The organism is Prauserella endophytica (assembly GCF_005146945.1).
GTDB classification, from domain to species: domain Bacteria; phylum Actinomycetota; class Actinomycetes; order Mycobacteriales; family Pseudonocardiaceae; genus Prauserella_A; species Prauserella_A endophytica.
This window is the reverse complement of sequence record NZ_SWMS01000028.1, coordinates 1-57120: the sequence shown is the minus strand read 5'-3', so window position 1 is coordinate 57120 and position 57120 is coordinate 1. Positions and strand designations below refer to the sequence as shown.

50 protein-coding genes, 2 tRNA genes, 1 pseudogene and 1 riboswitch are annotated in these 57120 nt (G+C 70.8%); of the genes and pseudogenes, 30 read left to right on the top strand and 23 right to left on the bottom strand.

What is annotated here, in order from left to right; genetic code table 11:
- Positions 1 to 41: 41 nt before the first annotated feature.
- The 5 genes from FCN18_RS32660 to FCN18_RS32640 form a co-directional block, all read right to left on the bottom strand.
- Complete coding sequence (locus tag FCN18_RS32660) at positions 42 to 734, bottom strand: hypothetical protein (protein WP_137096913.1); 693 nt, start codon at positions 732 to 734, stop codon at positions 42 to 44.
- Between the two features lie 17 nt (positions 735 to 751).
- Positions 752 to 1978 carry a hypothetical protein gene (locus FCN18_RS32655; RefSeq protein ID WP_137096912.1) on the bottom strand — a complete coding sequence of 409 codons (1227 nt, stop codon included), beginning with the start codon at positions 1976 to 1978 and terminating at the stop codon, positions 752 to 754.
- A 22-nt stretch (positions 1979 to 2000) separates the two neighbouring features.
- Positions 2001 to 2426 (bottom strand): hypothetical protein, encoded by a 426-nt coding sequence (locus FCN18_RS32650; protein WP_112276522.1) that lies wholly within the window; start codon positions 2424 to 2426, stop codon positions 2001 to 2003.
- A complete protein-coding gene (locus FCN18_RS32645) occupies positions 2419 to 3060 on the bottom strand; it encodes an SAV_915 family protein (protein WP_137096911.1) in 642 nt (213 codons plus the stop codon). Before FCN18_RS32645 ends, FCN18_RS32650 begins: the two co-directional genes overlap by 8 nt.
- Before the next feature lie 138 nt (positions 3061 to 3198).
- Entirely contained in the window at positions 3199 to 5142 is a 1944-nt protein-coding gene (locus tag FCN18_RS32640) for a propionyl-CoA synthetase (RefSeq protein ID WP_267285380.1), read from the bottom strand.
- 91 nt (positions 5143 to 5233) lie between these two features.
- Between FCN18_RS32640 and FCN18_RS32635 the strand changes: the two genes are divergently transcribed.
- A complete protein-coding gene (locus tag FCN18_RS32635; protein WP_112276525.1) occupies positions 5234 to 6946 on the top strand; it encodes a serine/threonine-protein kinase in 1713 nt (570 codons plus the stop codon).
- Between the two features lie 173 nt (positions 6947 to 7119).
- Here FCN18_RS32635 and FCN18_RS32630 read toward each other — a convergent pair whose 3' ends face one another.
- Complete coding sequence (locus FCN18_RS32630) at positions 7120 to 8694, bottom strand: dolichyl-phosphate-mannose--protein mannosyltransferase (protein ID WP_112276526.1); 1575 nt, start codon at positions 8692 to 8694, stop codon at positions 7120 to 7122.
- Positions 8695 to 8745: 51 nt separating this feature from the next.
- Here FCN18_RS32630 and rsmI point away from each other — a divergent pair, with 51 nt between their 5' ends.
- Positions 8746 to 9576 carry a 16S rRNA (cytidine(1402)-2'-O)-methyltransferase gene (rsmI, locus tag FCN18_RS32625; protein ID WP_112276527.1) on the top strand — a complete coding sequence of 277 codons (831 nt, stop codon included), beginning with the start codon at positions 8746 to 8748 and terminating at the stop codon, positions 9574 to 9576.
- Here the strand turns inward: rsmI and FCN18_RS32620 are convergent.
- A complete protein-coding gene (locus FCN18_RS32620; protein WP_137096909.1) occupies positions 9540 to 10862 on the bottom strand; it encodes an aminodeoxychorismate synthase component I in 1323 nt (440 codons plus the stop codon). The two genes, rsmI and FCN18_RS32620, sit on opposite strands and share 37 nt — an antisense overlap.
- Positions 10863 to 10897: 35 nt before the next feature.
- On the opposite strand from FCN18_RS32620, the gene FCN18_RS32615 reads away from it, so the two are divergent.
- Positions 10898 to 11905: a DUF4185 domain-containing protein gene (locus tag FCN18_RS32615; protein WP_137096908.1), complete on the top strand. Its 1008-nt coding sequence runs from the start codon at positions 10898 to 10900 to the stop codon at positions 11903 to 11905.
- Here the strand turns inward: FCN18_RS32615 and FCN18_RS32610 are convergent.
- Both FCN18_RS32610 and FCN18_RS40380 read right to left on the bottom strand, forming a co-directional pair.
- The gene (locus FCN18_RS32610) at positions 11880 to 12473 is read right to left on the bottom strand and encodes a GH25 family lysozyme (protein WP_112276529.1); all 594 of its coding nucleotides are present in this window, start codon (positions 12471 to 12473) and stop codon (positions 11880 to 11882) included. The genes FCN18_RS32615 and FCN18_RS32610 overlap by 26 nt on opposite strands.
- A 114-nt stretch (positions 12474 to 12587) precedes the next feature.
- Positions 12588 to 12662, bottom strand: a pseudogene (locus tag FCN18_RS40380) (PadR family transcriptional regulator); the annotation flags it as partial.
- A gap of 60 nt (positions 12663 to 12722) precedes the next feature.
- On the opposite strand from FCN18_RS40380, the gene metG reads away from it, so the two are divergent.
- The 5 genes from metG to FCN18_RS32580 all read left to right on the top strand — a co-directional run bounded on the left by metG (position 12723) and on the right by FCN18_RS32580 (position 19372).
- A complete protein-coding gene (gene metG / locus FCN18_RS32600) occupies positions 12723 to 14516 on the top strand; it encodes a methionine--tRNA ligase (protein WP_137096907.1) in 1794 nt (597 codons plus the stop codon).
- Positions 14517 to 14643: 127 nt separating this feature from the next.
- The gene (locus FCN18_RS32595; RefSeq protein WP_228714247.1) at positions 14644 to 15471 is read left to right on the top strand and encodes a TatD family hydrolase; all 828 of its coding nucleotides are present in this window, start codon (positions 14644 to 14646) and stop codon (positions 15469 to 15471) included.
- 320 nt (positions 15472 to 15791) lie between these two features.
- Positions 15792 to 17168: a resuscitation-promoting factor gene (locus FCN18_RS32590; RefSeq protein WP_137096928.1), complete on the top strand. Its 1377-nt coding sequence runs from the start codon at positions 15792 to 15794 to the stop codon at positions 17166 to 17168.
- A gap of 18 nt (positions 17169 to 17186) precedes the next feature.
- Positions 17187 to 18035: a 16S rRNA (adenine(1518)-N(6)/adenine(1519)-N(6))-dimethyltransferase RsmA gene (gene rsmA, locus FCN18_RS32585; protein WP_112276531.1), complete on the top strand. Its 849-nt coding sequence runs from the start codon at positions 17187 to 17189 to the stop codon at positions 18033 to 18035.
- Positions 18036 to 18087: 52 nt separating this feature from the next.
- Positions 18088 to 18177: riboswitch (SAM riboswitch) on the top strand.
- Between the two features lie 184 nt (positions 18178 to 18361).
- The gene (locus FCN18_RS32580; RefSeq protein ID WP_137096906.1) at positions 18362 to 19372 is read left to right on the top strand and encodes a methionine ABC transporter ATP-binding protein; all 1011 of its coding nucleotides are present in this window, start codon (positions 18362 to 18364) and stop codon (positions 19370 to 19372) included.
- 180 nt (positions 19373 to 19552) lie between these two features.
- Here FCN18_RS32580 and FCN18_RS32575 read toward each other — a convergent pair whose 3' ends face one another.
- The gene (locus FCN18_RS32575; RefSeq protein ID WP_112276535.1) at positions 19553 to 20989 is read right to left on the bottom strand and encodes an MFS transporter; all 1437 of its coding nucleotides are present in this window, start codon (positions 20987 to 20989) and stop codon (positions 19553 to 19555) included.
- Between the two features lie 163 nt (positions 20990 to 21152).
- Here FCN18_RS32575 and FCN18_RS32570 point away from each other — a divergent pair, with 163 nt between their 5' ends.
- Genes FCN18_RS32570 through FCN18_RS32555 form a run of 4 tightly spaced genes read left to right on the top strand, consistent with a single transcriptional unit; the run spans position 21153 to position 26237 of the window.
- Positions 21153 to 21707 carry a TetR/AcrR family transcriptional regulator gene (locus FCN18_RS32570; protein WP_112276537.1) on the top strand — a complete coding sequence of 185 codons (555 nt, stop codon included), beginning with the start codon at positions 21153 to 21155 and terminating at the stop codon, positions 21705 to 21707.
- Positions 21708 to 21729: 22 nt separating this feature from the next.
- Positions 21730 to 22698: a 4-(cytidine 5'-diphospho)-2-C-methyl-D-erythritol kinase gene (locus FCN18_RS32565; RefSeq protein WP_112276539.1), complete on the top strand. Its 969-nt coding sequence runs from the start codon at positions 21730 to 21732 to the stop codon at positions 22696 to 22698.
- A gap of 31 nt (positions 22699 to 22729) precedes the next feature.
- Complete coding sequence (locus FCN18_RS32560) at positions 22730 to 24526, top strand: ABC-F family ATP-binding cassette domain-containing protein (RefSeq protein ID WP_137096905.1); 1797 nt, start codon at positions 22730 to 22732, stop codon at positions 24524 to 24526.
- 25 nt (positions 24527 to 24551) lie between these two features.
- Positions 24552 to 26237, top strand: a complete 1686-nt coding sequence (locus FCN18_RS32555) for a fatty acyl-AMP ligase (protein ID WP_113645031.1) — start codon at positions 24552 to 24554, stop codon at positions 26235 to 26237.
- Between the two features lie 76 nt (positions 26238 to 26313).
- On the opposite strand, the gene FCN18_RS32550 is transcribed toward FCN18_RS32555, so the two are convergent.
- The 9 genes from FCN18_RS32550 to FCN18_RS32510 all read right to left on the bottom strand — a co-directional run bounded on the left by FCN18_RS32550 (position 26314) and on the right by FCN18_RS32510 (position 33987).
- Complete coding sequence (locus tag FCN18_RS32550; RefSeq protein ID WP_112276545.1) at positions 26314 to 26661, bottom strand: DivIVA domain-containing protein; 348 nt, start codon at positions 26659 to 26661, stop codon at positions 26314 to 26316.
- Entirely contained in the window at positions 26662 to 26994 is a 333-nt protein-coding gene (locus FCN18_RS32545) for a DivIVA domain-containing protein (RefSeq protein WP_112276547.1), read from the bottom strand. It lies immediately after the preceding gene.
- A gap of 163 nt (positions 26995 to 27157) precedes the next feature.
- Entirely contained in the window at positions 27158 to 27751 is a 594-nt protein-coding gene (pth, locus tag FCN18_RS32540) for an aminoacyl-tRNA hydrolase (RefSeq protein ID WP_137096904.1), read from the bottom strand.
- Positions 27752 to 27761: 10 nt separating this feature from the next.
- Complete coding sequence (locus FCN18_RS32535) at positions 27762 to 28415, bottom strand: 50S ribosomal protein L25/general stress protein Ctc (protein ID WP_112276551.1); 654 nt, start codon at positions 28413 to 28415, stop codon at positions 27762 to 27764.
- Between the two features lie 197 nt (positions 28416 to 28612).
- Positions 28613 to 29488 (bottom strand): TIGR03621 family F420-dependent LLM class oxidoreductase, encoded by an 876-nt coding sequence (locus tag FCN18_RS32530; protein ID WP_137096903.1) that lies wholly within the window; start codon positions 29486 to 29488, stop codon positions 28613 to 28615.
- A 128-nt stretch (positions 29489 to 29616) separates the two neighbouring features.
- Positions 29617 to 30597, bottom strand: a complete 981-nt coding sequence (locus tag FCN18_RS32525; RefSeq protein WP_112270718.1) for a ribose-phosphate diphosphokinase — start codon at positions 30595 to 30597, stop codon at positions 29617 to 29619.
- On the bottom strand, positions 30594 to 32066 hold the full coding sequence (glmU, locus tag FCN18_RS32520) for a bifunctional UDP-N-acetylglucosamine diphosphorylase/glucosamine-1-phosphate N-acetyltransferase GlmU (protein WP_112270720.1): 1473 nt from the start codon (positions 32064 to 32066) through the stop codon (positions 30594 to 30596). Before glmU ends, FCN18_RS32525 begins: the two co-directional genes overlap by 4 nt.
- Positions 32067 to 32106: 40 nt before the next feature.
- Complete coding sequence (locus FCN18_RS32515) at positions 32107 to 33822, bottom strand: GGDEF domain-containing protein (protein WP_112271268.1); 1716 nt, start codon at positions 33820 to 33822, stop codon at positions 32107 to 32109.
- A gap of 93 nt (positions 33823 to 33915) precedes the next feature.
- Positions 33916 to 33987: transfer RNA gene (locus tag FCN18_RS32510), tRNA-Gln, on the bottom strand.
- A 163-nt stretch (positions 33988 to 34150) separates the two neighbouring features.
- Here FCN18_RS32510 and FCN18_RS32505 point away from each other — a divergent pair.
- Both FCN18_RS32505 and FCN18_RS32500 read left to right on the top strand, forming a co-directional pair.
- Entirely contained in the window at positions 34151 to 35101 is a 951-nt protein-coding gene (locus FCN18_RS32505) for an acyl-CoA desaturase (RefSeq protein WP_113645027.1), read from the top strand.
- Positions 35102 to 35257: 156 nt separating this feature from the next.
- Complete coding sequence (locus FCN18_RS32500; RefSeq protein ID WP_112270722.1) at positions 35258 to 35857, top strand: TetR/AcrR family transcriptional regulator; 600 nt, start codon at positions 35258 to 35260, stop codon at positions 35855 to 35857.
- Between the two features lie 105 nt (positions 35858 to 35962).
- Here the strand turns inward: FCN18_RS32500 and FCN18_RS32495 are convergent, their stop codons facing one another.
- Positions 35963 to 37180, bottom strand: coding sequence for a PQQ-dependent sugar dehydrogenase (locus FCN18_RS32495; protein ID WP_137096902.1), 1218 nt, complete (start codon positions 37178 to 37180; stop codon positions 35963 to 35965).
- 132 nt (positions 37181 to 37312) lie between these two features.
- Between FCN18_RS32495 and mfd the strand changes: the two genes are divergently transcribed.
- Positions 37313 to 40894, top strand: coding sequence for a transcription-repair coupling factor (mfd, locus tag FCN18_RS32490; RefSeq protein WP_112270726.1), 3582 nt, complete (start codon positions 37313 to 37315; stop codon positions 40892 to 40894).
- Here mfd and FCN18_RS39285 read toward each other — a convergent pair whose 3' ends face one another.
- Positions 40895 to 41131 carry a hypothetical protein gene (locus FCN18_RS39285; protein ID WP_112270728.1) on the bottom strand — a complete coding sequence of 79 codons (237 nt, stop codon included), beginning with the start codon at positions 41129 to 41131 and terminating at the stop codon, positions 40895 to 40897.
- 85 nt (positions 41132 to 41216) lie between these two features.
- Between FCN18_RS39285 and FCN18_RS32485 the strand changes: the two genes are divergently transcribed.
- The 4 genes from FCN18_RS32485 to FCN18_RS32470 all read left to right on the top strand — a co-directional run bounded on the left by FCN18_RS32485 (position 41217) and on the right by FCN18_RS32470 (position 44603).
- Positions 41217 to 41834: a TetR/AcrR family transcriptional regulator gene (locus FCN18_RS32485; RefSeq protein WP_158303210.1), complete on the top strand. Its 618-nt coding sequence runs from the start codon at positions 41217 to 41219 to the stop codon at positions 41832 to 41834.
- A gap of 13 nt (positions 41835 to 41847) precedes the next feature.
- The gene (locus FCN18_RS32480; protein WP_137096900.1) at positions 41848 to 42798 is read left to right on the top strand and encodes a SurA N-terminal domain-containing protein; all 951 of its coding nucleotides are present in this window, start codon (positions 41848 to 41850) and stop codon (positions 42796 to 42798) included.
- Entirely contained in the window at positions 42795 to 43760 is a 966-nt protein-coding gene (locus FCN18_RS32475) for a MazG family protein (protein WP_137096899.1), read from the top strand. Before FCN18_RS32480 ends, FCN18_RS32475 begins: the two co-directional genes overlap by 4 nt.
- 111 nt (positions 43761 to 43871) lie before the next feature.
- A complete protein-coding gene (locus FCN18_RS32470) occupies positions 43872 to 44603 on the top strand; it encodes a lysozyme family protein (protein WP_112271272.1) in 732 nt (243 codons plus the stop codon).
- A gap of 83 nt (positions 44604 to 44686) precedes the next feature.
- Here the strand turns inward: FCN18_RS32470 and FCN18_RS32465 are convergent, their stop codons facing one another.
- On the bottom strand, positions 44687 to 45091 hold the full coding sequence (locus FCN18_RS32465; protein WP_110343109.1) for a tetratricopeptide repeat protein: 405 nt from the start codon (positions 45089 to 45091) through the stop codon (positions 44687 to 44689).
- A gap of 122 nt (positions 45092 to 45213) precedes the next feature.
- Here FCN18_RS32465 and FCN18_RS32460 point away from each other — a divergent pair, with 122 nt between their 5' ends.
- The 8 genes from FCN18_RS32460 (at position 45214) to FCN18_RS32425 (ending at position 53219) form a co-directional block, all read left to right on the top strand.
- Entirely contained in the window at positions 45214 to 46242 is a 1029-nt protein-coding gene (locus FCN18_RS32460) for a hypothetical protein (RefSeq protein WP_228714246.1), read from the top strand.
- A gap of 40 nt (positions 46243 to 46282) precedes the next feature.
- A complete protein-coding gene (locus FCN18_RS32455) occupies positions 46283 to 46741 on the top strand; it encodes a VOC family protein (RefSeq protein ID WP_112271276.1) in 459 nt (152 codons plus the stop codon).
- A gap of 101 nt (positions 46742 to 46842) precedes the next feature.
- Positions 46843 to 48129 (top strand): phosphopyruvate hydratase, encoded by a 1287-nt coding sequence (eno, locus tag FCN18_RS32450; RefSeq protein WP_113645022.1) that lies wholly within the window; start codon positions 46843 to 46845, stop codon positions 48127 to 48129.
- Positions 48130 to 48137: 8 nt separating this feature from the next.
- Positions 48138 to 48665 carry an FtsB family cell division protein gene (locus FCN18_RS32445; RefSeq protein WP_112270737.1) on the top strand — a complete coding sequence of 176 codons (528 nt, stop codon included), beginning with the start codon at positions 48138 to 48140 and terminating at the stop codon, positions 48663 to 48665.
- A 16-nt stretch (positions 48666 to 48681) separates the two neighbouring features.
- Positions 48682 to 49182: a DUF501 domain-containing protein gene (locus FCN18_RS32440; protein WP_137096925.1), complete on the top strand. Its 501-nt coding sequence runs from the start codon at positions 48682 to 48684 to the stop codon at positions 49180 to 49182.
- Positions 49183 to 49271: 89 nt separating this feature from the next.
- Positions 49272 to 50447: a lytic transglycosylase domain-containing protein gene (locus FCN18_RS32435; protein WP_137096898.1), complete on the top strand. Its 1176-nt coding sequence runs from the start codon at positions 49272 to 49274 to the stop codon at positions 50445 to 50447.
- A 4-nt stretch (positions 50448 to 50451) separates the two neighbouring features.
- Entirely contained in the window at positions 50452 to 51405 is a 954-nt protein-coding gene (locus FCN18_RS32430) for a Ppx/GppA phosphatase family protein (RefSeq protein WP_112270743.1), read from the top strand.
- Positions 51406 to 51485: 80 nt separating this feature from the next.
- Positions 51486 to 53219: a S8 family serine peptidase gene (locus FCN18_RS32425; RefSeq protein ID WP_113645020.1), complete on the top strand. Its 1734-nt coding sequence runs from the start codon at positions 51486 to 51488 to the stop codon at positions 53217 to 53219.
- 123 nt (positions 53220 to 53342) lie between these two features.
- Here FCN18_RS32425 and FCN18_RS32420 read toward each other — a convergent pair whose 3' ends face one another.
- On the bottom strand, positions 53343 to 54842 hold the full coding sequence (locus FCN18_RS32420) for a S10 family peptidase (protein WP_112270746.1): 1500 nt from the start codon (positions 54840 to 54842) through the stop codon (positions 53343 to 53345).
- Between the two features lie 32 nt (positions 54843 to 54874).
- Between FCN18_RS32420 and FCN18_RS32415 the strand changes: the two genes are divergently transcribed.
- The 3 genes from FCN18_RS32415 (at position 54875) to FCN18_RS32405 (ending at position 57088) form a co-directional block, all read left to right on the top strand.
- Positions 54875 to 55582 (top strand): uracil-DNA glycosylase, encoded by a 708-nt coding sequence (locus tag FCN18_RS32415; RefSeq protein WP_112270748.1) that lies wholly within the window; start codon positions 54875 to 54877, stop codon positions 55580 to 55582.
- An 83-nt stretch (positions 55583 to 55665) separates the two neighbouring features.
- Positions 55666 to 56988: an NAD(P)/FAD-dependent oxidoreductase gene (locus FCN18_RS32410; protein ID WP_112270750.1), complete on the top strand. Its 1323-nt coding sequence runs from the start codon at positions 55666 to 55668 to the stop codon at positions 56986 to 56988.
- A gap of 26 nt (positions 56989 to 57014) precedes the next feature.
- Positions 57015 to 57088 (top strand) — tRNA-Leu (locus tag FCN18_RS32405).
- Positions 57089 to 57120 lie beyond the last annotated feature (32 nt).

Sequence of the window (57120 nt, the reverse complement as noted above, 5' to 3'; positions counted from 1 at the left end):
CTGGTTCAGACATCCGCCGTTCGGCGGACGCTTTTCGCCGGTCAGGTCTTTTCCCGCCGTTGGGCGCGGAGTCGGAGCGCGGGGTTGTTGGTGAGCCGGAGGACGCCGATGTCGCGGGGCCGGATGTCGGCTCCGTTGGCGACGGAGTGGACGATGCCGTTGTAGACGAGGTCCCAGATGCGGCGGTCGCGGTGCCATTCGGCGAAGGTCCGGCTCATGCCGCGTTCGGAGTCGTAGAGGTCGAGGTACAGGTCGCTGCCGCCGTAGCTGGTGCGGATCTTGGTGAGCTCGTAGAGCTTGAGGTAGGTCGTCTTCCGCAGGCGGCTGCGTGACCACTGCACCCAGTCCGCGCCCGCCGAGACGGTGTCGACATTGAACGGATTGGACGACAGGTAGCTTACCGCGACGATCACCAGCCAGGTCGGCCAGTACTCGAATAGGCGCAGTCCTATTCCGTTGAGAAGCGAAACGATGGCCGCTCCGGCCACGAGCATGGCCAGTGCTGTCGCCGCTCGCGAAAGGCCAGCCTTGGGGCTGTCGCGCCACCAGGCCAAGGTGGGTCCCATTCCTGGCGGTGGTTTGGGTTTGCGGGAAAGGCGGATATCGCGATCACGGTCATCCTCAGGGCGCTTGTCGTCGCCGGTGTAACCCGGCGCGTGCGGCGGGAACGGCCTGCCGCTTTCCGGGTCGGGCCGAGGTGGCAAGCCGCCGCTGTCCGGCATTCCCTTGGGCATTTCATGCCTTCCGCGTGTCACTCCGGGTTGAGTCTATCCGCGACCCATTGCCCGCCGATGCCACCGAGTGCGCCGCCCGCGATCCCGACGACCAATGCTCCGAGAGGGCCGCCCGAAGCGCCGACCAGCGCCCCGTACGCCGCTCCCGCGGCCATGCTTCCACCCGCTGCGCCCGTGATGATCAAGCCGGTGTCCGTGACCGCCTTGCCCCAGGACTGTTCGCCTTTCACCGCTCCGGCGAACTCGTTGAATGCCGTGATGGTGCTCCCGATGTACGAGTACCCCTTGAGCAGGCTGCGAGAATGCTCCAGGGCTTTGCTCCCGCCAGGTTCCAGGTCCGACAGACTTCCCTTACCGGGATAGGCCGACATGATGTTGCGCGCCTTTTGCGGGACGTGTTTGATCCACCGGTTGTACTGGTCCGCCCTGGCCTGATAGTGGTTGTGCCCAGCCTGCATCGCGGCGGCGTAGGTGCTCAGTGTGCGGCCGAAATCGGGTGGTAGCAGATGCAGCTTGCCCATCGCGAAGTCGGTGAAAGCCTGACCGGTGTTGCGGAAGCGATTGGCCATGTTGGCGTATTCCAGCCGCTTGTTCTCCATCGTCGCGACGAACGAGCGCGCCTGCGACGCGGTGGTGAAGCCGAGGCCGACGTAGTCGTCGCCGGGTTCGGCGGTGTTCACGGCCTGCTGGAGTGTCGTGTGGGCGTCGCCTTCCCTCGTGCGCGCGTCGGTGACGATGGCCTTGCACTCGTTGTAGACGGCAGCCTTGGCGTTGTAGTCGGCGATGGCCGCGTTGTGAGCTTCGATCGCCGCCTTGTTGTCCGCCATTACCTGCTTGGCCTGTGCGGCGTCACAGGGTCCGGTCGGGAGCACCCGCGGCGCGAGCGGGGGATCCGGGGCCAGGATGAACGGTCCTTCCACCATGAGGCCGCCTCGGCGGGCCTTGCCGAGCGCTTCCTCCATGCGCCGGATTGCGCCGTCCAGTTCGTCGGCGAACTCGCGTAGGGCACGTTCGATCGTGCCCGCCTGCTCGCCGAGCCGGTCGGTAGCCGGGCCGTACTGCCGGGTCGCTCCGTCATGGGCGTCGCGGGCCGGGCCCATCCAGTCCGACTCGCCCGTCGTGCGTGCCCGGTGGGCGAGTCCGGCCGCGGTGTGCGCGGCCCCGGCCAAGCGGGCCAGGTGGTCGGCGGCCGCCCGGCAGCTGCCGCCGTTGCCGTTGACCGTGGTGTTGAGTGCCTGCCCCATGCCGCGTTCCCCCTTGCGACGGCTAGTTGTCGTCCATTGAGCCGGGGCCACCAGGGCCCTTGGGCGGTGTCGAGTGACCGGTGGGCGGCGGGGGCAGCGACCCGGGCGCCGGATCGACCTTGCCGTCGGACGGCAGTCGTTGTCCTGGGCCCATGCCGTAACGCCCGCGGGCTGCGATGGCCCCGGCGTTGGTGTTCTCGATGTCCTCGTAGCTCCCGTTCGCCGCGTGCACCTTCTCGGCGGCCTCGTCCATTGCCGTTGCGGCAGCACTCAGCCCTTGGATGAGCGAAGCCATCGCCGTGCCGACCACGGCGGAGGACGCTCCGGCATCGGGCGCGTCCGCGGGGACGGCGGCGGCAGCGTCCAGCTGGTTCGCGCCGTCGCGCCAATGGCCGCTGATCGCGGTCAGCGCGTTGGTGTCGTGGCGGTAGCCGTCGCCGCTAGGCATTCCACTCCGTCTCCCTCCTCGGCTTGCGAGTCCAGTCCACTACGGGTGCCACGTGCCGGGAGCCCTCCGACAGCACCGGGTTGAGCAACACCTGCTCGGCGCCGCATTCGGCGAGCACCGCGTCGAGCACGCGGGCGGGAATCGACACCCAGGGCTGGTGCGGACCGCACCCGGCCTCGAGTGCCTGCGCGGAGGTGTAGGCCAGCATCGTCGCCCTGTTCCGGTACCGCTGCAGTTCGACGCCGACCTCCGCGTCACCCGGCCTGGACGGGCGGGACGGCACGTACAGCAGGTCTCCGGCCGGCTCGGCCTCCTCCAGCAATGGGAGGTTCGGTTGCCCGGCGACGTCCGGCTCGGGATGGCGAGGCCCGCCGGGCAACAGCTCGTCCAGCAGGACCCTCACCTCGGCGGCGCCGCACACGCGCGCCAGATCGGCCGTGGTCAACCGTCGGAACGGTTGCCCGGCTCCAGCCGACGCCGCGAGCGCCGTGAACGTCGTGTACCCGACGACCACCCGCGTGCCGTCGCGTAGCTCCCACAGCTCGATCGCGGCTCCGGGTTCCGGCCCTGTCGTCAGGACCAGTACGCCGTCCGGTGCGCGCTCACCTGCCTCGGCCGGTGTCAGAACTCGCACCCGTCGGGGCGCCGGATCGTTTTCTCGAAGGCCCACAGCTCCCCCATGCAGCGGTCGGTCCGACCGATCGTAGTCACCGCATGACGGTGTGCTACGACTTTCGCCGAGAAAACCGCATTTCGCCCACGTGAGGGAAGCTCACTCCGGCCGCAGGATGGAGCGCAGCGCGGTGAGTACGTTCGGGTCCTCGATCGTCGAGGGCACGGGCTCGTCGCGGCCGTCGGCGATGCCCCGCATCGTCTTGCGGAGGATCTTGCCGGAGCGGGTCTTCGGCAGCGCCTCGACCACCGAGACGTCCCGGAACGCCGCCACCGGGCCGATGTCGGCGCGCACCGCCGCCACCAGCTCGTCCCGTAGCTTCTCCTCCGGGATGTCCACCCCCGCCTTGAGCACCACGAAGCCACGCGGCAGCTGGCCCTTCAGCGCGTCCTTCACGCCGATCACCGCGCACTCGGCGACCGCCGGGTGCGCCGCGAGCACGGCCTCCATCGATCCCGTCGACAGCCGGTGTCCCGCTACGTTGATCACGTCGTCGGTGCGGCCCATGACGAAGAGGTAGCCGTCCTCGTCGCGGTATCCGGAGTCGCCGGTGAGGTAGTAGCCCTCGTACCGCGACAAGTACGCCTCCTTGTACCGCTCGTCGTCGCCCCACAGCGTGGGCAGCGCGCCAGGCGGTAGCGGCAGCCTGATCGCGATCGCGCCCTCCTGCCCGGCGGGCAGCTCCTCGCCGGACTGGCCGAGGATCCGCACGTCCCAGCCCGGCACCGGCATCGTCGCCGAGCCGGGCTTGACGGGCATCGGCTCGAGCCCGCGCAGGTTGGCCGCGATCGGCCAGCCGGTCTCGGTCTGCCACCAGTGGTCGACCACCGGAACGCCGAGCTTGTCGTGTGCCCAGTGGTAGGTCTCCGGGTCCAGCCGCTCTCCGGCCATGAACAGAGTGCCGAACCGAGTGAGGTCGTGGGCCGCGGTCTCCTTGCCCTCCGGGTCGACCCGCTTCACCGCGCGCAGCGCCGTCGGCGCCGTGAACAATGCCTTCGCCCCGTGCTCGGAGATGACCCGCCAGAACGCGCCCGCGTCCGGGGTGCCGACGGGCTTGCCCTCGTAGAGCACCGTCGTGGCGCCGATCAGCAGCGGCGCGTACACGATGTAGGAGTGGCCGACGACCCAGCCGACGTCGGAGGCGGTCCACCACACGTCGCCCGCCTGGATGTCGTAGACGGCGCCCATCGACCACGCGAGAGCCACGGCGTGTCCGCCCGTGTCGCGCACGACGCCCTTCGGCTTACCCGTGGTGCCGGACGTGTAGAGGATGTACAGCGGATCGGTCGCCGCGACCGGAACCGGGTCCACGGGCGACGCGGTGGCCATCAGCTCGGTCCAGTCGGCGTCGCGCTCGCCCAGCTCGGCGCGCGCGGCGTCGCGCTGCAGCACCACGACCCGGTCCGGCTGGTGCTCGGTGGCGGCCAGCGCGGCCTCGATGATCGGCTTGTACTCGACGACCCTGTTCGGCTCGATCCCGCAGGAGGCGGCCACGATCGCCTTCGGCTGCGCGTCCTCGATGCGGGCGGCCAGCTCCTTCGGAGCGAACCCGCCGAAGACGACGGAGTGGATGGCGCCGATGCGCGCGCAGCCGAGCATCGCGATCACGGCCTCGGGCACCATTGGCATGTAGATGATCACGCGGTCGCCCTTGGCCACGCCCAACGAGGTGAGCGCGCCGGCGAACTTCGCCACCTCGTCGCGCAGCTCCGTGTAGGTGTAGGTGCGCTGGGAACCGGTGACCGGGGAGTCCCAGATCAGCGCGGGTTGCTCGCCGCGGCCCCGCTCGACGTGCCGGTCGAGCGCGTTGTAGGCGGTGTTCAGCTCGCCGTCGGGGAACCAGCGGTACAGCGGTGCGTTCGAGGAGTCCAGTGCGCAGGTCGGCTCGCGGGTCCACGTGATGGCTCGTGCGGCGTCCAGCCAGAAGCCCTCGGGGTCGTCGAGGCTGCGCTGGTAGGTGTCGGCATACGCGCCCATCGTGGGTGTCTCCTCGTCGTCGAGTCCGTGCCTTGAAACCGTAGAACGTCCGTGCGATCGGCGCACGCAGCGAACCCAGCGCGCACCACCTGCGTCCTGGAAGGGGAGCACTCGACATACTCTGGTGCGAACAAAGCCGACCGGCCGAGGAGCGAGGGTGGAATCGATCGCTAGCGCGTTGCTTTCGCTCGCGCACAGCCTCTTCCAACCGGGTTTCTGCCCGGGGGACTGGGTGTGGGCGACGAGCATGGCGGGCGCGCTGATCGCGCTGTCGCCGGTGGCGGGCGCGATGCTCGTGGCGCTGGTGCGCAAGTTCACCGGCAACCGCTACAGCGGTCCCGCGCTGATCGCGATCGCCGGGATCAGCCTGGTGTTCGTGCTGCTGCTGCCGTTGTTGCTGGCGACGGGCGTGTCGAGCGTCTACCGGGACGTGTTCGCGGGCGGCACCGGTGGGCTCACCACGGGTGAGGCCGGCTCGCTCGCCAGGGAGTACTGCTTCGTCGGCGTGCAGAGCGAGTACCTCGGCGGCGGCCAGAACATCTACGAGACGCTCTTCTACCCGTCCGACAGCGTGCTGGCCTACGGCTACTACCTCGGCGGCCTGGTTGGGCTGCCGATCCTGGCGCTGCTGGCGATCATGCTGCTCGGCCGTGTCGCGCTGCGCCGGGGCCCGAAGTGGCCCGGTCGGCTCATCTGGGGCTCGTTCGTCGCGTTCGTGCTGTTGAGCGTCGGTGTGGAGGCGAACACGGCCGTGCACCTGTGGCTCGGCTTTCTGCCCGTCACGGTCCTCGGCGTGATCCCGGTGGCGCTGGTCGGTCCGCCGAGCTGGTCGGTGATCCAGAACTCCGACCGGCCGCCCGAGCCGAAGCCGAGGCCGGAGCCCCCGCGTCAGCCGCCGCCGTACGTGCCGCCGCCGCCCTCGGAGGTGCCGCCGCCCCCGCCGAAGCAGTACCCGCCGACGTCGGTCGCGCCATCGCCGGAGGCCGCGGGCGCGCTGGCCGCCGTGCCCGGCCCGATGCCCGGTACCGCGGATTCCGGCAGCGGCCGGTTCAAGCGGATCCGTCGGCTGGGCCACGGTGGCTTCGGCACCGTGTGGGAGGCGCAGGACACCCAGCTCGGCCGCACGGTGGCGCTGAAGATCGCCCACGCGCCGGACCGGGACACCGAGGAGCGCATGCAGCGCGAGGCGCGGGCGCTCGCGATGCTCAACCACCCGAACTGCGTGCGGGTGTACGACCTGGTCGAGGAGCCGGACGGGCTTGCGCTCGTGATGGAGTACCTGCACGGCCAGTCGCTCGCCGAGACCGTGGACTCCGGCGGATCGCTCGACGACGTCGCCGCGGGCAGGCTGTGGGCGACGCTGGCGGGCGCGCTGTCGGCCGCGCACGACAAGGGCGTGCTGCACCGCGACATGAAACCGTCGAACGTGATCGTGGACCCGGAGGGCCTGCCGCACCTGATCGACTTCGGGATCGCGCGCAGCAAGGGCGACTCGAAGCTCACGGCGACCGGGATGATGATCGGCACGCCCGACTACACGGCGCCCGAGACGGCGGCGGGCTCGCCCGCGAGCCCGGCGTCGGACGCGTGGCAGCTCGCGGCGACGGTCAGCTACGCGCTGTCCGGCTACCCACCGAGGGGCACGCGAGAGACGCCGATGGCGGCGCTCATGGCGGCGGCGCGAGCGGAGCCGCCGAGCCAGCTGCCGAGGCAGAGTGTCCACGCGCGGCTGCTCATCGCCTCGCTCGACCCGCAGCCGCGCAACCGCCCGACCCTCAACGCGGTGCGCCGCGAGGTCGAGGGCTGGCTGGCGCGAGTGGGCAAGTCGCCCGACGGTCCCGTCACGAGGGTCGTACCCAAGGTGCAGTGAGGGCTCCGTTGGCGGCCGCTCAGCCCCGTTCCAGTGAGGAGCAAGGGAGCTTTGCTACCGTTTTCCGGGAGTGAAGCTCCCTTGCTCACCGACTGGGGGCGGGAGCCGCTTGCGCGGGGGCTGCCTTCACTGCACGGCGGGCGGGGGAACCTCGGGCGCCGGTTACCGGTCGGCTAGCGCCAAGAGGGGAGCCACAGCTGCGACTGCCAGTGCTCCGTGGTGATCGAGTCGCCGTTCAGGATCGGCCACAGCCACACGAAGTTGGCCACCACCAGGCCCGTGTAGAGGGCCACCGCGAGCAGCCCGGTGCCGCGTCTCTCGAAACCGTCCCGCGCCCTGCCGAGCAGCTGACCCAGCACCAGCGTCAGCCCCAGCACCAGAAACGCCGCCAGCGGTGTCGCGTAGAAGAAGTACATCTGCCGGTCGAGGTTGACGAACCAGGGCAGCAGGCCCGCGAAGTAGCCGACGAGCACGGCCGCGTAGCGCCAGTCAGACCGGAACACCGACCGCCACAGGCCCCAGCCGAGCACCGGCAGCGCCAGCCACCACATCGCGGGCGTGCCCACCAGCATCGTCGCCCGCACGCACTCGGACTCCCCACAGCCCGCCGCGGTGCCACCGCCCGACTCGTAGTAGTAGAGCATCGGGCGCAGCCCCATCGGCCACGTCCACGGCTTCGACTCCCACGGATGCGGGTCGCCAGCAGGCGTCGACAGGCTCTCGTGGAAGTCCAGGACGTTGAACGTGTACGCGATCAGCGAGCGCAGCGCGCCGGGGACGAAACCGAAGGCCCCGGCCGCCTCGTTCTGGATCTCCACGTAGTGCCGGTCGGTCGCGGTCTCGCTCGCGAACCACGCCCACCAGCTGCTCAGGTAGACGAGCACCGAGATCACGCCGATGCCCCACAACGCGGGCGCCAGGTCTCGGCGCAGCACGCCCATCCACGGCCGGGGCACACCGGCGGCCTTCCTCGCCGCGACATCGAAGGCCAGGCACAGCAGCCCGAACGCGAGCACCCAGTACATGCCCGACCACTTCACGGCCGTGGCCAGCCCCACCAGCACACCGGCGCCGAAGCGCCACCAGCGGAACCCGAGCCGGGGACCGAAGGGCGACTCGTCCGCCCAGCCCTCGCGCACGGCCACCGCGAGCCGCTCGCGCACCTGGTCCCGGTCGCGCAGCAGGCAGCCGAACGCCGCGAGCACGAACAGCGCGATGAAGATGTCCAGCATCCCCATCCGCGACTGCAGGTGCAGCACGCCGTCGCAGATCACGAGGATGCCCGCGATGGCGCCGAGCAGGGTCGACCGCGTCAGCCGCCTGGCGATGCGGATCGTCAGCAGGATGATCAGCGTGCCCGCGATCGCCGCGCTGAACCGCCAGCCGACGCCGTTGTAGCCGAAGATCCACTCACCGACGGCCATCAGCTGCTTGGCCAGCGGCGGATGCACCACCAACTCGTAGCCGTAGTTGTCCTCGTAGCCGCCGTTGCGCAGCATCTGCCACGCCTGCGGCACGTAGTGCTTTTCGTCGAAGACCGGGGTCCCCTTGTCGGTGGGGAAGCCCAGGTTCTGCAGCCGCACGAACCCGCCGATGGCGGTGAGCACGACGGTGACGACGAGCGCGCGCAGCCGGTCCGTGGGCATCGGCTTGCCCAGCAGCGTGGCCTCGCGGTCGCTCGGTGGCCGCTGTGTCCGCCCCGGCTCGGGGCCCACGCCGCCCGGCGTGCGGGTGAGGAGTGCGGTCACGAGGCCCGATCCTACGGGCGGGCGGGGGAAGGCGGAGATTAGCCTCGGAGGGTGCCTCTCGTACTGGCCGGGACACCGCTCGGCGACTCCCGCGACGCTTCCCCGCGCCTTGCCGAGGCGCTCGCCGACGCCGACGTGATCGCCGCCGAGGACACCCGGCGCCTGCGGTCGCTGGCCACGGCGCTGGGCGTGACCCCGCCGGGCCGGGTGGTGAGCTTCTACGAGGACGTCGAGTCGGCCCGCCTGCCGAAGCTGCTCGACGCGCTGCGCGAGGGCGAGACCGTGCTGCTCGTGACCGACGCCGGGATGCCAAGCGTGTCGGATCCCGGCTACCGCCTCGTCGCGGCGTGCGCGGCGGAGGACCTGCCCGTGACCTGCGTGCCTGGACCCTCGGCCGTCACCACCGCACTGGCACTTTCCGGGCTCGCGCCCGACCGGTTCTGCTTCGAGGGCTTCGTGCCCCGCAAGCCGGGGGAGCGCGGCAAGTGGCTGGCCGAGCTGGCCGGCGAGCGGCGCACCACGGTGTTCTTCGAGTCGCCTCGCAGGCTCGCCGCGACGCTCGCCGAGGCGGTGGAGGTGCTCGGCGGCGACCGCAGGGCCGCCGTGTGCCGGGAGCTGACCAAGACCTACGAGGAGGTCCGCCGCGGTTCGCTGGCAGAGCTGGCCGCGTGGGCCGGGGACCACGTGAGGGGCGAGATCACGGTCGTGCTCGCGGGCGCCTCCCCTCGGCGGGCGAACGTCGAGGACCTCGTCGGCGACGTGCTCGGCCGGGTCGAGGCGGGGGAACGGCTCAAGTCGGTGGCCGCCGAGGTCGCGGCCGCCACGGGGGTCTCGAAGAACGAGCTCTACAACGCCGCGCTCGCCGCCCGCCGCGACGCCTGAGCGGGCGGGGTAGCGAGCAGCCGCTCCAGGGGCGCCGCCTTGTCGAGGCACTCCTGCCACTCGGCCGCCGGGTCCGAGTCGGCGGTGATGCCGCCGCCGACGCCCAGCTCCACGGTGCCGTCGTGGAGCTCGAGCGTGCGGATCGCGACGTTGAGCTCCAGCCCGGCGACGGGGGAGGCCAGGCCGATCGCGCCCGTGTAGACCCCGCGCGGGGCGCGCTCCAGCTCGGCGACGAGGTCGAGCGCGCGGATCTTGGGCGCGCCGGTGACCGAACCGGGCGGGAATGTCGCCGCGAGCAGGTCGGCGTCGTCGCGGCCCTCGGCGAGCACGCCCTCCACGGTCGAGTCGAGGTGCCAGACGCCCGGTGCCGCGCGGACGGCCAGCAGCTCAGGCACGCGCACGCTGCCAACCTCGCACACGCGGCCGAGGTCGTTGCGCACCAGGTCGGTGATCATCACGTTCTCCGCGACGTCCTTCACCGACTCCCGCAGCTGCCGGGCCAGCCCGTCGTCCTCGGGACCGCGGCGGGGGCGGGTGCCCTTGATCGGCGTCGACCGCACGCGCCCGCCCGAGCGCGCGAGGAACAGCTCCGGCGACATCGAGACGAGCGAGCCCCACTGCCCGGACAGGTACGCGCCGCGAGCGGGCCGCAACCGGCGGACGCCCTCGGCGTACAGCGCGGCCGGCTCGCCGTCGAACGTGCCCGTGAACCGCGTGCAGATGTTGGCCTGGAAGAGCTCACCCGCCTCGATCGCGTGCACGCACTCCTTGACGGCGGCGTGGTGCCCGGCCGGTAGCGGGTGCTCCAGCGCCGTGGGCGTCCACGCCGGCTTCGGCGCCGCCCCGTCGAGCAGGTCGGCGAACTCGGCCGCGAGCGCGTGCGGAGCCATGCCGTCGTCGGGCACGAGCGCCTCGAACCACCAGCGCCCGTCCTGGTCGAGCCGGAGCACGTGGTCGGCCCAGCCCCACGCGGCCTTCGGCAGCGCGGCGGACCGCGCGGAGGGGTCGGCGAGGTCGTAGGAGAGGTAGCCGAACCAGCCGCCGCCGACCGTGCCCTCGGGGGCGTCGCGGACCTCGGGCTGCCTCGCCGGAACGGCCAGTGCGTCGCCCACCTCGGTGAACGTCTCCATGCGCAGGCTCGGGGCGAGCACCGCGCGGGAGCTGAACCAGTCGCCGGTCAATGCGGCGGGACCCGGCAGGCCACGGGCGCGGGCCCGGCTGGCGAGCAGCAGCAGCGCCTCACCCGGGGCCGCGCTCGAACGGAGCTCCGCCCGCGTCAACCACATGCCGGACATTCTCGCCGCTACTACCGTCGGAACCGATGTTCCGGGTGATAGAAACGACACGCGTGGCCAAGGTGACCGGTGGTGACTCGCCCAACCGCACCGCCGAGCGGTTCGGCATCGTCGCCACCGATCTCGGCATCATGTGGGACGGCGGCGACGGCAGGGTGTTCGTGCTCTTCGGCGACACCTACGGCGAAGGCTGGTGCGGCAACGGCGCGGGCCCCGGCACGGCCGACTGGCGCCGCAACGTGCTCGCCTTCTCCACCTCCACCGACCTCGCCTCAGGGCTCGCGCTGGACGGCGTCGTCGAGCGCGGGGGCGGTGGGGCCTGCCAGGTCATCCCGTCCGGCGGCGGCAAGGAGGTCACTGTCATCCCCAACGGCGGCATCGCGGTCGGCGGCAGGCAGTACGTGCACTACATGTCCGTCCGTCGGTGGGGGCCGCCCGGCACGTGGCGGACCAACCACGCCGGCATCGCCGTCTCCGCCGACGGCGGGCGGACGTGGGACAAGCCCCGCTCCGCGCGCTGGGGCAACCTCCGGGGAGGCAACCGGTTCCAGATCGGCGCGTTCACGCGTTCCGAGGACCACGTCCACCTCTTCGGCACCACCAACGGCAGGCACGACGACGCCTACCTCGCGCGCGTCGAGCCCTCCGGGCTGCTCGACACGGGCGCGTACGAGTACTGGGACGGGGAGGGCTGGTCCGGTCGCGAACGGGCGGCGGCGCCGGTGTTCGCGGGCCCGGTCGGGGAGATGTCGGTCGGCTACCACTCGGGGCTCGGCTGCTGGCTGATGATGCACCTCGACGAGAGCCGCAAGGGCATCGTGCTTCGCTCGGCGGAGCGGCTCACCGGACCGTGGACGCACGGCGAGGTCGTGGTGTCGGGGCAGGAGTACCCCGCGGTGTACGGCGGGTATCTGCACCCGTGGTCGCTCGACGGCCCAGACCTCTACTACCTGGTCTCGCAGTGGGGGCCCTACAACGTCTTCCTCACGCGCAGCAGGCTGGAGCCCGCTACAGCAGCACGTCCGACAGCGTGAAGGGGTAGACGAGCGCGTCCGCGCCGTACGGGTGACCCGCGCTGTGCTGGTGCAGGCCGAGTCGCGAGTGGAACCAGCCGGGCCTGCCGGGGATGCCGTTGTGCCGCACGAGCCACAGCACCACCTCGCTGTCGGCCCACTTGTCGGGATGGAAGCGGTGCAGCCAGTCCTCGTAGGTGGCGTAGACGAGGATCCGCCGGACCCCCGCCGCGTTGCGGACGGCCTTGATCCACGACTTGATGAATCGGTCGTCGACGCCGTCGGCGCCGACGTCGATGGAGGGGGCGAGCGCGCCGGGAGCGAACGCGCCGAGCGGCATGCCGGTGCGGACGAAGTGTTTCGCCTGGTCCTGCACGGCTCCCGGCCGCGCGTAGTGCCGGATGCCCGCGTGCACACCCGCGCGCATCGCGTCGCCGAGCTGGCGCGCCGCGTTGTCGTCGGTCCAGTTCAGGCTCTCGGTGACCGTGATGGCCGCGAACGACACCGAACTCGCCCTCATCGCGGACCAGTCGGCGACGGTCTCATGCAGCGAGAGGTCCATGCCCCGCGCCTCGCCCTGCTCCTTCATGCCCTTCCCTCCCCCCGGTTGACCTCGGCCAATGCAGTGAAGGCCACCTTAACCGCGGTCAACGCAGTGAAGGTGGCCTTCACTGCGAGGGCGTGTCTCACGGGCAGAGCCGGTCCGCCGCATCTGGTAGCCGTGCGCGCTGCCGTACATCCGCACGACACCGAGCACCAGCAACCGCGTCGCGGACACCGGCCTCGCCTTCACTCCCTGGCGAAGACGACTGAGACGCCATCCGTAGGCTAATCGGGTATGAGCACCCCTGTGTTGACAGCGGTGGCCTGGCCATACGCCAACGGCCCCCGCCACATCGGCCACGTGTCCGGTTTCGGAGTCCCCTCGGACGTCTTCTCCCGTTACCAGCGAATGGCCGGCAACCGCGTGCTCATGGTGTCCGGGACCGACGAACACGGCACCCCCATCCTCGTCCAGGCCGACAAGGAGGGGCTGACGCCGCAGGAGACCGCCGACAAGTACACCCGCCAGATCAGCGAGGACCTGCGCGGCCTCGGGCTCAGCTACGACCTGTTCACCCGTACCACCACCGGCAACCACGCCGAGGTAGTGCAGCAGATCTTCCTCGCGCTGCACCGCAACGGCTACGTCGTGCCGCGCACCACGACCGGCGCCGTGAGCCCGTCGACCGGCCGCACGCTGCCCGACCGCTACATCGAGGGCACGTGCCCCATCTGCGGCTACGACGGCGCGCGCGGCGACCAGTGCGACAACTGCGGCAACCAGCTCGACGCGGCCGAGCTGATCAACCCTCGTTCGCGCATCAACGGCGAGAAGCCGGAGTTCGTGGAGACCGAGCACCTGTTCATCGACCTGCCCGCGTTCACCGAGTCGCTGGGCAAGTGGCTGGCCACCAAGACGGACTGGCGGCCCAACGTCCTCAACTTCACCCGCAACCTCGTCGAGGACATGCGGCCCCGTCCGATCACCCGTGACCTCGACTGGGGCGTCAAGGTGCCGCTCGACCGCTGGCGCGACCAGCCGCTCAAGCGGTTCTACGTGTGGTTCGACGCCGTGATCGGCTACTTCTCGGCGAGCGTCGAGTGGGCGCGCCGCTCGGGCGACCCGGACGCCTGGCAGGAGTGGTGGAACAACCCGGACGCCCGCTCCTACTACTTCATGGGCAAGGACAACATCACGTTCCACGCCCAGCTGTGGCCGACGTTCCTGCTCGGGCACAACGGCGAGGGCGACCACGGCGGCGAGGCCGGTCCGTACGGCAGGCTCTCGCTGCCCGGCGAGATCGTGTCCAGCGAGTTCCTCACCATGAGCGGCTCGAAGTTCTCCACCTCGCGCGGCACGGTCATCTACGTCAACGACTTCCTGCGCGAGTTCGGCCCCGACACGCTGCGCTACTTCATCAGCGTCGCCGGTCCGGAGACCCAGGACACCGACTTCACGTGGGACGAGTTCGTGCGTCGCACGAACTTCGAGCTCGCCAACGAGTGGGGCAACCTCGTCAACCGCTCGATCTCGATGGCGCACAAGAACAACGGCGGCGTGCCGACGCCGAACACGCCGCAGCAGGCCGACGAGGACCTCAAGGCGCTTTCCCGCGCGGCGTTCGACACCGTCGGCGCGCACCTGGGCCGTTCGCGGTTCAAGCAGGCCGCGAGTGAGGCGATGCGCGTCGTGTCGGCGGCCAACCGGTACCTGTCCGACCAGGAGCCGTGGAAGCTCAAGGACGACCCGCAGCGGCGCGACACCGTGCTGCACACAGCGCTGCAGGTGGTCTCCGACGCCAACACGCTGCTGACGCCGTTCCTGCCGCACGCGGCGCAGAAGGTGCACGAGGCGCTCGGCGGAACCGGCGTCTGGGCGGCGCAGCCGGAGCTGAAGGAGGCCGAGGACCTCGACATCGCCGGCCGGTTGAACCCGATCCTCACCGGCGACTACGCGAGCGAGCAGGCGCGCTGGGAGTCGGTGCCGATCGAGGCCGGCCGCCCGCTGGCCAAGCCGACGCCGCTGTTCGCCAAGCTCGACCCGAAGCTGGGCGAGACGGGTCCGGAATGGGCTCCCATCGAGGGCTGAACGCGCCGATGACTGCGCGGTTCTCCTGTGGGACACCCGCGCCAGGACGCGCCCTCAGGTACCCGGCTGCCGTGCACCACGGACGCCCGCGGCCTTGTCACCGGCCCGCTCGATCCCTGGAGGAAACTTGAGTCGTGAGCGCCCGCCGGTGCCGGAGAAGCTTCCGGCACCGGCGATCGACTCGCACACGCACCTGGACGCCTGCGGAGTGGAAACCCCGGCGGAGCTGTCCACTGTGCTCGCTCGCGCCGAATCCGCCGGGATCGAGCGCGTGGTCACCGTCGCCGACGACCTCGCCGCCGCGCGCTGGGCCGCCGAGGCGTCCACGTGGGACGAGCGCGTGTTCGCCGCCGTGGCGATCCATCCCACGCGCACCAAGGACTTCGGCGACGCCGAACGGTCCGAAGTGGAGCGGCTGGCGCGGGGAGATCGAGTGGTCGCGGTCGGGGAGACCGGCCTCGACTACTACTGGGACTACTCACCGCCCGAGGCGCAGCAGGAGGCGTTTCGCTGGCACATCGACCTCGCCAAACGCATCGGCAAGCCGCTGATGATCCACGACCGGGACGCCCACGACGACGTGCTGAGGATCCTCGACGAGGAGGGCGCGCCGGAAACCGTGGTGTTCCACTGCTTCTCCGGAGACGCCGACATGGCGCGCCGCTGCGCCGACGCGGGCTACGTGCTGTCCTTCGCGGGCACCGTGACCTTCCGCAACGCCAGGGCGCTGCACGAGGCGGCGCGGCTGGTCCCTTCGGAGCAGTACCTCGTGGAGACCGACGCGCCGTTCCTCACGCCGCACCCGTTCCGGGGAAGGCCCAACGAGCCGTACTGCGCGGCGTACACGGTGCACGGGCTCGCGGAGCTGCGCGGCGAGCCGGTCGGCGAGGTCGCGAATGCCGTACGTACCAACGCAGAACGCGTGTTTCGACTGCCCACCGTCACTTCGGGTTGAACGGACTGCGACATTCGTGCACACATCTACGTCGACCGGCCGAGTGACGAAGCTCACGACACTCCGAGGGGTATTTGCACAACCCCCAAGCCTTCGTTATTGTCCCGTGACCGTGCTGGGTGGTGGTTTTCGAACCGCCAGCCGGTTGGCCCACAGTCACGTCGGTGTACGTCGGGGAAACGTCCTGCGGGACGTGAGGACGGCGCTGACTGCGGGAGTCCTGGCCTTACGCGAAAGGGATCGACCCTGTGACTGGTAGCTACGGGCGCGCTGACGCGGGTCTCGACGCATCGCCGAGACCGGGGGGCGCCTCGACAGCCCTGCTCGACCGGCCGAGCGACTTCGACGACTTCGAGTTCTCGCCGGACCCGCACGTCACCCGTCACGACGTCCTGACGGCGCTCGGCCCCGACGCCGACAGCCTCATGTCCGAAGCGGACATCGATGTCGACGAGCTCATCCGGCTGATCAACGCTGAGACCACGATGCTGCCGCCGATCGTCGTTCCCGACGAGGCGAGCGCGGACCGCACCGCCGAGGCGCAGGAGAAGCCCGAGGACGGGCTCGCCACCGCGGTCAAGACCTGGAAGAAGCGCTTCCTCAAGGGCGCCGTCCTCGCCGTGATGATCACGCTCACTGGCGGCGGCGCCGCGGCGCTCGCGATGAACAAGAGCGTCACCCTCGACGTCGACGGCGAGCGCCAGACCGTCCGCAGCTTCGGCGGCACCGTCGGCGAGGTGCTGGAGGACGCCGGCATCACGGTCGGCGCCCACGACGCGCTCTCACCCTCCCCACAGGCCGCGGTGGGCGACGGCGGCGTCATCACGCTGGAGCGCGGCCGCCAGCTCAACCTGATCGTCGACGGCGAGCAGCGCGAGGCCTGGGTCCGCGCCACCACCGTCGGCGAGGCGCTGGAACAGCTCGGCCTCCAGGACCTCAACAAGCAGGGCACCTGGTTCTCCGCGCCGGTCGGCGGCGAGGTGCCGCTCGAGGGCATGACCCTGGAGGTCAAGACCCTCAAGAACATCACGCTCTTCGACGGCGGCAACCAGCCGCGCGAGCTCTCCACCACCGCCGTGACCGCGGAGGAGCTGCTCAAGGAGCTCAACCTCTCGCTCGGCCCGAAGGACAAGATCGAGGGCGGGCTCGAGTTCAAGATCCACGACGGCGCCTCGGTGCACATCAGCCGCACCGGCGTCTCGGTGATCAACGAGACGGAGGTCATCGAGCCCAAGGTCCGCACCATCGAGGACCCCGAGCTCGAGCAGGGCACCGAGATCGTCGAGGAAGAGGGCGTCCCCGGCGAGGAGATCGTCACCTACCGCATCACCAAGGAGAACGACCAGGAGATCGCCCGCGAGGAGCTCTCCAGCAAGATCATCAAGGCCGCCAAGGACCGGGTCATCCGGGTGGGCACCAAGCAGCCCCCGCAGCCGGTGATCTCCGACGGCGCAGTGTGGGATGCGCTCGCGCAGTGCGAGTCCACCGGCAACTGGGCCATCAACACCGGCAACGGCTACTACGGCGGCCTGCAGTTCGACAAGAGCACGTGGGACGCCTACGGCGGCGACCAGTACGCGGCCTACCCGCACCAGGCCAGCCGCGAGCAGCAGATCGCCATCGCCACGAAGGTGCGTGACGATCGCGGCGGCTACAGCGCCTGGCCGAGCTGCCAGTCGAAGCTGGGGCTCCCGTAGCCGTTCTAGACTGACCCGGTGACGGAGACATCGGGCTTGCTCGGCCCTGCTGAGATCCGCGGGCTGGCGAGTGAGCTCGATGTCCGGCCGACCAAGAAGCTCGGCCAGAACTTCGTGCACGACGCCAACACCGTGCGCCGCATCGTCGAGCTGGCCGAGGTCGGTGCAGGGGACGTGGTGCTCGAGGTCGGGCCGGGTCTCGGCTCGCTCACGCTCGGCCTGCTGGCCTCCGGTGCGCGGGTGATCGCCGTGGAGATCGACCCCGTGCTCGCCGGGCGCCTGCCCGACACCGTTCGGAGCCACGCGCCCGAGGCGGCCGGCCGGCTGACCGTGCTCGGCGCCGACGCGCTGCGGGTGCGTGCGGACGAGCTCGCCGAGCCGCCGACGGCGCTGGTCGCGAACCTGCCGTACAACGTCGCCGTTCCCGTCGTGCTGCATCTGCTCGCCGAGCTGCCGTCGTTGCGCAGGGGGCTCGTGATGGTCCAGACCGAGGTGGCCGATCGCATGGCGGCGGGACCGGGCAGTCGCGTCTACGGCGTGCCGAGCGTCAAGCTGGCCTGGTACGGCAGGGCACGCAAGGTGGCCGCGGTGCCGAGGTCGGTCTTCTGGCCGGTGCCCAACGTCGACTCCTCGCTCGTGGCGTTCGAACGCGGCGAGCCGCCGGAGAACGCCGATCGCGACGTGGTGTTCGGGCTCGTCGACGCCGCGTTCTCCCAGCGCCGAAAGACACTCCGCGCCGCGCTGGCCTCATGGGCGGGCTCCGCCGACCGGGCGGGCGAGCTGCTGACGGCCGCCGGGATCGACCCCCGCTCCCGCGGCGAGCAGCTGGACGTCGATCAGTTCGCGGCTATTGCGGCAAAGGTGTGATCTACATCGGCGAGCTTGCGTTCGTGTGGCCGATTCAGGTCTACTCTTAGGGCATCCATCCCGAGCGACTGAGAGACCTGGCTCGCCGAAGTCGCAGCAACCGCCCACCGCGGGCAGGTGCTAACGCCAGGAGCGATGGAGGATCCGTGTATCGCTCGCGAATGCTCACCAGGCGCCGAGTCGTCGATCAGGGCCGCCGCACCGTAAGCGCGTGTTGTCGCCACACCGCTGCCGCCTGATCGTTTCCCACTCGCTCATCCCTTTCCCAGCGACCGTCTGAGATCCGGACGGGGCGTCGCTGTGTCTCGAGTTGCCTTGGAGCTTTCGTGATCACCGTCGAAAACGTCAGCAAGTCGTTCGCCGCCGGCAGTACCGGGGCGCCCGTGGTCGCGCTGCGCGACGTGAGCCTCGCCGTGGAGGCGGGTTCGCTGTACGGCGTGGTCGGCCCTTCGGGTGCCGGTAAGTCGACGCTGGCGCGTTGCATCGCACTGCAGGAGCGTCCGGACCGCGGGGTCGTGCGGTTCGACGGGCTCAACACCGCCGCACTGGACGGCCGCAAGCTGCGGGACGCGCGCCGTCAGTTGGGGATCGTCGACACCCGGCTGCAGCCGGAACGCACGGTCGCCGGCAACGTGGCCGCACCGCTGGAGCGGCTCGGCATCGAAGGCCCGCAGCGCCGGAACCGCGTGGGCACCCTGCTCGACCTCATCGGCCTGACGAGGCGGGCCGGGCAGCTGCCCGGTGACCTGTCCGAGGGCCAGCGGCGACGGGTCGCCGTCGCGCGGGCACTCGCGGCGGGGCCGTCGGTGCTGCTCGCCGACGACCCGACGGGCGGCGTGGAGTCCGAGGAGTCGGGCTCGGTGCTGGCCGTTCTCGACCGGGCGAGGGCCGAGCTGGGCGCGACGGTGCTGGTGACCACGCCGGACGCGAGCGTGGCGCGGCGCGTCTGCGACGACGTGGCCCTGCTGGAGCGCGGTGCGGTACTGGAGAGCGGCAACGTGCTGGGCCTGCTCGGCAAGCACGGCAGCAAGATCGCCAACCAGCTGCTGCCCGCGATCGAGACGTCGAGGGCGGAGGTGTCGCAGTACGACCTCGCCGTGGACGTGGTGCTGATCGGCTTCGCGGCCGTCGGTGCGCTGCTGCCCGAGGCGGCGGGCCGTTTCGACGTCGAGCTGGCGACGATCGGCGGTGGCCTGACGCGATTCGGTGACACGCCGGTGGCGCGCTTCCGGCTCGGGGTGCGCGGCCAGCGGGCCGACGCGGCGCTGGCGTGGATCGCGGAGCGCGGCGCCCACGTCACCCACACCCTCTACGGCCTGCGCAACGTCGCCGCCTGATCCAGGGAGCCCCTTCTGCAGGGAGCCCCCTTCTGCAGTGAAGGCCACCTTGCCTGCGTTCAACGCAGTGAAGGTGGCCTTCACTGCAGTCGGGCCCACCCCCGGCCGCCACGTAGTGAGCAAGGGAGCTTTGCTCCCGGAAAACGGGAGTAAAGCTCCCTTGCTACCCCCTGGATGTGGCTACTGGGACTGTTGGGGCATCGGTGAGGGGCGCCGGAAGAGCAGGCCGGCCACTACGGCGCCCACCGCGAGAACACCGGCCGCCCAGCCGCTCGCCGTCGCGTAGCCGTGCACCGTCGCCGCGGCTCCACCCGCGACGACCGACGCCGTCGCGCTCGCCGCGATCGTGTTCAGCGCCGCCGTGCCGAGCGAGGCTCCCACCTGCTGCGACGTCGTGATGAACGCCGAGGCTACGCCCGCGTCCTTCGGCGCCACCCCCTGCGTCGCCGCGTTCACCACCGTCGGCATCACCAGACCCGCGCCCGCGCCCAGCAGCACCTCGGCAGGCAGCAGCAGGCCGACATAGGAGCTGTCCGGCGTGAGCCGCGTCAGCAGCGCCATGCTCACCGCCAGCAGGAGCAGCCCGCCGACCAGCAGCGGCCTCGCCCCGACCCTCGGCGCGAGCCTGCTCGTCACCTGCGTCGACATCAGCACGTTGCCCGCCACGAACGGCAGGAACGCCACCCCTGCCAGCAGCGCGCCGTAGCCCATGATCACCTGCAGCTGGAACGTCAGGAACAGGAACATCCCGAACATCCCGAACGCCGCGAAAGCGACCCCGAGGAACGCAGCCGCCCGCGACCGCTCGGTCACGACGCTCAGCGGCAGCAACGGTCCCCTCACCCGCGCCTGCCGCGTCGCGAACACCGCCACCAGAACCAGCGCTGTCGCGAGCAGCCCGAGCACGAGCCCTGAGCCGAAGCCGCGCTCCGCCGCCTCCGACAGCGCGTAGACGAGTGACACGATTGCCCCGCCGCCGAGTGCGGCGCTGATCCAGTCGAGCGGGGTCTCGCGATGTCCCTCGACCTTCGGCAGCACGAAAGTGCCCAGCACGGCGGCCAGCGCCGCGATCGGCAGGTTGACGTACAGGCACCAGCGCCAGTCGAGGTACTCCGCGAGCGCCCCGCCCGCGACGAGTCCGAGCGCGGCACCCGACATCATGATCGCGCTGAAGATGCCGAACACGCGCGCCCGCTCGCGCGGTGCGGTGAACGTCGTGGTCAGCAGTGAGATCGTCGACGGCGCGAGCAGCGCCGCGAAAACGCCCTGGCCCGCCCTCGCCGCGATCAGCATCTCCGTGCTGATCGCCGCGCCTCCGACGGCCGAGGCGAGCGCGAAGCCGATGGCACCCACGAGCAGTGTGTTCTTGCGGCCGAGCCGGTCTGCCAGCCGCCCGCCGAGCAGCAGCAGCCCGCCGAACGCCACGGTGTAGGCGGTGATCGCCCACTGCCGGCCGGCGTCGGACATGCCAAGCTCCCGCTGCGCCGACGGCAGCGCGATCGTCATGATCGTCATGTCGACGATGACCAGCAGCTGGGCCAGTCCGATCACCGCGAGTGCCCACCATCTGCGCCGGTCGGTGGTTTGCCCCACCGGTGCAGGAGCGGTCGTTGTCATGATTTCCCCTTGTGAGACTGTGTGGAGGCCCCGAAATGACCGGAAAGCACCAAGCTCGCCGATTGCTTACCGGTCGGCTAGTTAGCTTGTATGGTGGAACCGTAAGTGAATGCTAGTCGGGCGTCAAGTAAGTTGAAGACGGTCTCAGGAAGGGCTGGCTGACATGGTGGGGCGGCGCAGCGACACGAGGGAGCGCATCCAGCAGGTCGCGCTGGAGCTGTTCGCCGAGCATGGCTACGAGAAGACGTCCCTGCGGGAGATCGCGGAGCGCCTCGCCGTGACGAAGGCCGCGCTGTACTACCACTTCAAGACCAAAGAGGACATCGTCCACAGCCTCGTCGAGAACCTGGTCGACGGCCTCGATGAGCTGCTCGCCTGGGCCAAGGAGCAGCCGAGGTCGCAGGGGACCACGGAGGAGGTTCTGCGCCGGTTCTCCGCGCTCGTCAACGACGAGCACGGGCCGGAGATGCAGTTCATCCAGCAGAACATCCCGACGCTCAAGAAGTTCGGCGTCATGCACCCGCTCGGCGCGAAGGTCAGGGAGCTCTTCCAGCTGATCAGCGCCGAGGGCGGCGACCCGGCCACGGAGCTGCGGGCCAGGCTCGCCCTGGTCGCACTCGTGCTCGGGATCAACCCGATGTTCGGCGGACCCGGAGCGGCGCCGCCGCCCGAGGTCGCGCTCCAGGTCGCATTGGAGCTGGTCGCGCCGCGCGGCTGAGCCGGCCAAGTACCCTTGACCCGTGCTCGCCGTCGTTCCACCGCCCGTGACCGTGAGGGTGCCCTCCAAGGTGAACCTGCACCTCTCCGTCGGTGACGTTCGCGACGACGGGTTCCACGAGCTGACCACCATCTTCCAGGCCCTATCCCTGACCGACGAGGTCACCGTCGCCGCCGCCGAGGAACCGGGCGTCGAGGTGTTCGGCGAGGGCGCCAAGTCCGTGCCCACCGACGAGGGCAACCTCGCGTGGCGGGCGGTCCGGGCGCTTGCCGAGCACGTGGACCGCGCCGAGGACATCGACAAGGTCGGCGTGGTGCTGCGCAAGGGCATTCCCGTCGCTGGCGGCATGGCGGGCGGCAGCGCCGACGCCGCCGCAACGCTCGTCGGCCTCAGCTCGCTGTGGAAGCTCGACCTCGCCAGGGACGAGCTCGCGCAGATCGCCGCCACGCTCGGCAGTGACGTGCCGTTCGCGCTCTACGGTGGCACCGCGCTCGGCACCGGCCGCGGCGAGGAGCTCGTCCCCGTGCTTTCCCGGCACACGTTCCACTGGGTGCTCGCGTTCGACCAGCGCGGCCTTTCCACGCCCCGCGTCTACGGCGAGCTCGACCGGCTGCGCGCCGACGGCGACCCGCCGCGGGTCGGCTCCCACGCGCCGGTGGTCGAGGCGCTCGCCTCAGGCGACCCGAAGCAGCTCGCGCTGCTGCTCGGCAACGACCTCCAGGCGGCCGCCGTCTCGCTGCGGCCCGGCCTGCGCCGGACCCTGCGGGCCGGCGTCAACGCCGGTGCCCTCGCCGGCACGGTCTCCGGCTCGGGTCCCACGTGCGCGTTCCTCTGCGAGAGCGCGGACGCCGCCCTGGAGGTTGCCGCCGAGCTGGCCGGTGCCGGAGTGTGCCGTACGGTGCGGGTCGCGCACGGGCCGGTCCCCGGCGCACGCGTCGTCGGCGGCGACGACGCTCCCCGGCACCCAACGCCGCCCCAAGTGCACGCCTAACCTCAACAGCTTTCGAAGGGTTACCTGCCGGATGGCCAACCTGGTCAACCTCGAATCGGTCAGCAAGTCCTACGGCGAGCGCATGCTGCTCGACGGCGTCTCACTCGGCGTCGGCGAGGGTGAACGCATCGGTGTCGTCGGCCTCAACGGGGGCGGCAAGACCACGCTGCTCGAGGTGCTCGCGGGCCTCACGCCGCCCGACTCAGGGCGGGTGAGCCGCGTCCGCGCCCTGCGGATGCGCGTGGTCACCCAGCGCACGGCGCTGCCGGAGGGCAGCACGGTGCGCGACGTCGTGCTCGCCGAGTACGCCGCCGAGCACGAATGGGCCGCCGACGCCCGCGTCCGCTCCATTGTGGACGGACTCGGCATCTCGGCGATCGGGCTGGAGACCCCCACGGCCACGCTGTCGGGCGGGGAGCGGCGCCGGGTCTCGCTCGCCGCGGCGCTGGTGGCCGAGCTGGATCTCGTCGTGCTCGACGAGCCCACCAACCACCTCGATATCGAGGGTGTGCGCTGGCTCGCCGACCATCTGCTCGCGCGCCGGATCTCCCTCGTGGTCGTCACTCACGACCGCTGGTTTCTCGACACCGTGTGCGGCCGGACGTGGGAGGTCGTCGGCGGGAGTGTCGAGCAGTACGAGGGTGGCTACGCGGACTGGGTCTACGCGCGGGCCGAGCGGGCCCGCCTCGCCGCGACGGCGGAGGAGAAGCGGCAGAACCTGGCGCGCAAGGAGCTCGCGTGGCTCCAGCGGGGCGCGAAGGCCCGCACGTCGAAACCGCGTTACCGGGTCGAGGCCGCCGAGTCGCTGATCTCCGACGTGCCTCCGCCCCGTGACTCCGTCGAGCTGCTGACGTTCGCCAAGCGCAGGCTCGGCAAGACCGTGCTGGAACTCGAGGACGTGACGCTCGGGGCGGGGGAGCGCACGCTCCTTGACGACGTCACGTGGCGCATCGGCCCCGGCGACCGGATCGGCCTGGTCGGCGTCAACGGCTCCGGCAAGACGACCCTGCTGCGGCTGCTCGCCGGCGAGTCGGAGCCCGAGACGGGCAGGCGGATCGAGGGCAAGACGGTGCGGCTCGCGCACCTGCGCCAGGAGCTCGACGATCTCCCCGGTGACCTTCGTGTCCTTCAGGCCGTGGAGGCCGTGGCGGGCCGGGTGACGCTCGGCAAGCAGGAGCTGTCGGCCTCGCAGCTGGCCGAGAAGCTCGGGTTCCCGCCCGCGCGGCAATGGACGCCCGTCGACGACCTCTCGGGCGGCGAGCGGCGCCGTCTCCAACTGGTGCGGCTGCTGATGGCGGAGCCGAACGTGCTGTTGTTCGACGAGCCCACCAACGACCTGGACATCGACACGCTCCAGCAACTGGAGGATCTGCTCGACTCGTGGCCGGGCACGCTCGTGGTGGTCTCGCACGACCGCTACCTGGTGGAGCGCGTGTGTGACACGGTGGTCGCCCTCTTCGGCGACGGCAAGATCACCCACCTGCCCGGCGGCATCGACGAGTACCTCACACGCCGCGCCCAGGCCCCCGCGCCCAACGGCCCCCTTGGTAGCGCTGAACGCAACCAGGGTGGCCTTGGGGAGCGTTCAGCCGGCGGGAACGGGAAGGTTTCCGCCGCGGAATGGCGGGCCGTCACCAAGGAGCTGGCGAGGCTGGAGCGCAGGCTCGACGTCGTCCACGAGAAGGAGGCCAAGTTGCACGATGCGCTGGCCGCCGCGGCGACCGAGCCCGAGCGTCTGATGGAGCTCAATTCCGAGCTGAAGGCCGTCCAGGCGGAAAAGGACGAGCTCGAGCAGAAATGGCTGGAGACCTCTGAGGCCGTGGAGTAAAGACGCGGCCTCTAGAGTTCTCCCCATGAGTCGGTTCGTGGAGACGATGGTCGCCACCGCGAACGCGGTTGGCCGGCAGCGGGGCATGGTGACGGGGGAACCCAAGGAGCCTGTCCGCAGGACGTGGTACGAGGTGCACGAGCGGGCCCGCCGGGTCGGGGGTGGGCTGGTCCGGGCGGGACTGGAGCCGGGCAGCGCCGTCGCGGTGCTGGCCGCCGCGCCCGAGCTGATCGCGCCGACCGTGCAGGGCACGTGGCTCGCGGGCGGCAGCGTCACGATGCTGCACCAGCCGACGCCGCGCACCGATCTCGCGCAGTGGGCCGCCGACACCATCCAGGTGCTCGAGATGATCGGCTCGCGCCTGGTGCTGCTGGGGGAGCCGTTCGACCAGCTCGCGCCCGTGCTCACCGAGCACGGCATCGACTACCGCAAGATCGAGGACCTGCTCACCGACGAACCGATCGCCGAGGCCGTGCCCATCGGCGAGGACTCGCTCGCACTCCTGCAGCTCACCAGCGGCTCCACCGCCGAGCCCAAGGCGGTGCGGATCACGCACGGCAACCTCTACTCCAACATCCGGGCGATGGTCGACCGCGCCGAGCTGGACTTCGACACCGACGTAATGGTGTCGTGGCTGCCCACCTTCCACGACATGGGCATGGTGGGCTTCCTGACGCTGCCCATGACGTTCGGCGTCGAACTCGTCAAGGTCACGCCGGTGGAGTTCCTTTCCGGGCCGCTGCTGTGGCCCGAGCTGATCAGCCGCTACAAGGGCACCGTCACGGCCGCGCCGAACTTCGCCTACGCGATCGTCGGCCGCAGGCTCGCGAGGGTCGACGACGACAACGCCTACGATCTCTCGCATCTGCGGATCGCGTTGAACGGCGCCGAGCCGATCGACCCGTCCGCGGTGACGACCTTCACCGACGCGGGCGCTCGGTTCAAGATGTCGGCCGAATGTGTGTTCCCCGCCTACGGCCTGGCGGAGGCGACCCTGGCAGTGTCGTTCGCACGGTTGTTCACCGGCCTGACCGTGGACGTCATCGAGGCGCACGCGCTGGAGTCCGAGAACCGCGCCGTGCCGGTGCCGGAGGGCGACCCGCGCCGGGGCACCGACGACGTCCGCGCCTTCGCGGTGCTCGGCCCGCCACTCGACGGGCTGACGGCCCAGATCGTCGACGAGCACGGCAAGGTGCTGGGCGAGCGCGAGGTCGGCGAGATCCGGCTGCGCGGCGAGGCCGTGTCGCCCGGCTACCTGACCGTGAACGGTCCCGCGGCGACGCAGGACGCCGAGGGCTGGTTCGCCACCGGCGACCTCGGCTACCTGGTCGAAGGTGGACAGATCGTCATCTGCGGGCGCAGCAAGGACGTGATCATCCTCGGTGGCCGCAACATCTACCCGACCGACGTCGAACGCGCCGCGGGCTCGGTGGAGGGCGTGCGAGCGGGCAACGCGGTGGCCGTGCGGATCGACGCGGGCACCAGGCGGGAGCGCTTCGCCGTCGTGCTGGAGTCCAAACTGGCCGGCGATGAGGCCGAGGAGCACCGGCTCGCCAAGGAGGTCGCCGCGCGCGTGCGCGACGCCGTGGACGCCCGGCCCTACGCCGTGGTGGTGCTGCCCGCGGGCAGCCTGCCCAAGACGCCGTCCGGCAAGGTAAAGCGCGCCGCCACGGCCATCCAGTTCCGCGACCAGATCGCCGCCCGCGCCTAGACACCCCGTCCGCAGTGAAGGCCACCATGCCTGCGTTCAACGCAGGCATGGTGGCCTTCACTGCAGTTGGGACGGGTTACCTGCGGCCGCGACGCCAGAGGGGCTTGCGGACGTGGGTGTGTTCCAGGGCCGGGGCGACGTAGGGGCCGCTCGGGGCCGCCGCTCCCGACCGCGCGGCGAGCGTGGTCTCGACGGCACGCAGGAACGTGTCCACCGCCGTCTGGTCGTAGCCACCCCGCTTGGCCAGCGGGGTGAGGCGAAACGCGACGTCGTGGACCTCCGCCGCGCTCACGTCGTCCTCGCCGTCGAGGGTCGCCGCGATGCGATCGAGGAACGCGTCGACCTGCACCTCGTTGTAGCCGCGAGTCCCGAACGGCGCCTCCGGGAACCGGATGTCGCGCACGTCGTCGGACGTCACCGTCATCTAGCGATCCCGCACCGGCTCGATGGCGGGGGACGTCGTCCGCGCGGCAGGCACGTGGTGCGAGCCCGGCCGGACGCCGGTCCGGGCGAGGAGGGTCTCCTCGACCTCGTCCAGGAACTCGTCCACCTCGCGCTCGTCGTAACCGCGCTTGCCGATGAGCGGGCGCCCGAACTGGACGTGGTGCACTTCGGCGGCGGTCAGGTCGTCCTCGTCTGCGAGCGTCTTCACGATCCGCTGGACGAACTCGTCCACCTCGTTCTTCGCGTAGCCACGGCGACCGATGGGGGCGTTGCGGAACTCGACGTCGCGGACGTCGTCTGCCGTGAACGACATGTGGGGCCTCTCCTGGGTTCGGCTCGGGTCGGGACACATCCCGCATTCCGTCCTAGCCCCCGGCGAACGCAGCGGGAAGACTCAGGGAGGTTTGTCGACTCGACCAGGTGCGCGCGACAACGCCATCGAGTGACGATGAAGTCACCGGTAGTGAGAATCCGCGTCAGCCCGCGTGGAAGGTGTTCTGCGCCGCCATGAGGCCCTTGCCGACGAGCTCCTCGACGGCGTCGGCGCAGCGGTCGAGGTTGAGTGCGAGCTCGCGCCGCTCGACCGTCGAGAAGTCCTTGAGCACGAAGTCGGCGGGATCCATCCGGCCGGGCGGGCGGCCGACGCCGAACCGGACCCGGTAGTAGTCCTTGGTGCCGAGCGACTTCGTGATGGAACGGAGCCCGTTGTGGCCGTTGTCGCCGCCGCCGAGCTTGAGCCGCAGCGCCCCGTAGGGGATGTCCAGCTCGTCGTGGATCACGACGACCCCGCTCGGCGGGATCTTGTAGAAGCGGGCGGTGCCCGCCACGGGCCCGCCGGAGAGGTTCATGAACGAACGGGGCTTGGCCAGCACCACCCTGCGCCCGGCGAGGTGCCCTTCGAGAACCTCGGCCCCGCCCTTGTGCGCCTTGAACTTGCCGCCGACGCGGGCGGCAAGCTCGTCCAGCACCAGAAAGCCCACGTTGTGCCGGTTGCCGGCGTAGCGGGGCCCGGGATTGCCGAGGCCGACGAGCAGCACCTGCTCGCCGGCCCCCGGCAGATCTTGCTCCACGGAAGTGGCCTTACTCGCCGTTCTGGCCCTCGGTCGTCTCCGGCTGGTCCTCGACCACGCCGGCGCCCTCGGTGTCGACCTCGGCCTCCATCGCGGCCTCGGACGGCGCCTCGTTGACGGCGACGACGAGCGCGTCGGGATCGGTCACCAGCTCGGCGCCCTTCGGCAGGGTGACCTGCGAGGCGAGGATCTGGGTGCCGGCCTCGACGTTCTCGATCGAGACCTCGAACTGCTCGGGGATGTGCAGCGCCTCGACCTCGATCTGGATGGTGTCCACATCCTGGTTCACCAGCGTGCCGGGGGCCGGGTCGCCGGTCAGCACGATCGGGACGTCCACGGTGATCTTCTCGCCGCGGTGCACGATCAGCAGGTCGACGTGCTCGATGTAGTTCTTGAGCGGGTGGATCGTGACCGTCTTGGTCAGCGCCAGCTCGGTGGCCTTCTCGGCCTTGTCGGCCGCACCGGCGACGTCCAGCGTGAGCACGGCGTTCTGGCCGTTCTCGCGGATGACGCGGGCGAACTCGATGGCGGGCAGCGCCAGGTGGCGGGGGTCGACACCGTGGCCGTAGAGGACCGCAGGGATCTTGCCGGAACGGCGGGTTCGGCGGGCCGCGCCCTTGCCGAACTCGGTGCGTGGTTCGACCGTCAGACGTACCTCGGACACGGGGATGCACTCCTTGCGGTGGGGTCTTCTGCGTTGCTGGTGGCTGTCCGGCGGCGAGTTCCACGACGTGTACGCACACGGGTGGCCGCTCAAGCCGCCGCGTCGATCACGTCAGACACCGAGCGCACCCGGGGCCCGCCTCGCCGAGACAACCTGCACAGTCTAATCGAGCCTGATTCCGGTTCTTTACGGGGCCGTCACTCCCCGGCCAGTGCACGCAGCACGGGCGCGAAGGTCTCGAGCGCGGGTTCGAACACGGTGAGGTAGGAGAAGCCGTAGTGCTCGCGTCGTTCGTGCAGGGTCGCGGCGATCTCGTCGGGGGTGCCGGCCAGCAGCTGAGGTGCCTTGAGCAGTCGGCCGGTGTCCGGTTTCGGGCCCGGGATCGGCGCGGCCCACGCCTCGATCTCGGCCTTCGGGTCGCCGGAGGTGGCGACGTACTGGACGAGCAGGTTGAACTCCAGCTCGTGGGCGCGCGTGCCGGCCCGGTCGCGGACGAACGTGGTGCGCTCGTGCAGCTCCTCGGGGCTGATCAGCGTGAGCGTTCCCGGCGGCTCGCCCTCGACCTGACGCAGCCCGCCGAAGCCCACGATGTCGGCCTCGCGGGCGGCGAGGTCGAGCACCAGATCGCCGTTGCCCGCGATGAGCAGCGGCGGCAGGCCGGTGCCCAGTCTGCGCCGCAGCTCGGCGACCGTCTCCGCGAGGAAGGCGACGCGCTCGCGCGCAGGGCGCCACGGCAGGCCGGCGTCGTCGAACTCGGACTTCATGTGCCCGGCGCCGAGGCCGAGGTCGAGCCTGCCGCCGGCGACGCCCGCGACCGTGGAGACCTCCCTGGCCAGCAGCGCGGGGTTGTAGAACGGCACGTCGAGCACGAACGGCACCACGCGCGGCCGCTCGGTCACCGCGGCGGCGACCGCGAGCGCGGGCAGTGGAGCGGCCCTGCCCTCGCCGAGGTGGTCGGGCACGGCGATGACGTCGTAGCCGAGCTCCTCGGCCCTGCGGCACTTGGCGACCCATTCGTCGCGGTCTCCGACGGACCGGAAACTGATGCCGAAGCGGAACCTTCGTGCGCTCATGACCGGCACGCTATTGATCCGCTACCCGCCGTGGGAGCCCCTTTCGCGCACAGCAAAACGGCCCCCAAGGCCACCTTTGTTGCGCTCAACGCACCGAAGGTGGCCTTGGGGGCCGTTGGGCGAAAGGGTCAGGCGCTGCCGTCGAAGAGGCTCGTGACGGAGCCGTCCTCGAAGACCTCCTGGATCGCGCGGGCCAGCAGCGGCGCGATGGAGAGCACGGTCAGGTTGCCGAACCGCTTCTCCTCCGGGATCGGCAGCGTGTTGGTGACGATCACCTCGCGCGCCTTGCAGTTGGCCAGCCGCTCGGCGGCGGGGTCGGAGAGGATGCCGTGGGTCGAGGCGATGACGACGTCGGCCGCGCCTTCCTCCAACAGCGCGTCGGCGGCCTTCGTGATCGTGCCGCCGGTGTCGATCATGTCGTCGATCAGCACGCACAGCCTGCCGCGGACCTCACCGACCACACGGTTGGCGACCGCCTGGTTCGGCTTGTCGGGGTCGCGCGTCTTGTGGATGAACGCGATCGGCCGGTCGCCCAGCTGCTGCGCCCACTTCTCGGCCAGCCGCACGCGGCCCGAGTCGGGCGAGACGACCGTGATGTCGGCGTTGCCGTAGGTGTCGCGAATGTGGTCGGCGAGCACCGTCTGCGCGAGCAGGTGGTCCACCGGGCCGTCGAAGAAGCCCTGGATCTGCGCCGTGTGCAGGTCGACCGTCATGATCCGGTCGGCGCCCGCGGTCTTGAAGAGGTCGGCGATGAGACGCGCGGAGATCGGCTCGCGGCCCTTGTGCTTTTTGTCCTGCCGCGAGTACGGGTAGAACGGCATGATCACGGTGATGCGCTTGGCGCTCGCGCGCTTGAGCGCGTCGACCATGATGAGCTGTTCCATGATCCACTCGTTGATGGGCGGCGGGTAGCTCTGGATGACGAACGCGTCCGTGCCGCGCACCGACTCCTGGAAGCGCACGTAGATCTCGCCGTTGGCGAAGGTGTGCACCGTCTGCGGGGTAATCGTCACATTGAGGTGCTTGGCCACCTCTTCCGCGAGTTCGACGTGTGAACGACCGGAGAAGAGCATCAGGTTCTTCTTCGGCGTGCCGGACTTCGGACTCATTCTGGCGACTCCCCGTCGGTATCGGTTTCCTGCTGTGCGGCGAGTGCCCTTTCCGCTGCCTGAGCCGCAGCAGTACCCGGCCTGCGCCGGGGCACCCAGCCTTCGATATTCCGTTGTGGCGCCCCCGAGACCGCGAGCGCCCCGGGGGGTACGTCGCGGCGGATCACCGTGCCCGCGCCACTGTACGCGCCGTCCCCGACGGTAACCGGCGCGACGAACATGGTGTCCGATCCGGTCCGCACGTGGGAGCCGATCGTCGTGTGGCTCTTCGTGACGCCGTCGTAGTTGACGAACACGCTCGAGGCGCCGATGTTGCTGTACTCGCCAATCGTCGCATCCCCGACGTAGGTCAGGTGTGGGACCTTCGTGCCCGTTCCGATCTCGGCGTTCTTCGTCTCGACGAAAGTGCCGATCTTGCCTTTTACACCGAGACGCGTACCGGGCCGCAGGTAGGCGAACGGGCCCACGGACGCGCCGTCGCCGATCTCCGAGTCGCTCCCATGTGTACGGACGACGCTGGCGCCCGCACCCACCGTCACGTTCGTGAGTGTCGAGTCAGGACCGATCCGGCTGCCTTCACCGACGGACGTGTCGCCGTGCAGCTGCACGTTCGGCGCGAGGACGACGTCACGCGCGAGCCTCACTCCCGCGTCGAGCCATGTCGTCGCCGGGTCGGTCACGGTCACGCCCTCGAGCTGCCAGCGGCGCACGATCCGGCGGTTCAGCTCGGCCGCGAGCACCGACAGCTGCACGCGGTCGTTGACGCCCTCGGTGAGCCAGGTGTCGTCGACCACGTGCGCGCCGACGTGCTTGCCGTCGCCGCGCGCGATGCCGAGCACGTCGGTGAGGTAGAGCTCACCCTGCGCGTTGTCCGTGGAAAGGCGCGAGAGGCCGTCGGCGAGCACGGCCGCGTCGAACGCGTAGACACCGGAGTTGATCTCGCGGATCGCGCGCTGCTCGTCGGTCGCGTCCTTCTGCTCGACGATGGCTGCCACGTCGCCGTCGGCGTCGCGGACGATCCGGCCGTAGCCGGTCGGGTCGGCCACCACCGAGGTCAGCACCGTCACGGCGTTGGCGCTGCGCTCGTGCTCCTCCAGCAGCGCGGCCATGGTCGCCGTGTCGAGCAGCGGCACGTCGCCGTAGGTGACGAGCACGGTGCCGGACAGGCCGGACGGCAGTGCGTCGAGCGCGCACGACACGGCGTGTCCCGTGCCGTTCTGGCTCTCCTGCACGGCGGTGGTCACGGTCCTGCCGAGCGTCTCGCCCAGTGTGCCGAGGTGCTCGGTCACCGCCTCGCGGCCGTGGCCGACCACGACGACCAGTTGTTCGGGATCGAGTCCGGCCGCCGCCCGCACCGCGTGCTCGACGAGCGGCCTGCCGGCGATGGGATGCAGCACCTTCGGGAGGTCCGAGCGCATGCGGGTTCCCTCACCCGCGGCCAGGATCACGGTGCTCAGCGGGCCGGTCACGGCACTCCTCACTTCGCCAGGTCTGTACCGGGCCACGATCCTACGTGTGCTCGCGCGCGTCGAACGTGGGGTCGTCCACCGGCTGTTCCTCGGGCTCGCCGCCGGGCTGCGGCGACGAGGCGATCTGGTTGCCGCCACGGCGTTTCGCCTGGTACATCGCCGCGTCGGCGCGCGAGAGCACCTCCTCGGCGCGCTCCTGCGGGCGCAGGGAGACGAGTCCCACCGACAGGGTCACCCCGTGCGAGAGGTGGTGGGGCAGCGACGCGACCGCCTTGACCGAGCGGTTCAGCGCCTGTGTCGCCGCCGACAGCGGGGCGCCCGGCAGCAGCACGATGAACTCGTCGCCGCCGTAGCGGGCGACGATGTCGTCGCCGCGCAGCGCGTCACGCAGCGTGCTGGCGACCACCCGCAGCACGTCGTCGCCCTCGGCGTGCGAGTGTTGGTCGTTGACGTCCTTGAAGCCGTCGAGGTCGACCAGCGCGACCGCGAGGGGCTGGGCCATCGCGGAGGCGGCCAGCGAGCGCAGCCGCTCGTCCAGCGCGCGCCGGTTGGGCAGGCCGGTGAGCGGGTCCTGGAGTGCCTGCTGGGTGATCGCGCCGTGCTCCGCGGAGAGGCGCTCGTGCTCGCGACGGGTGTTGAGGGTGGCGATCTGCGACTCGCGCAGCGACCACAGCTCGGCCTCCAGCGTCGCCGCGTAGTCGGCGAGCGGGCTCGTCGGCTTGCTCTCCGGCTCGACGGAGGCGACCGCGTCGCCGGCGGGGTCGTCCGGATCGCTGTTCCCGATCCGGGCGAGCTCGCGCACGAGGTTGAGGCGCATGGACGGCTGCGAGTTGTCCTCGGCTTGCGTGTGCCGTGCCTCCAGCAGCACGTCGAGCGCCTCGTCGCGCAGGCCGTCGACCTCCAGGCAGCGGGACAGCGCGATGGTGACCAGGATGTTCTCGTGCGGGTAGCCCTGCGTGCCGTGCAGGCGCCGCAGCCGCTCGATGTGCGCGGCGTTGGGGGCGGCGAAGGCCAGCGACGCGGCGAGCACGCCGACCTGGTCCACCGCGGGCACGCCGGCCTCGCGGGGGAACAGCGACTCCGCGAACGGAGCCTCCACGGCGATCGCCATCGAGGCGGCGGTGCGGAACTTCTCCCCGGCCTCGTCGTAGCGCCCGACCCGTTCGAGTCGCAGGCCCCAGCCGAGCAGCATCTTCACGCGGTTCATCAGCTGCAGCGTGATCTCGTGCGGGCCCGCGCTGTCGCGGATCGCCTGGTGGGCGCGCGTGATGACCTCTTCGGCGGCCTCGTACACGCCGAGCTGGTTGAGCACGATCCAGCAGTCGTTGAGCGCGGACGACAGCAGCCGGTCCCACGCTCGCCTGCCCATCTGCAGGTCGGCGCTCGGCGCGTCGTCGAGCAGGGCCAGCGCTCTGGCGATCTCGGTGAGCGCGGCGTCCTCCTGGCCGGCCAGCACGAGCCGTCTGCCCCGCAGCGCGTGTGCGTCGGCCCTGAGCAGCGCGAGGCCGTGCCGCTTGGTGTGGGCGAGCATCTCGTCGAGCAGCTGCTCGGCCTCGTCGACCATGCCGCGGGTGACGAGCCGGGCGAGCGCGGCGGCCCTCAGCAGCTGCGCGACCAGAACTGGCTCGCCCCTGCGCTGGGTCTCGTCGAGCAGCTCGTCGAGGGTCTGGATGACCTTGAGCTGCTCGGTGCGCTCGGTGCGCTGCACGGCGGCGATCAGCTCGCGGGCGCGCCCCAGCAGCCAGGCGTCGGACATGTCACCCAACGCCGGGCGGCGCGTCTCAGCCGCGTCAAGCTCCTCGCCGTGCAGCCGCCACACACCCCCTACGGGCCACCCGAAACTCCGTTGCTCCGCCGCCAGGGCTCGAACCTGGACTGTCAGAACCAAAATCTGAAGTGCTGCCAATTACACTACGGCGGATCGCGCCTGGTCAGGATAGCCAGTCAGAGATTGGGTACTGGCAAGGGGTGAAGACGCTGCTTTCGGCCTCTCCCAAGGCCGTCAAACCTCCTGTACCGTAACTTACGGAAACGTAGGTAAGGTGACCCTTGCCAAGGTCTGTTCGTGGAAAGAAGTGACGCGCATGACGGCGACGCTCGAAGGTTCCCCCGCTCCCGCCAAGGGCCCCAAACCGATTCTCGACGGCAAACGCGGCCCAGGTGTCCAGTTCGCGGTGTACTTCGGCGTCATCGCTCCGCTCGCCGCGCTGATCGCCGCCGTGCCCTTCGCCTGGGGCTGGGGGCTGACCTGGGTCGACGTGGCCCTGTTCGTGGTGTTCTACGCGGTCTCCGGGCTCGGGATCACCGTGTCGTTCCACCGCCACTTCACGCACGGCTCGTTCAAGGCGAAGCCGTGGCTGCGGGTCGTGATGGCCATCGCGGGCAGCATGGCCGTCCAGGGTCCGCTGATCACGTGGGTGGCCGACCACCGCAGGCACCACGCTTTCTCCGACCGCGAGGGCGACCCGCACTCGCCGTGGCTGTTCGGCACGTCGCCGCTGGCGATCGCCAAGGGCTTCTGGCACGCCCACATGGGCTGGCTGTTCGAGCGCGACAAGAGCAACGCCGAGCGGTTCGCGCCGGATCTCCTCAAGGACAGCGCGCTCAAGAAGGTCGACGAGCTGTTCTGGCTGTGGACCCTGCTGTCGCTGGTGCTGCCGGGCATCATCGGCGGGCTCGTGACGTGGTCGCTCTGGGGCGGGGTCACGGCGTTCTTCTGGGCCGGGCTCGTGCGGGTCTGCGTGCTGCACCACGTGACGTGGTCGGTGAACTCGATCTGCCACATGATCGGCGAGCGGCCCTTCGCGGCGCGTGACCGGTCGGCGAACTTCTGGCCGCTGGCGATCCTGTCGTTCGGTGAGTCGTGGCACAACCTGCACCACGCCGACCCGACGTCCGCGCGGCACGGCGTCAAGCGGGGTCAGATCGACATCTCGGCGCGCCTCATCTGGCTGTTCGAGAAGTTCGGCTGGGCGTACAACGTGCGCTGGCCGACCCCGACCAGGCTGGAGAAGCTCTCGGTCGCGGCGAAGTAGCCGCGCCGGATGCTGCCGTGAGGCCCGCCCGTCTCCCGCCACCACCCGAACGGAGGCGCTGCACGCCGCAGCTACTCTTTCCAAGTGGCAGGGAGACGGCGAGCCAGGCGTGAGGCTGCCGGGGCGCGGCCGAACGCCCCGGTGCCCAGGGTGCGGATGACGGGCACCGAACGCAGGCAGCAGCTGCTCAACGTCGCCCGCGCGCTCTTCGCCGAGAAGGGTTTCGACGGCGCCTCGATCGAGGAGATCGCCCACCGCGCGAACGTGTCCAAGCCCGTCGTCTACGAGCACTTCGGCGGCAAGGAGGGCATCTACGCCGTCGTGGTCGACCGCGAGACCCAGCTGCTGCTCGACCGCATGGTGTCCACTTTGCACGGTGGGCACCCCAGGGCGATGCTGGAGCAGGCCGCGGTGGCGCTGCTCAGCTACGTCGAGGAGTCCCACGACGGGTTCCGCATCCTCGTGCGCGACTCCCCGGTGGCCAGCTCCACGGGCACGTTCTCGACCCTGCTCAACGACATCGCCAGCCAGGTCGAGCACATCCTCGGCAAGGAGTTCTCGGCGCGCGGCTACGACGGCAAGCTCGCGCCCCTGTACGCGCAGGCGCTGGTCGGCATGGTGGCGCTCACGGGTCAGTGGTGGCTCGACGCGCGCAAGCCCAAGCGCGACGAGGTGGCCGCCCACCTGGTGAACCTCGCGTGGAACGGCCTCTCGCACCTGGAACACAAACCGAAACTGCGCCTGACCGATTCGTGAGCGCGCCCATCCGCAGTGAAGGCCACCTTCACTGCGTTCAACGCAATGAAGGTGGCCTTCACTGCGGACGGGGTGGGCCGGGGGGCCGGGGTGGGGTGGGCCTTGTCAGGTTGGTTTTACGCGCAGCAGCTTGTCGTCGGAGCCTTCCGACGTGGTGATGTACAGCGCGCCGTCTGGGCCCGTGCGCACGCCGCGCAGCCTGCCGTAGGAGTTGTTCAGCTCCGTCGGCAGGGCCAGTTCGGTCACCTCGGTCCCTTCCTCGTTGAGCTGGAACAGCAGCACCTTCTGCCCGCGCAGCGCCACCACGGCGAGGCGGCCGTCGAGGGCGCCCCACTGCTCACCGGAGAGGAACGCCGCGCCAGAGGGCGCCTCGGTCGACGTCTCTCCGGACGTCCACAGTGGAGGGACCGCGTCGGGGAAGCGCTCCAGGTCGGTCATCGGCACGTCCTCGTCGTAGAAGTCGACCGTGCCGCCCTGCGAGGGGTCCCAGCCGTAGTTCGCGCCGGCCTGTGAGCGGTTCATCTCGTCGAAGCCCGTCGGGCCGTGCTCGGACATGAACACCTGGCCCGTGCCGGGCCGCACGGCCACGCCCTGCACGTTGCGGTGCCCGTAGGTGTAGACGCGGCGTTCGTTCGCGTCCGCCGAGGACGCGAACGGGTTGTCCGGCAGGCCTTCGCCCGTGCGCAGGTCGATGCGCAGCACCTTGCCGCCGAGGCTGGTGCGGTCCTGCGGGATCGTCGGGTCCTCGGCGATGTCGCCGGTGCCAACGAGAAGGGCCCCGTCCTGAGCGATCGTCGGGCGGCAGCCCGAGTGCCGGCCACTGTCGTTCACCGGCAGCCCGGTGAGCAGGTCGCGCACCCGGTTCGCGCTCGTGCCGTCCTCCGAAAGGGCCCACGTGACCAGGCGGACGTCCACGGCCTGCCCGTTCTCCTGGTGCGTCTGGCACGTCGTGAACTGCCGCGACCGCTCGAAGTCCGGGTGCACCACCAGGCCCATCAGGCCGCCCTCGCCCACGACGTGCACGCTGGAGAGGTCGGCGCGCACCTCGCTCACGGCGCCGTCGTCTATCAGCTTGAACCGGGCGGGCCGCTCGGTGACGAGTATCCGGCCGTCGGGCAGGAAGCCGAGGTCCCACCCGTGTTCGAGTCCGCCGGCCACCTCCTCGACGCGGAGCGCGGGCACACCCGCCTGCGAGCTGTTGGCGGTCGGCGGAGCCTGCGGCGTGCTCGGGTCGGTGGTGGGCTCGGCGGCGTCCCCCGTGCAGGACGTGGTGATTCCTGCGAGCAGGGCGAAGCCGACAATGGCGATCTTTCGCGCGCGCATGGAGACAGTCTGCCCCCATAGCACGTCGGGTCGCGGTGAACCGCATACCCTGGAGAGCGAGAGCCCCTGCCGCATCCTCGTCCCGGGCAGGGGTCTGTTCTCGTGTGGTTCTTACACAGGTGAGGGGAATTCGTGGCCGACTCGCACGCGCCGTCGCTGTCCGGGCTGCTCTCCGCTGTTCTTCCTGATCCCGCGCTGCGCGGCGTGGTCGAGCGCGCGGGCGCGCCGCTGCTCGACCTCGACGGCGCACCGGCGACGCGCCAGCTCGTGCTCGCCGCGCTGGCCTCCGACCAGGGCGCGGGCAGGCCGGTGCTCGCGGTGACGGCCACCGGCAGGGAGGCCGAGGAGCTCACGGCTGCGCTCGGCAGCTTCCTCGGCGCCGACGTGGTCGCCGACTTCCCGTCCTGGGAGACGCTGCCGCACGAGCGGCTCTCGCCGAGGGCCGACACCGTCGGCAAGCGGCTCGCCGTGCTGCACCGGCTCGCACAGCCGGACCACGGCGGCCTGCGCGTGGTCGTGGCCACCGTGCGCAGCCTCATCCAGCCGATGGCGCCCGGTCTCGGCAGCCTCGCCCCGATCGAGCTGAAGGTCGGCGAGGAGAGCGAGTTCGAGGCCGTGCTCGAACGGCTCGTCGAGCTGGCCTACACGCGCGTGGACATGGTCGAGAAGCGCGGCGAGTTCGCCGTCCGCGGCGGCATCCTCGACATCTTCGCGCCCACCGACGAGCACCCGCACCGCATCGAGTTCTGGGGTGACGAGGTGAGTGAGATCCGCGCGTTCGCGGTCTCCGACCAGCGGTCGCTGCCGGGCGAGATCGCAGGGGTCACCGCGCCGCCGTGCCGCGAGCTGCTGCTGACGGCCGACGTCAAGGCCCGCGCGGCCAAGCTCGCCGAGGTGCATGCGGCCGACGCGCATCTCGCGGAGATGCTCACCAAGCTCGCCGACGGCATCCCCTGCGAGGGCATGGAGGCCCTCATCCCGGTGCTGTGCGAAGGCGAGCTGGAGCTGCTCACCGACGCCATGCCGGAGGGCGCCCACGTGGTGCTCACCGACCCGGAGAAGATCCGCGCCCGCGCGGGTGACCTGGTGCGCACCGGCCAGGAGTTCCTGGAGGCGTCGTGGATGAGCGCGGCCGGGGGAGGCGCGGCGCCGATCGACCTCGGCGCGTCGGCGTACCGGAGTCTCTCCGAGGTGCGCACCCACGCGGCCGACACCGGCCGGGCGTGGTGGACGCTGTCGCAGCTCACCAGCGAGCAGGACGTGCACCACGTCGCCATCGAGGGCGCGCCCGCCTACCGGGGTGAGCTGGAGCGCGTGAGCACCGACCTGCGCGCCCACACCGCGGCGGGCGGCAGCGCCGTCGTGGTGGTGGCCGGTGCCGGCACGGCGACGCGTGCGGTCGAACAGCTCTCCGCCGCCGAGGTGCCCGCGACGCAGGTCGAGAGCCTCACCGAGCCGCCCAAGGCAGGCGTCGTCACGGTCACGTGCGGCGGTCTCACGGAGGGCTTCGTGGCGCCGGAGTCGGCGCTCGTGGTGCTCAGCGAGGCCGACATCACCGGCCGGGGCGCCACCGCGGGCCGCTCCACCCGCGACCTGAACACGAAGATGCCGTCGCGCCGTCGCAACGCGGTGGACCCCATCGCGCTCAAGTCCGGCGACTACGTGGTGCACGACCAGCACGGCATCGGCCGGTTCGTGGAGATGGTGCAGCGCACCGTCGGTGGGGCGACGCGTGAGTACCTGGTGCTGGAGTACGCGCCGTCGAAGCGCGGGCACCCCGGCGACCGCCTTTTCGTGCCCACCGACCAGCTCGACGAGGTGTCGCGCTACGTCGGCGGCGAGCTGCCGACGCTGAACAAGCTCGGCGGCTCCGACTGGAAGAACACCAAGGCCAAGGCGCGCAAGGCGGTCAAGGAGATCGCCGCCGAGCTCGTGCAGCTCTACGCCGCCCGCCAGGCCGCGCCCGGCCACGCTTTCGGGCAGGACACTCCGTGGCAGCGGGAGCTGGAGGACGCGTTCCCGTTCGTGGAGACCGCCGACCAGCTCGGCGCCATCGACGAGGTCAAGGCCGACATGGAGCGCGGCGTGCCGATGGACCGGGTGATCTGCGGTGACGTCGGATACGGCAAGACCGAGATCGCGGTGCGCGCGGCGTTCAAGGCGGTGCAGGACGGCAAGCAGGTGGTGGTGCTCGTGCCGACGACCCTGCTCGCGCAGCAGCACCTGAACACGTTCTCCGAGCGCATGCGCTCGTTCCCGGTGACGATCAAGGGCCTCTCCCGGTTCACCGAGCCCGCCGAGTCGGAGAAGACGCTGGAGGGACTGGCCTCCGGCGAGGTCGACATCGTGATCGGCACGCACCGGCTGCTGCAGACCGGCGTGCGGTACAAGGACCTCGGTCTGGTGATCGTGGACGAGGAGCAGCGGTTCGGCGTCGAGCACAAGGAGCACATCAAGGCGCTGCGCACCCACGTCGACGTGCTGACGATGTCGGCGACGCCGATCCCGCGCACGCTGGAGATGAGCATGGCCGGGATCCGGGAGATGTCGACGATCCTGACGCCGCCCGAGGACCGGCACCCGATCCTGACCTACGTCGGCGCCTACGACGACAAGCAGGTCGCCGCGGCGATCCGGCGCGAGCTGCTGCGGGACGGCCAGGTGTTCTTCGTGCACAACCGCGTCTCCTCGATCGAGAAGGCGGCGCGGCGGCTGCGCGAGCTGGTGCCCGAGGCGCGCGTGGTGACCGCGCACGGCCAGATGAACGAGCACCGCCTCGAGCAGATCATCCAGGGCTTCTGGGAGCGCGAGTTCGACGTGCTCGTGTGCACCACGATCGTCGAGACCGGGCTGGACATCTCCAACGCCAACACGCTGATCGTCGAGCGCGGCGACCTGCTCGGCCTTGCCCAGCTGCACCAGCTGCGCGGCCGCGTCGGCCGGGGCCGGGAGCGCGGCTACGCCTACTTCCTGTACCCGCCGGAGTCGCCGTTGACCGAGACCGCGCACGACCGGCTCGCCACCATCGCGCAGAACACCGAGCTGGGCTCGGGCATGGCGGTGGCCATGAAGGACCTGGAGATCCGCGGCGCGGGCAACATCCTCGGCGCCGAGCAGTCCGGGCACATCGCGGGCGTCGGCTTCGACCTCTACGTCCGGCTCGTCGGCGAGGCGGTGGACGTCTTCCGCAAGCACGCGGGCGCGGGCGGCGCGGCCGAGGAGGACGCCGCGCCCACCGAGGTGCGGGTGGACCTGCCGGTGGACGCCCACATCCCGCATGACTACGTGCCCGGCGAGCGGCTGCGGCTGGAGGCGTACCGCAAGATCGCGGCGGCTTCCGACAAGGATGGCCTCGACGCGGTGCTGGACGAGCTGATCGACCGCTACGGCCAGCCGCCTGAGCCGGTGCGCAGGCTGCTCGCGGTGGCGGCGTTCCGCCAGGCGTGCCGCGACGCGGGTGTCACCGAGGTGACCATGCAGGGCAACAACCTGCGGTTCACGCCGCTGGAGCTGGCCGACTCGCAGCTGGTGCGACTGAAGCGGCTGTACCCGAAGGCGGTCTACAAGGCGGTGACGCACACGGTGTCGGTGCCGAAGCCCACGGAGGGTGGTGCGGGCGGCCGCATCGGTGCTCCTCCGCTGCGGGACGAGGCCCTGCTCGACTGGTGCACGAAGCTGCTGACGTCGCTGACGAAGCAGCCCGCGGGCGTGTGATCAGGCGCGTTTCTTCCACGCCTCCAGCGCGGCGATGACGACGACCGCGCCCAGGATCACCAGCAGCGGCACGACGTAGCCGAGTGCCCCCCGCTGTTCGCCGAAGACCAGCCGGAACGGTCCGCTGTGCCTGCCCGCGATCAGCCAGCCCGCAAGCGGGATCACCCCCAGCATGATCCCGGCGAACGCGACTATTCCCTGCAGGCCGTTGGCCGTGCCGGTGCGTTCCTGTGCCATCGTGCCTCCCCCCATGTCAATGCGATCGCATCGTAAAAGCGGCACGCTCGCGGTGTCAATGCGATCGCATTGCTACGCTGACGGCGTGCCGAGGAAGGTCGACGTCGAAGCGCAGCGAGCCGGGATCGCCGCCGCCGTGCTGCGGCTGGCGGCGCGGTCGGGCCTGGAGGCCGTGAGCCTGCGCGAGGTCGCCGCCGAGGCCGGGGTCTCGATGGGCCGCGTGCAGCACTACTTCCGCACCAAGGAGGAGATGCTGCTGCACGGCGTGCGCCTCGCGATGCGGCGCATGGAGACCCGCATCGCCGATCGGCTGCGCCGCCTGCCCGACGAGGTCGGCGAGGAGCAGGTGCTGCGCGCCGCGATCGACGAGGTGCTCGGAGACCACCCCGAGACGCGCCAGGTGATCCGCGCGAGCGTCGCCTACTACGCGCGGGCGCAGGAGAACGCCGAGGTCTTCGAGGTCCTGTTCGGCGACGACGCCGTGCTGCACGACCTGGCCGCCCACGTGGTCCGCACCGCGCAGGCGGAGGGGCGGGCGCCCGCCGGGCTCGACCCAGAGCAGGAGGCGCGCGTCGTCTGGTCGCTCGCCGACAGCCTCGGCATCAAGGTCGCGTTCGGACAGACGTCGAGCGAGCAGGCGATGGCGACGATGCGTTATCACCTCGACCGCGTGCTCGGTTGCGAGGCCCACCCGGGGGTGTGAGAGGGTACGCGCTGTGATCCGGATCATTCGCCGCCCCGTCACGCTCCTCACCGCCGTTGTCGCCGGTCTCGTGCTCGCCGGCTGTGGATCCGGACCGAGCCAGGTCGGCTCCGCCGCGATCATCGGTGACCGCTCGATCCCGCTGGAGGACGTCCAGCAGGAGGTCCGCTGGCTGCTGGACAACGTGCCCGAGGCCGAGCAGGCGCAGGAGCAGCGCAAGCTCGACCTGCAGGCGCGCGAGGTGGTGCGCAGCCGGATCATCCACGAACTCACCATGATCGCCGCGGAGCGCGAGGGCCTTCGGGCCGATCCCGCCGAGGTCGACGCGCTCATCGAGGGCAGCGGCGGCGTCGACGCGGTCGCCAGGGGCGCGGGCGTGATCCCCGAGCGGGTCCGCGAGCTCGCGACCGATCAAGTTCTGCTGCAGCAGCTCGCGCAGCACTACGTCGACCGCGTGTCCGTGCGGCTCGTCGGCACCTCGATCGTCACCGAGAGCCCCGGCGCGACCGCGAAGGACCAGGCGCTGGAGATCGGCCGCGACATCGCCGCGGACCCCGGCCGCGTCGAGCAGATCGTTCGCCAGAGCGGCAACCAGCTGATCGACAGCGAGTTGCCGATGGCACAGACCCTGCAGAACCAACCCGAGATCGCGGCGAGCGCGGTGTTCGGCGCCTCGGAAGGCTCGGTGCTGGTGATCCAGCCCAGCCAGGAGCAGGCGGAGTGGCTGGTGGCTCTGGTCCAGGAGCGCAACGTCTCCGCCGGCGACGGCTCGGCCTCCACGGCACAGGCCGACCCGCAGTACCTCTACTTCGCGGGCCTGCGGCTGCTGCAGCCCATCGCGGACGAGCTCGGCGTGCGCGTGAACCCCCGCTATGGCGTGTGGGACGCCACGGCCCTCTCGCCCGCGGCCAGCGAGGGCGAGCTTTCCGGTTACCAGCTCCAGTCCCGTACCGTGCAGCCATGACCTGGCTTTCCCCGACGGTGGTGCTCGTCTCTCCCGCACTGCCGGCGGTGCTCCCTGCCGCGGCACTGACCGCGCTGAGGCAGGCCGAGCACGTCTTCGCCGCCGCCGACCTGCCCGAGGTGACCCGCACGGCACTCGACGCGAAACCCGCGCCGCAGCCAGCGGAGCTGACGCGGCACTCCGGGGTCGTGCTCATCACGACCAGCACGGACGTGCCGGGTGCCGCCGCTCTCCTCGCCGCCGGCGCGACCGTGGTCGAAACCCCCGTGCCACCACTCGCGGAGGCCGCCGAGGTGATGGACCGCCTGCGCTCGCCGGGCGGCTGCCCGTGGGATGCCGCGCAGACGCACGACTCGCTGCGGCAGTACCTCGTCGAGGAGACGTACGAGCTGCTCGACGCGATCGAGGAGGGCGACCGCGCCGCGCTGCGCGAGGAGCTGGGCGACGTGCTCCTGCAGGTGCTGTTCCACGCGCGGGTCGCCGCCGAGCACGAGACCGACCCGTTCGACATCGACGAGGTGGCGGGTGAGCTCGTCGCCAAGCTCGTCGGCAGGCATCCCAACGTGTTCTCTGGCTCCGAGGCCGTGCACACCGCCGAGCGCCAGCAGGTGCGGTGGGAGGAGCTCAAACAGGCCGAAAAGCGCCGTGAGTCCATTGTGGATGGTGTGGCACTCGGTCAGCCCGCCGCCGCGCTGGCCGGGAAGCTCGGGCACCGCACGGGTCGCGCCGGGCTGCCGTACGACCTGTTGCCCTCCGGCGCCGACGAGGGCTCGAAGCTGTTCCGCATCGCGGCGGGCGCGCGGCGGGGCGGGGTCGACCCCGAGGGCACGCTGCGCGCGGTGGCGAAGGCGTTCGCCAACGACGTCCGGGCCGCCGAGCGGGCGGCCCGCGAGGCCGGGTTCGACCCGGCGGCCCTCGACGCGGACGGGTGGCGCCGTTTCTGGCCGGTCCAGTCCACGTAACCTGACCGGGTGACCGAGCCCACCCCGTCCGGGCGACCACGCGTGCCGGACGGGCATCGCAGCCCGTTACCCCGGCCCGCCCTCGCCCGGCTCGCGCTCACGCTCCTGGTCGTGGCGACGGGCCTGACGTTGATCCTCACCATCGGCGTGCGCAAGGAGGAGAACGAGCGCGACGCCGCGCTGGTGATCCCCGACCAGCGCCCGCGCTCGCACGAGACCGTGCCGAGAGCGGCGCTCGCCGCCCCGGTCGACCGGCCGAGAGCCTCCGACCAGGCCGAGCTCGACGCTTGGGCCGAACGGGTCGCCGACGCCACGGGCATCCCGGCGCGCGTCGCCGCCGCCTACGGCAGGGCGGAGATGTGGCTGCGCGGCGAACGGCCCGAGTGCCGGCTCTCGTGGGGCACGCTCGCCGGCATCGGCCGGGTCGAGTCGCGGCACGGCAGCCTCGACGGCAACAGCATCGGCGACGACGGCAGGCCCGAGCGGCCGATCATCGGCATCGCGCTGGACGGCTCGCCGGGTGTGCGCGAGATCCGCGACACCGACGACGGCAGGCTCGACGCCGACATCTCGTGGGATCGCGCGGTCGGGCCCATGCAGTTCCTGCCGGAGACGTGGGAACGCTGGGGAGCGCGGGCGACCAGCGACGGCGCCGAGCCGGACCCGCAGGACATCGACGACGCGGCACTCGCGGCGGCCAGGTACCTGTGCGCGCAGGGCCGCGACCTCGCCACGCCGCAGGGCTGGTGGGACGCCGTGCTCGCCTACAACCGCTCGGTCGACTACGGCCAGGACGTCTTCAGCGGCGCCGACGGCTACGCGGAGGCGACCCGGCCGCGGTGAGCCGACCGACCGGCGTTGACCGCAGTGAAGGCCACCATGCCTGCGTTGAACGCAGTGAAGGTGGCCTTCACTGCGGATGCGCGCTAGGTGTTGCCCAATGCGAGGCGGGCGCTGACCTCGCCGATCGCGTCCTGGTACTCCGGCACGGGGTTCATCGCCGACGCCATCCGCAACTGTGCGAGCGCCTCGACCAACCGGCCGAGGCGCTGCAACGTCCTGCCCAGTACGAAGCGGGCGTAGTGATCGGAGGGATCCATCTCCACCACCCGCGTCAACGCCTGTTCGGCCCGGTTGAGCTGCGCGGAGTGGAAGTACGCCCGGCCGGCGAGCAGTTGCACGCTTGGTTTGTCCGGCTCCGCGTCGAGCACCGGTTCCAGTGCCTTCAGCGCGTCGAGCGGGCGCCGCCGCTGGACGAGCGCCTCTGCCTGACGGAACGCGCGGAACCGTGCTTCGCCCGAAGGCGCCGGTACTGGCTCCTCGTCAACCATGATTCTCTCGACGGTACCTCCGAGAGCACCGTTTCTCGACCCTCGCCAAGATCTCGAAACGGCCATGATCCACCCGTTTCCGCTAACGAGAACCGCTGTGCCGCCGATCAACGGACGTTTTCGTGATCACTCAGTTGGAGGCACCGGTGGAGCCGGATCCGTTCGAAAATCCCGATCTGCGAGATCCCGAGTGGGTCCGGCAGGCCGAGCGCAACGCGCGCAAGGGCGCCAGGAAGGGACGCCGGGAGGCGAAGAAGGTCCGTAAGAAGCAGGTCGAGACCTGGGGGCAGCGGCCGAAGAAGCGGTTCCGGCGCACCCGCGCGATCGCGCTCGTCGCGGTGGTGCTCGCCCTCGCGGGCGGCGGCATCTACTACATCCAGCAGGCTCGTGACGACAAGCCCGTCGGCACCTACGCCGACCGGCCGACGGCCGACCCGATCGACCTGAACCGCCCGTTCGCGGAAACCCCCGCGCACGACTGGGCCGAGGGCGCCGACGCCATCGTCGTGCCGAGGGCCGTCGCCGTCGGCGATTTCACCGCCGAGCGGGTCGCCAGGGCGTACGAGGAGGTCAAGGCCATGATCGTCGCCTCCCGCCTCGACCCCAGGATGCTCGAACACGGCGACGTGGAACCCTTCCTCGCCCTGCTCGCCGAGGGCCAGCGTGAGGAGATCCGCCACCAGTTCCGGGAGGCGGAGTGGCCCTCTCGCTACGCGACCCGCATCGCGCCTGGCTTCCGCCTGCTCGCGGCGGAGCCGAGGATCAGGGGCGCCATGACCGCCGAGCCGGGGGACGCACCGGGGGCGCTGCGCGTGCGCACCAACTACGTGTTCGCCTACGCCTTCGACGTGGACGACCCGCGTGAGGCGCTCGCCCCGCTCGACCTCGTCGCCATGTTCCGTGCCGACGTGTCGTACCTGCTGTACGAGGGCGAGCGGTGGGTCCCGCGGGACCGCGGCTACTTCCTCGACGGCGCCGAGTCGTTCACGTACTCGATGTCGTGCGAGGCGATGCGAAAGGGCCTGCTCGCGCCCGCCTACAGCGACCTGACGGCGCTCGGGCTGCCCGACTCGAGGCGCCCGCCGGAGTACTTCGATCACACGAAACCGATCCCCGATGTCAACACGTGCGGGGCGCCCGAGGCGGGGTGAGTGCCGGGGCCGGTTGTCCCATGTGGTGGACTACCCCGTCATGAGCGACGAAGACCCGAGGTATCTCGGCCTCGCGCCGTACCTGTACTACACCGACGCGACCGAGGCTCTGGAGTGGCTGACCCGCGTCTTCGGGTTCGAGGAGAAGGTCCGCTACGTCGACGCGGCGGGTGAGGTCTTCCAGGCCACCGTCATCGCGGGCTCGGCCGAGATCCAGCTCACGTGCGTCGGAGCCGACTACTGGGAGAGCAAGGGCGTCGACGGTCCCGTCGGCCAGCTCAACGTGGTGTACGTCGACGACGTCGACGCGCAGTACGAGCGGGTGTGCGAGGCCGTCGGCGAACAGGTGGAGGTCACCAGGCCTCAGGACCAGCCCTACGGCGCCAGGCTGTTCACCGTGCAGGACATCGGCGGCAACAGCTGGGCGTTCTGGCAGCGCGTCTCCGACACCGTCGAGCTGCCGGCCGGCTGGCAGGAGATCCGTCCCGAAGATCAATGACGGTCCGTATCGCGGACTGAGTGCGTGCCTCCAACGGGTGACCACCGCATGCGGCTACGCTGGTGCCGTCGTCGCAGGCACTACCCGGTGAGGAGCAAGGCGTGGCGGTTATCGAGCAGGTGGGCGCACGCGAGATTCTGGACTCTCGCGGCAACCCGACCGTCGAGGTGGAGGTCGCCCTCGACGACGGGACGCTGGCGCGGGCAGCGGTCCCCTCGGGCGCGTCGACCGGTGAGCACGAGGCCGTGGAGCTGCGGGACGGCGACGCCAAGCGCTACAACGGCAAGGGCGTCGAGCGCGCTGTCGCGGCCGTTCTCGACGAGATCAGCCCCGACCTGGTCGGCGTGGACGCCGTCGACCAGCGCATCGTCGACCAGAAGCTGCTGGACCTCGACGGGACGCCGGACAAGTCGCGGCTGGGCGCCAACGCCATCCTCGGCGTCTCGCTTGCCGTCGCGAAGGCCGCCGCGGACTCGGCCGAGCTGGAGCTCTTCCGCTACCTCGGCGGGCCGAACGCGCACGTGCTGCCGGTCCCGATGCTGAACATCCTGAACGGCGGTGCGCACGCCGACACCGACGTGGACATCCAGGAGTTCATGATCGCGCCGATCGGCGCCGACTCGTTCCGCGAGGCGCTGCGCTGGGGCACCGAGGTCTACCACTCGCTGAAGTCGGTACTCAAGGGCCGCGGGCTCTCCACCGGCCTCGGTGACGAGGGCGGCTTCGCGCCGAACCTGTCGAACAACCGCGAGGCGCTCGACATCATCGTCACCGCGATCGAGAAGGCCGGCTACAAGCCGGGCAGCGAGATCGCGCTCGCACTGGACGTGGCCGCCACCGAGTTCTTCGACGACGGCGCCTACACCTTCGAGGGCTCCAAGCGCAGCGCCGAGCAGCTCATCGGCTACTACACCGAGCTGGTGGACAGCTACCCGCTGGTGTCGATCGAGGACCCGCTGTCCGAGGACGACTGGGACGGCTGGGTGCGGCTCACCTCGGAGCTGGGCGAGCGCGTGCAGCTGGTCGGCGACGACCTGTTCGTCACCAACCCCGACCGGCTCGAGGAGGGCATCTCCCGCCGCGCGGCGAACGCGCTGCTGGTGAAGGTCAACCAGATCGGCACGCTGTCGGAGACGCTGGACGCGGTGACGCTGGCCACGTCGTACGGCTACAAGTGCATGATGAGCCACCGCTCCGGCGAGACCGAGGACACGACGATCGCCGACCTCGCCGTGGCAACGGGCGTTGGCCAGATCAAGACCGGTGCTCCCGCGCGCAGCGAGCGCGTGGCCAAGTACAACCAGCTGCTGCGGATCGAGGAGACCCTGGCGGACGCCGCGCGTTATGCCGGCGACCTGGCCTTCCCGAGATTCACCCCGGAGAGCTGAGCAGACAAGTGGCCGAGCGGGGCAGGGCGCGCGGCAGGCGAGGCGGGGGACGGGCGCAGAGTTCGTCGCCCCGCCGTCCTCAGCGTGCCCGGCGCGAGGACCGTAGGTCGCGCCTGCGCCGGGGTCTGACCGCGACACGGGCGTCGGGCGCCGCGAAGGTGCTCGGCATGTCCACCACGAGGCGGGCGGCGGTCGTCGCGATCGTCGTGTGCGCGCTCGCGTTCACGATCGCCGTGCCGCTGCGCACGTACCTGTCCCAGCGCGCCGACGTCGCCGCGGAGGAAGCGCGGCAAGCGGAGCTGGAGCAGCAGGTGGCGGAGCTGGAGGCGCGCAAGGCGGAGCTGAGCGACCCGGCGCAGGTGGAGGCCGAGGCCAGGCGCAGGCTCCGCTACGTGATGCCCGGCGAGACGCCGTACATGGTGCAGCTGCCGGAGGACAAGCAGTCCGAGCAACGGCCCGAGGGCGACGAGAGCGCCCCGGCTCAGGGCTTGGCCTGGTACGAGATGTTGTGGGATAGCGTGACCAAGGGTGAATGAGACCGATTTCGAGCCCGTGACCGACGCGGACCGGGAGATCATCGCGCAACAGCTGGGCAGGCCGCCGAGGGCGTTGCGCGCAGTCGCGGCCCGGTGCCCAAGCGGGCATCCGAACGTGGTGCAGACCAGTCCCCGGCTGGAGGACGGCACGCCGTTTCCCACGCTCTACTACCTGACTTGCCCCACCCTCACGTCGCTCGTCGGCAAGCTCGAGGCGTCCGGGCTCATGAAGGAGATGACGGCACGGCTCGGCGAGGACCCCGATCTGGCCGCCGCGTACCAGCGCGCGCACGAGTCCTATTTGGCCCAGCGCGACGCGATCGACCCGCTCGGCCACGAGGTGAGCGCGGGCGGCATGCCCGGCCGCGTCAAGTGCCTGCACGTCCACCTCGCGCACACGCTCGCGTGCGGCCCCGGCGTGAACCCGTTCGGCGACGAGACGCTGGAGCTGTTGCGAACGGAGGGTTGGCCCTCAGGAGACTGCGCTCCATTGGTCCAGACGGAGCAATCCTGCTGAGAATTCGCTGACAGCGGCTGATTCCCGCTTCCCGTTGAGGCAGGCTTACCCCACGTCATCGCCAGGAACGCGGGTAAGGGGGGCAGGCCGTGGACGCGAGCCGCACACTCGGCGTCTTCCGGAGATTCGGCCTGCGGCACAAGGCTTTCGCCGCCGCGCTCGGCGGAGCACTCGCCGTGCTTCCCGCGGCGCTGGTGAGCGAGACGGCGGCCCAGTGGGTGAACACGGCCGCCACCGAGTACTCGGGGACCATGGCCCTCGAGGGCGGTTACCCGCCGGAGCCCGGCCAGATCGGTGTGGACGGAAGCCTGCCGGACGCTCCCGATCCCGAAGACCTGACCGCCTACGAACTTCCCTCTCCCGGCCCACTCGGCATCCCGAGCACGGCGCTCGAGGCGTACCGCAATGCCGCCCGCGTCGTCGGCGCCGAGTTCCCCGCCTGCCACATCGACTGGGCGCTGATCGCGAGCATCGGGCGCATCGAGTCGAACCACGCGCGCGGCGGCTACGTGAGACCGAACGGCGACACGCTGGAGCCCATCCTCGGCCCCGTGCTCAACGGCGTCGGCCCGGTCGCCGCGATCCCCGACACCGACGGCGGCCGCTACGACGGCGACACCACCTGGGACCGCGCGGTCGGTCCCACCCAGTTCATCCCGGCCACCTGGGCCCGCTACGGCGCCGACGGCAACGGCGACGGCGTCCGCGATCCGAACAACATCTTCGACGCGACCGTGGCCACCGGCCGCTACCTCTGCTCGGGCGGGCTGGATCTCGCCAAGGACGACCAGCTGCGCGCCGCGCTCTACCGGTACAACAACTCCGACACCTACGTCGAGACCGTGATCCTCTGGGCGCAGGCGTACCGCGACGGCGTCGCGACCGTGCCGGACAGCCGGGTGCCGCTCGCCGTGCCGCAGGTGGTCGCCACCGAGGCGCCGTCACCGGTCGCGCCGCCACCGGCCGCGCCGGGCGCCCCACCGCCGTCGACGGGCGGCACCGGCACCACGCCGCCCGGTTCGCCTCCTCCGGGCACGCAACTGCCGAGCGAGACCGGCCCGCCGCCCGGCACCACGACGACGACACCGCCGACCACCACGGACACGTGCGAGCCGCCGCCCACGACGACGCCGGCCTCGCCAACGGAGACGACCTCGCCGAGCCCGACGCCGCCGAACTGCGAGACCACCACCCCGCCGACGACCACGACCACGACCACGCCCACGACCACGACCGGGGAGGTGGCGCCGAGGACACTAGGGTGAGCGCATGCCACGCGTAGCCGCCATCGACTGTGGAACGAACTCCATCCGCCTGCTCGTCGCCGAGCTGACGCACCGCCACGACGGCAGTGTCGACCTGCGCGACCTGCACCGGGAGATGCGGATCGTGCGGCTCGGCCAGGGCGTCGACGCCACCGGGCGGCTCGCGCCCGAGGCGCTGGAGCGCACGCGCGAGGCGTTGGCGGCGTACACGATCGCCGCGCGGCGCAAGGGCGTGGAGAAGGTGCGCATGGTGGCGACGTCGGCCACGCGCGACGCGAGCAACCGTGAGGACTTCTTCGCGATGACCCGCGACGTGCTCGGCGTCGAGGCCGAGGTGATCACGGGAGACGAGGAGGCGCGGCTGTCGTTCACCGGCGCGGTGGGGGAGCAGGATCCGGACGACGGGCCGTTCCTGGTCGTGGATGTCGGCGGCGGCTCCACCGAACTGGTGCTCGGCACGTGGGACGGGCAGCGCGCCGACGTGTTCGCCGCGCGCTCGGTGGACATCGGCTGCGTCCGGATCACCGAGCGGACCCTGCGCAGCGACCCTCCGACGGCCGAGGAGATCGCGGCAGGCCGCGAGCTGGCCGCCGAGGTGCTCGCCGATGCCTTCGCCGCCGTCGACGTGTCGAAGGCGCGAACGTGGATCGGTGTGGCCGGCACGGTCACCACGCTCTCGGCGGTCGCGCAGGAGCTGCCGGAGTACGACTCCGAGCGCACGCACCTCTCGCGGCTCGCCAGGGCCGACATCGACCGCATCGCGAGCGGGCTGCTCGCGGCCGACCACGACGCGCGGGCGGCGAACCCCGTGATCCACCCCGGGCGCGTGGACGTCATCGGCGGCGGTGCGCTGATCGTGCAGGTGCTCGCCGAACAGCTCGCGCAGCGCGGCGGGCCCGCCGACCTCGTGGTCAGCGAGCACGACATCCTCGACGGCATCGCGCTTTCCCTCGCCTGACCCGACTTTCGTTGGTTTTTCGCCCACCCGAGGGCACCGGGGCCATAGGTTCCTCTCATCGCTTTTCGAGGAGGAACCGAGTGAGAAGACCAAGGCTCCTTGCCGCCGCGCTGGCCGTGCCGCTCATCGGCGGTGTCGTGGGCGTCACCGCCCCCGTCGCGACGGCGCAGCCCGCCCTGTCCGGACCGGCCACCGAGTTCACCGTGCTCGCCGAGGCGGGCAGCAGCGCCGCCGACGCCGCACAGGCGGTGCGTGACGCCGGGGGCACCGTGCTCCGCACGAACCCGGCCACCGGCCTGATCACGGCGACCGCGCCGGCCAACGGCTTCACGGAGCGCGTGTCCGCGGACCCCGCCGTCTACGGCGCTGCCGAGGCCCGCCCGATCGGCGAGGCGCCGAGGCAGGACGGCTCCGGCAGGCCGCACGACGCGGTGGAGAAGGAGAACCAGCACGTCGAGCCCGCCCCGGCGCGGGCGAAGCGGCCGACCTCGAGGCCCGTGGGCACCGATCCGCTCGACGACAAGCTCTGGGGCCTGAAGTCCGTTCGTTCCGACCTGGCCAGGACCGTGCAGCCCGGCGACGAGCGGGTCAAGGTCGGCGTGATCGACACCGGTGTCGACGGCACCCATCCCGACCTCGCGCCGAACTTCGACCGCAAGACCTCGCGCAACTTCGTGCGCGACATCCCCGCGGACCCGAACGGCAATGAGGTGGACGGGCCGTGCGAGTTCCGCGGCTGCGTCGACCCGGTCGACCACGACGACAACGGGCACGGCACGCACGTGGCGGGCACGATCGCGGCCGCAGCGAACGGCACGGGCATCTCGGGTGTCGCGCCCGGCGTCACGCTCGTGAACCTGCGGGCCGGACAGGACGCCGGGTACTTCTTCCTGCAGCCGGTGGTCGACGCGATCACCTACGCGGGAGACGCGGGCGTGGACGTGATCAACATGTCGTTCTACGTGGATCCGTGGTTGTACAACTGCGCGGCCAACCCGGCCGACTCGCCGGAGCAGCAGGCGGCGCAGCGCATGACGGTGGAGGCCGTGAACCGCGCGCTGAAGTACGCCCACCGCAAGGGCGTCACGCAGGTCGTCGCGCTCGGCAACCAGCACGCCGACCTCGGCGCGCCGCAGCCGGACGCCAGCAGCCCGAACTACCCGGCCGGCAACGAGCACGAGCGCGACATCGACAACACGACGTGCCTCTCGATGCCCACTGAGGGCGCGCACACGATCTCGGTGTCCTCGTTCGGTCCGTCTCAGTCCAAGGCCGACTACTCCAACTACGGCACGGAGCAGATCTCGGTGTCCGCGCCGGGCGGCTACTACCGGGACTACTTCGGCACGGACTGGTTCCGGGCCAACGAGAACATGATCCTCTCCGCCTATCCGCGCAACGTCGCGGTCGCGGAGGGCAACGTGGACGCCAAGGGCGACATCACGCCGCAGGGCATGGAACTCGGCGTCCAGAAGGCGACCGCCGCCGACGGCACGGTCGGGTACTACCAGTACCTGCAGGGCACGTCGATGGCCGCGCCGCACGCGAGCGGGGTCGCCGCGCTGATCGTGTCGGAGTACGGCCACGGCTGGGGCAAGCGGTTCGGGATGAACCCGGAGGCCGTGGAGCGGGTGCTGCTCGGCACCGCCGCGGAGATCGCCTGCCCCGTGCCGAACACCGTCGACTACCTCGACGAGGGCCGAGACGAGTCGTTCACCGCGACCTGTACGGGCACCCCGGAGTTCAACGGCTTCTACGGCCACGGAGCCGTTGACGCCTACGCCGCGGTGAAGAACGGCGCCCGCCACCTGTAACCCCAACCGCAGTGAAGGCCACCATGCCTGCGCCCGCCCGTCTCCCACCACCACCCGAACGGAGGCGCTGCGCGCCGCAGTGTTGATTCCACGCAGGCATGGTGGCCTTCACTGCATCAAGGGTCAGCGGTTGGCGGCGGACTTCACGAACTTCGCCAGGTCCTTCGACTGCTGCACGCGCGAGGGCTCGTGGACGTACATCATGTGCCCCGCCGGGTAGTACACCGTCTCGACGTTGTCCCGCAGCTCCTCGGGGATCTGCAGGCGCGCGAGCACGTGCTCGGCCGCGTAGTACGGAGTGGCGCCGTCGTAGTGCCCCAGCGCCACGTGGACCTTCAGGTGCGGGTTGGCGCGCATCGCCGCGCCCAGACCGTCCACAACGGACACCGGACGGCCCTCGAAGTCGGAGTACGACCACGCGCGGTTGACGTCGAGCGAGAGGATCTCGTACGGCAGGTCGTTGGAGTAGCCGAGCTCCGCGCGCACGTAGTGGTTGAAGCCCGCGGAGTAGGCGCCGATGATGCGCGAGACCGAGGCGTCGTCGCTCATGTGCTCGCGCCCACCGTCGGGCTCCCACGTGGTGAAGCGGCCGTCCATACGGCCCGTGGTGAGCCCCTGGTCGCGCAGCAGCTCGGTGAAGAACCGGACGTGCTCGATGCGCAGGTTCACTCGGTCCACATAGGACTCCGAGAGCCCGGCGAGGTACGCGAGCCTCGACACCGCGTCCGCGCGCTCCTCCTCGGTGAGCCGGGCCCCGCGCTGGAGTGCCCACGGCAGGTCGCGGGAGGCGAACTCCTCGGCCTCGGCGAGGACGTCGTCGAGCGGCCGGTCGCCGTGCTTGCCGTGGTAGTGCGCGATCGCGGCGTACGTCGGCAGGTACAGCGAGTACGGCAGGTCGTTGCCCTCGCTGAAGACGATCGTGCCCATGTCGAGCACCGACGAGATCAGCAGCAGTCCGTTGAGGTAGAGCCCGTGCCGGTCCTGCAGGTGTGTCGCGAGGGCCGCCGCGCGCAGCGTGCCGTAGGACTCGCCCGCCACGAACTTCGGTGAGAGCCACCGCTCGTTGCGTGACGTCCACAGCCGGATCACCTCGCCGACCGACTCCACGTCCGGCGTGAACCCGTGGTAGTCCTTCGGTTTCTCGCCGGCGGCCGCCCGCGAGTAACCCGTGGAGACCGGGTCGATGAACACCAGGTCGCTGTGCGCCAGCAGGGTGTCGGGGTTGTCGGCGAGGCGGTACGGCGGCGGTTCGGGGTCGTTCACGTCGCCCGAGACGATCCGGCGTGGGCCGAGCACGCCGAGGTGCAGCCAGATGCTCGACGAGCCGGGCCCGCCGTTGAAGGCGAACGTCACCGGCCGCGTCGCGGGGTCCGCGCCGTCGAGGGTGTACGCGGTGACGAACACCTCGGCCTTGGGTTTGTGACCCTCGAACTTGCCGTCGGTGAGGATCTCCTTGCGGAGGACGATCCGGCCGGTCTGCGCGGTGTAGGCGAGCTTGCGGCGTTTGACGGTGAGGCTGTGCCGTGTGGTCACCAGGTCGTCGGTGGGTTCGGCGGGTTCCGCCTTCGCGCCGTCGCCGTTCGCGGGGTGCTCGGTCTCGCCGTTGGTGGTCTTCTCGGGCATGCGTCCAACCTAGATCAAGGGACAATGGACGTGTGGTGATCACGGCGAGGACCCTGGCCGAGCTCGACCGGCAGGTGAGCGAGTGCCGTGCGTGCCCCCGGCTGGTGGAATGGCGCGAGCACGTCGCCGAGGTCAAGCGCGCCTCCTACGCGAGCGAGACCTACTGGGGCAGGCCGGTGCCCGGGTTCGGCCCGCCGGACGCGTCGCTGGCCGTGGTGGGCCTGGCTCCCGCCGCGCATGGTGGCAACCGCACCGGGCGGATGTTCACCGGCGACCGCTCCGGGGACGTGCTCTTCCAGGCCCTCTACGACGTGGGCCTCGCCTCGCAGCCGACATCGGTCCGGCGTGACGACGGGCTGACCCTGCGCGGCACGCGGATCACCGCGCCCGTCCACTGCGCGCCGCCCGACAACAAGCCCACGCCCGCCGAGCGCGACACGTGCGGCGCGTGGCTAGCACGTGAGCTCGACTTGCTCAAGCCCACGCTGCGCGCCGTGGTGGTGCTCGGCGGCTTCGGGTGGCAGGCGCTGCTGCCCGTGCTGGCCGCCGCGGGGTGGGCGGTGCCGCGGCCGCGGCCGCGCTTCGGGCACGGCGTGCACCTGCTCCTCGAAGGCCCCGCAGACCTGCATCTCCTCGGGTGCTATCACGTTTCACAGCAGAACACCTTCACCGGCAGGCTGACCCCCGCGATGCTGCGGGAGATCTTCGCGAAAGCGGCGTCACTGGCGGGGCTCAACTGAATCGTTTGCGTAACGTGGCGACGCTGGTCACAGCCAGGCAGGGCCCACGAGCGGTTCGCTTGACACGGTGCGAACATGGAGTCATGGCAGCCAAGTCGGAACCCACGAGGATCCTCGTTCTCGGTGGCGGGTACGTCGGCCTGTACACGGCTCTGGGGCTTCAGAAGAAGCTCCGCGCCAACGAGGCGTCCGTGACCGTGGTCGACCCTCAGCCGCACATGACCTACCAGCCGTTCCTCCCTGAGGCGGCTGCCGGGTCCATCGAGCCGCGGCACGTGGTCGTGCCGCTGCGCAGGGCTCTCCGGCGTTGCCACGTTCTGACCGCGCGCGTCACCAAGATCGAGCACGAGCGGAAGGCCGTGACGGTCGAGGCCGCCGACGGGCACATCGAGCAGCTCAACTACGACGTCCTCGTGGTCGCGCTCGGTTCGGTCGCACGGCTGCTGCCGATCCCCGGCCTGGCCGAGGAGGGCATCGCCTTCAAGACCATCGGTGAGGCGATCTACCTCCGCAACCACGTGCTCACCAAGCTGGACGAGGCCGCAAGCACGCTCGACCCCGAGCTGCGCAAGCGGCTGCTGACGTTCACCGTGGTCGGCGGTGGGTTCGCCGGGATCGAGGCGCTCGCCGAGCTGGAGGACATGACCCGCTTCGCGACGCGCTACTACGAGAACATCCAGCCCGACGACATCCGCTGGGTGCTTGTCGAGGCGGCCGGCCGCATCCTGCCCGAGGTCCGCGAGACCCTCGGCGTCTGGACGGTGGAGCAGCTCGAGAAGCGCGGCATCGAGGTCTACCTTTCGACGGCCGCGAAGTCGTTCGAGAACGGCCACGTGGTGCTGTCGGACGGCACGGAGTTCGAGAGCGACACGATCATCTGGACCGCCGGTGTCAAGGCGAACCCGGTGCTCGCGAACTCGGACCTCCCGATCGACAAGCGCGGCAGGCTCCAGGCGACGGCCGGTCTGCAGGTCGTCGGCCACCCGGACGCCTGGACGGCGGGCGACATCGCCGCGGTGCCGGACCTCTCGCGCACCGAGGAGGACCCGACGGCCACCTGCCCGCCGAACGCCCAGCACGCGGTGCGCCAGGCGAGGCACCTGGCGAAGAACATCATCAAGGTGCTGCGTGGCGGCCAGCCGGTGGACTACTACCACAAGAACGTGGGCTCGGTCGCGAGCCTCGGCCTGCACAAGGGCGTCGCGGACACCTTCAACGTCAAGGTCAAGGGCTTCGTCGCCTGGCTGATGCACCGCGCGTACCACGTCAAGGCCATGCCGACGTTCAACCGCAAGGTCCGCATCTTGCTGGACTGGCTCCTGGGCGGCCTGCTCCGCCGCGAGGTCGTCTCGCTGGGTCAGATCAACAACCCGAAGGAAGAGTTCACGCGGGCTTCCAAGTCGTAGCAGCTACGGGGGCTTAAGCTGCTCATGCCCCCGTAGCCCAACCGGCAGAGGCAGTCGACTTAAAATCGATTCAGTGCGGGTTCGAGTCCCGTCGGGGGCACTAACCCCCAGGTCAGCGACCTGGGGGCAGGG

What these genes read in the sequence shown, in the direction of transcription:
- FCN18_RS32660 (WP_137096913.1), bottom strand. Translation starts at nt 734, where the DNA reads ATGCCCAAGGGAATGCCGGACAGCGGCGGCTTGCCACCTCGGCCCGAC.
- FCN18_RS32655 (WP_137096912.1), bottom strand. Translation starts at nt 1,978, where the DNA reads ATGGGGCAGGCACTCAACACCACGGTCAACGGCAACGGCGGCAGCTGC.
- FCN18_RS32650 (WP_112276522.1), bottom strand. Translation starts at nt 2,426, where the DNA reads ATGCCTAGCGGCGACGGCTACCGCCACGACACCAACGCGCTGACCGCG.
- FCN18_RS32620 (WP_137096909.1), bottom strand. Translation starts at nt 10,862, where the DNA reads ATGTGGTTGACGCGGGCGGAGCTCCGTTCGAGCGCGGCCCCGGGTGAG.
- FCN18_RS32615 (WP_137096908.1), top strand. Translation starts at nt 10,898, where the DNA reads ATGTTCCGGGTGATAGAAACGACACGCGTGGCCAAGGTGACCGGTGGT.
- FCN18_RS32610 (WP_112276529.1), bottom strand. Translation starts at nt 12,473, where the DNA reads ATGAAGGAGCAGGGCGAGGCGCGGGGCATGGACCTCTCGCTGCATGAG.
- metG (WP_137096907.1), top strand. Translation starts at nt 12,723, where the DNA reads ATGAGCACCCCTGTGTTGACAGCGGTGGCCTGGCCATACGCCAACGGC.
- FCN18_RS32575 (WP_112276535.1), bottom strand. Translation starts at nt 20,989, where the DNA reads ATGACAACGACCGCTCCTGCACCGGTGGGGCAAACCACCGACCGGCGC.
- FCN18_RS32570 (WP_112276537.1), top strand. Translation starts at nt 21,153, where the DNA reads ATGGTGGGGCGGCGCAGCGACACGAGGGAGCGCATCCAGCAGGTCGCG.
- FCN18_RS32560 (WP_137096905.1), top strand. Translation starts at nt 22,730, where the DNA reads ATGGCCAACCTGGTCAACCTCGAATCGGTCAGCAAGTCCTACGGCGAG.
- FCN18_RS32555 (WP_113645031.1), top strand. Translation starts at nt 24,552, where the DNA reads ATGAGTCGGTTCGTGGAGACGATGGTCGCCACCGCGAACGCGGTTGGC.
- FCN18_RS32550 (WP_112276545.1), bottom strand. Translation starts at nt 26,661, where the DNA reads ATGACGGTGACGTCCGACGACGTGCGCGACATCCGGTTCCCGGAGGCG.
- FCN18_RS32545 (WP_112276547.1), bottom strand. Translation starts at nt 26,994, where the DNA reads ATGTCGTTCACGGCAGACGACGTCCGCGACGTCGAGTTCCGCAACGCC.
- FCN18_RS32530 (WP_137096903.1), bottom strand. Translation starts at nt 29,488, where the DNA reads ATGAGCGCACGAAGGTTCCGCTTCGGCATCAGTTTCCGGTCCGTCGGA.
- FCN18_RS32525 (WP_112270718.1), bottom strand. Translation starts at nt 30,597, where the DNA reads ATGAGTCCGAAGTCCGGCACGCCGAAGAAGAACCTGATGCTCTTCTCC.
- FCN18_RS32515 (WP_112271268.1), bottom strand. Translation starts at nt 33,822, where the DNA reads ATGTCCGACGCCTGGCTGCTGGGGCGCGCCCGCGAGCTGATCGCCGCC.
- FCN18_RS32505 (WP_113645027.1), top strand. Translation starts at nt 34,151, where the DNA reads ATGACGGCGACGCTCGAAGGTTCCCCCGCTCCCGCCAAGGGCCCCAAA.
- FCN18_RS32500 (WP_112270722.1), top strand. Translation starts at nt 35,258, where the DNA reads ATGACGGGCACCGAACGCAGGCAGCAGCTGCTCAACGTCGCCCGCGCG.
- FCN18_RS32495 (WP_137096902.1), bottom strand. Translation starts at nt 37,180, where the DNA reads ATGCGCGCGCGAAAGATCGCCATTGTCGGCTTCGCCCTGCTCGCAGGA.
- FCN18_RS39285 (WP_112270728.1), bottom strand. Translation starts at nt 41,131, where the DNA reads ATGGCACAGGAACGCACCGGCACGGCCAACGGCCTGCAGGGAATAGTC.
- FCN18_RS32475 (WP_137096899.1), top strand. Translation starts at nt 42,795, where the DNA reads ATGACCTGGCTTTCCCCGACGGTGGTGCTCGTCTCTCCCGCACTGCCG.
- FCN18_RS32465 (WP_110343109.1), bottom strand. Translation starts at nt 45,091, where the DNA reads ATGGTTGACGAGGAGCCAGTACCGGCGCCTTCGGGCGAAGCACGGTTC.
- FCN18_RS32455 (WP_112271276.1), top strand. Translation starts at nt 46,283, where the DNA reads ATGAGCGACGAAGACCCGAGGTATCTCGGCCTCGCGCCGTACCTGTAC.
- FCN18_RS32430 (WP_112270743.1), top strand. Translation starts at nt 50,452, where the DNA reads ATGCCACGCGTAGCCGCCATCGACTGTGGAACGAACTCCATCCGCCTG.
- FCN18_RS32420 (WP_112270746.1), bottom strand. Translation starts at nt 54,842, where the DNA reads ATGCCCGAGAAGACCACCAACGGCGAGACCGAGCACCCCGCGAACGGC.
- FCN18_RS32410 (WP_112270750.1), top strand. Translation starts at nt 55,666, where the DNA reads ATGGCAGCCAAGTCGGAACCCACGAGGATCCTCGTTCTCGGTGGCGGG.